Consider the following 57,671-nt stretch of genomic DNA (forward strand, 5'->3'; position numbering starts at 1 on the left):
TAGCCAGATGTTTTCTCGATGGTCACCAAGGTCTGACGCGATAAATTTGCCGCCGCGTTTTATAAGACGAAAACATTTAAAAAACGATGTGCGTCCTACAGCATCAAATACAAAATCATATTGAATCTCATCCTGAGTGAAATCCTCCTTCGTATAGTCAACTACCTTGTCTGCGCCAAGCTGACGCATGAGATCCACGTGGCGAGTGGATACTACCGCAGTCACGTGGAGGTCCATCGCCTTAAGCAGTTGGACAGCGGCAGAACCGATGGCACCGGAAGCGCCATAAACCAAGGCATTTTGACCGGCTCTCAGACGGATCTTTTTTATGCCGCTATAGGCATAGTGCGCACCTTCACTACAAGCGACCGCCTGACGGCAGTTAATTCCTTCCGGGATTGAAGTGAGAAAGCGGGGATGGATACATGTGTATTCAGCCTGAGTTGCACCACCAATATCTTTAAATCCAAATACCCGTTGCCCAACTTGATACCCTCGAACATTTTCACCCACAGCTGAAATAACACCGGAAAATTCGCCTCCAGGTATAGCAAATTTGGGTTTGAACAAACCGGTAATCATGCGTCCTAAAAAGGGGATAGCTTGAATTGCGGCGCTATCGGTGCGATTGACGGTGCAGTAGTGTATTTGAATCTGTACTTCATCTTCTTCTGGTGACGGTACATCACGTTCTTCGATAAGAAGAACTGAGGGTGGACCGTATTTGTAGTGAACGGCGGCTTTCATATGATCGCGCAATTCTACAGCGCTCTCCAGACAACAACAAGCCCGACCCAGCCGAAGTTATCTCTAATGCGAATTGTAATAGGCACGTTTGTGAAATCAATCATCGACGTCAATATTGGGTTGTAAATATTTGTAAATAGATGATTCCCTTACATCATAAATACTATTTATTGAGCCGATATACCCTGATAACGTTTCGCTTAATTTGTCGTATGCAAAACAGACCATCGACCAGGCAAATATATTATGACCAATAATAGTGCATTAGTAATTCGCGAAGTAGCCCATAGAAGAAAAATTCTATTCGTAGACGACGAGTTGAACATAATAAATTCTCTCAAGCGCTGTTTTAGAGGGGTTGGCTATGAAATACATTCCGCAACGTCAGCTAGAGAAGCACTTGAGATACTGAAGTTGCATGAAATTGGTGTGGTTTTGTCTGACCAACGAATGCCGCAAATGACAGGGGTAGAGTTTTTAAGTCAGGTTAAAGAACTATATCCGGAAACCATCAGAATAGTGCTAAGTGGGTATACTGAACTAGACTCCATTACAGACGCGATAAACAAAGGCTCAGTTTACAAATTTCTTACAAAGCCTTGGGATGATGATCTGTTAAAGAGGCGCGTTGAAGAGGCATTTCAAGCCTATGAAATGAGCCGGGAAAAAGATCGGCTGGGTAAAGAGCTGGCAGACGTAAACATGGAACTGAAGGCCTACAACAAACAGCTGCGAAGGCTCGCAGATGAAAAAACTGTTGAGGCTATGCGTAGCGTTTATGCACTATCGCTTTCACAGGAAATATTGGAGGCACTTCCTACAGGCATCATTAGCGTTGACAGTTTGGGATTTGTTTCGATGGCTAATGAAGGACTGCTGTCAATGTTTGATCTGCAGCAATACAGGCTACCGGGAATGTCAATGGAAAATATCCCGGGCCATTTGAAGTCACTAGTAAAGAAGATGTTCTCCATGGAAGAACTTGATAAGAAATTTCGAGTAAGGGATCGAATTTATCGGGTAAGAGTAAACAGTTTTGGAGAGAAAGATGATGTCGGAAAAATATTTATGATTGATGTGGAAAGTGGAATTACATCTGATGTTAGGGAAATAGGATGAAGGCTAATGGTTGAGAATGTGTCGACCTCAATAACCTATGATCCTCTGCTTTTTTCAGCATCATTTGCGATCGCATTGCTTATTTCATTGGCCTCAGTGCATTTGGCTTATGTGCTAGAAGGATCTGGAAAAGTACGATATGTGCTAACAGGAGTTGTTTTCGGGATTGGTGTTTGGACGACACACTATATAGGAATGGAGGCAGTTAACGGTAGCATGAGGATGGACTACAATGTGTCACTAACCGCAGTTTCTTTACTGCCTGCAGTATTTGTATCGATGTTTGCATACCGAGAATTGTTTGTAGGCTTTAGCTATCGCGGCCGTATGATACGTTCTGCTATGCTATTCTCGTTGGCAATTTCCAGCATGCACTATTTAGGTATGTACGCAGTAGAGCTGAACGGAGTCACAAATTATTCGGCACAAATGGTCATTCTTTCGGTTCTGATCCCCATTTTAATTTGCGGTGTTACTTTTTCCTATTTTTCGAAACGATGGGAAGGAAAAGCGATAAGGTTTCCACAGAAGATACTGTTGTCGGTAGCATTGTCCCTAGCAATCGGTTCAATGCATTATATTGCAATGGAATCGATAGAATATATTCCGCATGAAATTGATAAAAAGGGTGATGGACTTGTTGGTGAATCTGAAAACGTAGAAAATATTATGCTGTTTGTAGATGTGGCCATAATTGGCACTCTTATTGTGGTGTTAATGTTTATCTCAAGCTATTTCAGATTTGTCAGAAACAAGTATTCGACAGAAAATAGGAAATTAGAAGAAATTGTTAAAAATAGAACAGAGGACTTAACTCAACTCCTTCTCGCTAACGATGAACAAATGATGCGCCTAGCCCAAATTAATGTGCGAATGACTTTGTTGAACGAGACAGCGAGAAATCTAAGACAGGCTGACAAGATCTATCAGGAAACTGAGGACGAAGGTGTTTACTATAAATTTGTAATAAGAAATATTCAAGAAGCAACCAGCGCAGAAATGGGAGCTCTTGTTTTACTCGATAACGATGGGCGATGTAGCGAAATTGTAACTGCAGGTGTGGCTGATCAAATAGAGAGCAAGATTGGCGTGTTTCCAACGGGATCTGGGATGTTTAAAGATTACGGACAGTATGATATGGCAGTAAGAATTTCGTCAGAGGAAGCAAAGGACAAGTTTTCACCAGTGCCTGATGGTCATCCGCCCGTCAGAAATCTGATGTTACAGGCAGTTACTCTCAATGACTCTGTTTGTGGAATTATCATGCTTGCAAATAAGGAGGGGGGTGGAGACTTTAGCGGAGACGATGAAAAGATGTTGTCTTTCTATGTAGCGGAGGTAGCCCAGTCTTTTCATATTAATTTGCTGATGCAATCGATTAGGCAGAGTAATGACGACTTGATACTGGAAAAGCAAGAGCAGCAATCGCTTATTAACAGATTGCAGCAGGCAAAAGAACAACTATTGCAGTCAGAGAAAATGGCTTCCATAGGTCAGTTGGCAGCCGGCGTCGCGCATGAAATTAATAATCCAGTTGGTTATATCAACTCAAATATTAGTAGTCTAGACCAGTATGTGAAGGACCTGTTTTCTATATTAAAGATATACGAGTTGGCGGAATCCTCAATATCGGATGTAGATTTGATCTCGGAAATCGAAAGAAAGAAACGTGAGTATGATCTGGAATTTATAAAGGAGGATATTGTTAATCTCGTTGATGAGTCACTTGAGGGTGTTACGCGAGTTAAACAAATAGTACAGGATCTGAAAGAGTTTTCTCATGTTGGGGATGGCGAATGGCAGTGGACTGATCTGCACAAGTGTATAGATAGTACAATAAATATTGTTAACAATGAAATTAAGTACAAGGCAAAGGTTGTTAAGGATTACGGGAACCTGCCTTTAATAGAATGTTTTTCTTCTCAGTTGAATCAGGTGATTTTGAATCTTCTCGTCAATGCTGCGCACGCGATTGAGGATAGAGGAATTATCAAAATCAAGACACGTGCGGAAAAAGAATATGTTGATATTGAGATAAGTGACAATGGAAAGGGAATAAAGAAGGAAAATATTAATCGTATATTTGATCCGTTTTTTACAACAAAACCTGTGGGTAAAGGTACAGGTTTAGGGCTGTCGCTTTCTTACGGTATTGTTCAAAAGCACAACGGAAAAATTCGTGTAAAAAGTATTCTAGGCAAGGGAACGAAGTTCGCGATACGTCTACCAATTAACCAAACACAGCAAAGACTGGCTAGCTGACAGAGTATATATCTATGAGTAATACAGCAGAAAAAATGGACTTTGATGATAAGGATGTCAACAAGGCGACAATATTGTTTGTAGACGATGAGAAAAATATATTGTCCTCGCTAAAAAGGCTGTTTAGAGGCTCAGGTTACCAGGTATACACAGCAGAAAGCGGCGCTGATGGTTTGAAGATAATCGAGCAGCACAATATAGACCTTGTAATTTCAGATATGCGTATGCCAAAAATGGATGGTGCGGAGTTTTTGGCAAAGGTAAAGGAATATAACTCGGAAATAGTAAGAATACTTCTTACCGGATATGCGGATATGGAGTCAACCGTAGATGCAATCAACAAGGGAGAAATATTTAAATATGTCAACAAGCCATGGGTAGATAGCGACTTGCTGCTATCTGTCAAAATCGGCCTCGAAAGAAAACGCATGAAGGCCGAACAGGATAGGTTGCGTAAGCTAACACAACGACAAAACAAGGAACTAAAGTCCTTTAACGAAAGATTGGAGAAGAAGGTAAAAGAAAGAACGCTGGATCTAAAAAAAGCAATGAAAAAACTTGAGGCTGCCAATGTGGTGCTAAAAGGCAGTTTTATGTCGTCTGTTCAGATGTTTAGCAGCTTACTGGAACTACGCGGGGGAAAAAGAATGATAGGCCACTCAAGAAAGGTGGCTGAACATGCACGAGAAATTGCACTTGCAATGGGTATGGACCAGGAAGAGGCTCAGACAATATTGTTTGCCGGGCTTTTACACGACATAGGGGAAATCGTATTGCCAGACTCACTGCTAAATAGGCCAACCCAAGCTATGAACACAGATGAAAAGCGTGAATTTGCCAAGCATGTGGTTACCGGGCAGGGAGCATTAATGAATCTCGCCACTTTCGAGGAAGTGGGAACGATAGTCCGCAGTCACCATGAGTTATATGATGGTAGCGGTTACCCAGATGGATTGAAGGGTGACGAAATTCCGGTAGGTGCGCGCATAATATGCCTCGTGAGCGACTATTACGCTTTGCAGGAAGGAGGGATGATGTCGCATAGGCTACCGGCTTCCGAAGCAAGGGAATATATACACCGAAATAAGATTAAACGCTATGATCCAAAAGTTGTGACTATATTCATGGCCCCTTATCAGGATCAGACTAAAACGGTACAAACCGGCTCGAATGAGATGGATGTTCCGACTGATAAACTCAAACCGGGAATGTTACTTGCCAAAGATTTGTTAAGCCCTGAAGGAATGTTGCTCATACCAAATGGGACTAAGCTCGATAATCCACTGATAGATCGTATTCGGAATTTCGAGAAATCCATAAATAGAAGCATGAAGGTTTGTATTCTACTGGAAAAATTTGATAGTGCAAAAGACGTGAAAGATTTTATGGTAAGAAAGCGCTAGAAATCGCTGGCGCTGATGAAATGTCAGGTTATAGAGTAAGTGACCCCATGACATCAGCCACAAAACAGACCAATGCATCGAGCCACCTATCTACCGCCGCCCCCGTAATACGACTTATTTAATTATAAACTCCTTATCAAGTTTCTTAGGTACTGCGACGTTTTTAAGAGTGACATATTGGGGCAGGCCGTCTTTGTATTTAGGATAATCCTCACCTTTTATCAGCGGCTGTAAATACTCGCGACATTTCTTGGTAATACCGAAACCGTCTTTGCTGATATAGTCTGCAGGCATCATCTTCTCGACGTTAGCGACTTTTGAAAGCTCTGTTTTGCCAACAGTCCACTTGTAAGGTTTGTTTGATTTGCGAACTATTGTCGGCATTACCGCGTTTTCGCCTTTAAGCGCCAGCTCAACTGCGGCTTTACCCATGGCATAGGCCTGATCGACGTCGGTCTTTGATGCGATGTGGCGTGCTGCGCGCTGTAGATAATCGGCCACGGCCCAGTGATACTTGTAGCCGAGTTTATCTTTGATCAATTGTGATATCACTGGCGCGACACCACCGAGTTGCGCATGACCAAAAGCATCTCTCAAGCCGGTTTCGGCGAGGAATTTTCCGTCGGCGTTACGCACACCTTCGGATACCACGATGGCACAGTAGCCATATTTCTTGACCGCTTCGTCGACCTTGGCGAGGAATTTCTTTTCGTCAAAAACGACTTCAGGAAACAAAATAACGTGTGGCGCATCACCTTCGTTTTCTGCGGCGAGACCACCGGCTGCGGCAATCCATCCGGCGTGACGACCCATAACTTCCATGACGAATACTTTTGTTGAGGTTTTGGCCATTGATGCGACATCAAAGGCCGCCTCACGTATCGATACGGCAACATATTTTGCAACCGAACCAAAACCAGGGCAGTTATCTGTTATGGGAAGATCATTATCCACGGTTTTGGGAACGCCGATACAAGTGATGGGATAGCCAAGCGTCTGGCCGATTTGCGAGACCTTGTGCGCTGTGTCCTGTGAATCACCGCCACCATTGTAAAAGAAGTAGCCGATATTATGTGCCTTGAATACCTCGATCAAACGCTCGTATTCGGCGCGATTCTGGTCTATGCCCTTCAATTTGTAGCGGCACGAGCCGAATGCGCCAGAAGGTGTATAGCGTAAGGCAGCAATTGCGCTGGCTGATTCCTTGCTGGTATCAATTAAGTCTTCGGTTAGCGCGCCTATGATGCCATTACGTCCGGCGTAGACTTTTCCTAGTTTGTTTTTGTTTTTTCGCGCGGTTTCGATAAGTCCGCATGCGGTGGCGTTGATGACGGCAGTTACACCGCCAGATTGGGCATAGAAAAGATTTTTTTTGCTCATTAAAGCACACTCCCTGGGTTCGAAAAGAATTCTTTTCCACAGAGGCGTAAAGGACACGACTTGATCGACGCGTTAGTGTTTTGGTGTCCTTTTTCTCTCCGGTCAAATCGTTGTGTGAGCACAACGTCGTTGTATTCGTGATTGGTCATAGCTGAGAGAAGCTGGTTTTCCCTGAGCCATATCAAATTGAAATCATTGTAAAGAAAATGACTCGGTGAGAATAGTCTTGTCACCAATAGAAATATTAATAGCGGAATTAAATCAGGTTGTAATGAACGCAATTAAGTCTGAATTGATGTTGGTGGTTACTGAGAGACGCATTTTCTATCTTCGGCTAATGGAGGAATACCAGAGTCCGTGAATGAATTCGCCTGTAAAGTTTCTTATCGATTAAGCCTGCCTCCATGCGGTCGCGTACACGAAGAAAAATAGTGTTGGGAGTAAACACCAATTAGTGGGGGATTACACCCATTTTTACAGTCGATATTGATCTATTGGAATATCTTTCGGTACCAAGCTATTGGAAAAACAACAAAATACCAGATTGGCACGAATAGTGGTGTATGGAAAATTCCTATAGTTAAGTTTGAAAGGAATAAAAATGAAAGATAGCGCGAGATTTGAAAAAAACACGCGTCGGGTGCAGAACTGGCTTAAGGCTTTCCTGATGGGTGGCATTATCGGTCTGGGTTTTGTCTCCACAGCGCAATCAGGCATTGTATTGCAGCAGCAATTTCTGGATAACTACACCTGGTTCTCCTCATATAGCAATGGGTCTGCTTCAGCAGAGGCTGCTGACGATTTCACGATAGTTGGTGATATCGACCGTTTGACGTTTAATGGCAGAATTTGGTCGGGCACCGCGATTCAACAAGTCATTGTGCGATTCTACGACGCCAATCCTGCCGGTGGTCCAGGTAATCTGTTGCGTGAATATCTCACGAATTCCGGTGATGCAAACCTTCGCGTCAGCTATGACTGGGTTGACGTCGTGTTGCCGACCGTATTTTCCGCTACGGGTAAACACTTTGTCTCCGCACAAATAGTCACTGACTCGACCTGGGAAACAGGCTCGGCCAATACATCGGTGTCGAGGGTGATAAATGGGGAACGGGCGTATACACGAGCAGATAATGGTACCTGGTCGATTGTGTCGACGAAAGCAGACCTTGCCTTCACGCTGTATGGTACGTCGACTGGACAACCACTCGCGACCGGTTTGTCGACAAATAGCACAACCCGTAATGGATATTTTGAAGTGTTGGGTAGTGCGTTTGGTGATAGCGGTCAGGTAATTGTTGGTGGAGTGCCTGCCCACATTGCCTTATGGACAAACTACCGCATCAAGGCATACGCCGACAATGCGACGCCATTGGGCGACAACGCCGTGGTGGTTGAGACTATCAACGGAAGTAGCGCCCCACTCACACTTTCCGTAGCAGAGCAAATCTCCTCAGGCCGAATCAACTGGCAGTTCCGGTTGGTTGGTTCTTATTCCATGGAGTCACCTGAGGTCGGTCCGGATGGAAACATCTATAGCGTCGATGTCAGCGGTTACCTCTATTCATTAACGCCTGCAGGCGTTCTACGTTGGGTACGCGCCGCAGGTGCTAATGGTTTTGATGTGGCACCCGATGGTCGGATTTATTCCATGAACAGTCAGTTCGTTTTTGCGCATAACGCGAACGGCGATCTGCTCTGGCGATACGCCATGCCAGCTTATGCCTATCGTGCCTTCGATGTCGCTGTGGGTCCGGATGGCAATATCTATGTTGGCACTTCAAGCGACTTTGGTATTTTTGCGCTAGACCCTGCAGGAAATCTGTTGTGGAACACGCCTCTGCCTGCAGATGCTTCCCATGAGGAAAGCGGTTATGAGATGACTTTCGGTTACAACGGCTCCAACTTACAGGTCTATATTGATACTGGTAGGGGAGTGCGTGCCTATAGCAGTCGTGGAAATTTTCTTTTCAGTGCCGCGGGTAATGGCCCGACAGTTTCGGCCAGCCAGGCCTTGCATACACGCAGTGGCATCTACTTGCCAGACGGCACGCGTACCTGTTTCTTACTCGACGGATACAACGGTTTTACGGTGTCATCGAGTCAGATTCATTGGGGTTATCGTCTCGACATGATTGGATATGATGAAAGCTGTAACGAAACTGATCGCTTTGCATTACCACAATACGCAAATCAGTGGCCGCGATTCGACTCGGCAGAGACATTCATGTTGCTGGGTAGCACGGTAAACGGACAGCAGGTCAGTTACGCGATAGATTCACGCAATGGTAGTCAGCTGTGGCAACAGACGTATCCACTGGTTGAAGGACAGGAGCAGTGGGTGCAGTCAAATGCTGTGCTTGCCTCTGATAATAGCTCGGCCTATTTTCATACCGGTACGTCAGGCGCCGTTATTCGTGGTTTTCTAACAGCGCTGAATACCGCGACCACCAATGGTGGAGGAAACACTGATCCAACACCGACGCCGACGCCGACGCCGACGCCGAATGCCGCGCCCGTCGCCGTCGATGACAGTGTTGAGATGCTGCAAAAGACTTCGCTAAAAGTCGATGTACTGGCAAATGACTCAGATCCGGAAGGTGACACAATGGTGATAGGTGTGGTGGCCACCGATGCCAATCTGAATGTTCAGGTGAACACAGACCAGACGTTGATGATTAAGCCAAACCGCTCCTTCTTTGGTACAAGCACGTTCACGTATAATGTGATCGACAGCGCAGGTAATGTCAGTAATAACGCCACGGTGACAGTTGTCGTTATTGAAGACACGTCCAAGCCAGGTAAAAAGCGTTAGACCATAGCGAAAAGAGGTGGATATCAGTAGTGATGTCCGCCTCTTTCTTAACACATAAATTCGTTTCAGGCATGGGCTATCTGGTGAACGCGAAGTTTTTTTGCAATGGGGAATAGTCGACTGTGCAGAAACATTGTTGTCCATGGGATAGTTTTTTAAAATGTCGACTGAAACGGACGGGTATCACGAGTTCTTTGTAAATAATTGTAAATGATTTGCCGAAGTCGGATTGCGTGCACAAAATAAAATTTATCAGTTATTCCTTCTCATAAAATTACGCGCTGTTCTACAAGCAATTGAAAACCTACCTTAATTCTATTTTTTCTGTCATCTCATATCGCTGTACTCAACAATTCTGAAAACATAGCGGAAAAACATAATTCAACGCTCAACTAATAGTGTCTAGCCTGTTGATTAATAGGTGTGCATTTACTTTCTCCAATACGTCATCTATATCTTTAGGTGTGGGAGCAAGAGGGGAAAGTGCCGGTGAATAAATAGGTTATATCGATAGAAGTACGATCGTGCCTGGAAAAGAATTGCAACTCGCTTGGGTATGTTAATTGGGACCACGAAGGAGGAGTGTCGTGAATTCTACGAGCACAGGTCAGCAGTACAATTTTGAAATTGTGAAATGGTTTTCGGTCGTATCGGTGATTTATTTTGTGGTTGGCACACTGGCAGGTGTCTATGTGGCATCGGAGCTTGCCTGGCCGGCGTTGAATTTTGATATTGCAGAGTTGAGTTTTGGGCGCCTGCGGCCTCTGCATACCAACGCCGTAATCTTTGCATTTGGTGGCTGTGTATTGATGGCGACCGCTTTTTACAGCGTGCAAAGAACCTGCGGTGTGCGTCTTTGGAGCGACAAACTCGCCTGGTTTACCTTTATTGGTTGGAATCTGATCATTGTGTCAGCGGTTATTACTCTGCCCATGGGACTTACTCAGGGCAAGGAATATGCTGAACTGGAATGGCCGATCGATATCGCGATAGCCGTCGTGTGGTTGAGCTTTGCCATCAATTTCGTGATGACATTGGCCAATCGCAAATCCTCTCATATCTACGTCTCTAACTGGTTCTTTCTCGGCATGATGGTCATGATTACCTATCTGCATGTCGTCAACAGTCTCGCGATTCCGGTCGAGATGTTCAAGTCTTACTCGATATTTTCCAGTGTTCAGGACGCCATGATTCAGTGGTGGTGGGGACACAACGCCGTCGGTTTTTATCTCACCGCAGGCTTTCTTGGCATTATGTATTACTTCGTGCCCAAGCAGGCAGACCGGCCGATTTTTTCTTATCGTCTTTCGGTGCTTCACTTTTGGGCCTTGATGTTTGGTTATGTGTGGTTAGGCGCGCATCACCTGCAATACACCGCTTTGCCGGACTGGACAGGTTCACTTGGTGCCGCGATTTCGATGGCGATGATCATTCCCTCCTGGGGTGGTGCGGTAAACGGCATGATGACGCTTAGCGGCGCCTGGGACAAACTGCGCACAGACTATGTGTTGCGTTTTCTGATCATGTCGCTGGCGTTTTATGTGATGTCGACGTTCGAAGGCCCGGTAATGTCGCTCAAAACCGTAAACGCGCTTTCCCACTATACCGACTGGACTATCGGACACGTGCACTCCGGCGCATTGGGTTGGGTAGGTATGGTCGCTGCCGGTGCGCTTTATCATCTGGTGACGCGTTTGTGGAATCGCGAAATGTACTCGACACAATTAGTGAATCTGCATTTCTGGATGGCAACCATCGGTATCGTCATTTACATCGTGGCGATGTGGATCTCGGGCATTATGCAAGGCCTGATGTGGCGTGACTATGATGAGTTCGGTACGCTCACCTATACCTTTGCCGAAACCGTTGCCGCCATGCATCCCTATTATGTGATGAGGACAGTCGGCGGTTTTATCTATTTTCTGGGCACTGTTGTCATGCTGTACAACGTAGTGATGACTATCCGTAGCGCCAGTGCTGCAACCAGCACCAGCGCATCAACGGCCCGCGCCTAGAAAAGGAGCAAGAACATGTCTGACAAAATTCATTCGACCAAACTTCAGGACAAGATGGAGCGCAATGTGTGGGCGTTATTGCTCATGCTGCTGGTGTTGCTGTCTATTGGTGGCTTAGTCGAGATCGTGCCTTTGTATTATCTCGATGACACCATGGAACATAGCGCTCGACCAGAGATTTTGTGGCAACGCCAGGATGGACAGAAACTCGCAGACTGGAAACCGGGAGATGGTGTGCGCCCGTATACCGGTCTCGAGTTGGCTGGACGCGCGGTTTATATACGCGAAGGATGTTATCTGTGTCACTCACAAATGATACGTCCTTTCCGTGATGAAAAAGAGCGCTACGGTCATTACTCACTGGCTTCGGAATCGATTTATGATCATCCGTTTCAATGGGGTTCCAAACGCACCGGTCCTGATCTCGCACGCGTCGGCGGAAAATATTCCGACGAATGGCATCGCAAACATCTGGCCGCGCCCCGTTCTGTTGTGCCCGAGTCGGTTATGCCAAATTACCCGTGGTTGGAAACGTCTACCTTAGAAGGTGAGCGTGTTGCCAGTCATATGCGCGGTATGAAAACACTGGGCGTACCGTATACCGATGATGACATTCAGGCCGGTATGCAGCAGGCAAATGGCAAAACGGAAATGGATGCCATGGTCGCCTACTTACAGGTGCTGGGTACCATGGTGAAACTGGATTACGGAGTACAGTATCGTGAATAGTATTAGCGAATATTTTCATACTGATTGGGCTGCCATGACGTTTCACGACTGGCTTGGTATGGCAATTACGATAGTGGTGTTTATGTTGATGCTGGTGGTGTTTGTCTACGTGTTTAATCCGGCGAACAAGGAAAAGCTGGAAGCTCGCCGCTATATTCCGCTGGATGAGGACAATATGCGCAGGGAGGACAAGTTATGAGTAAGCAAAAAAGTTCGACCAAGGCAGCGGATACGGGACACACCTGGGACGGCAATCTGCGCGAACTGACCAATCAGCCTCCGCGCTGGTGGATGATTAGCCTCTATTTGAGCATGGCGTGGTTAGTCGTGTACTTCATTTTGTATCCGGCATTTCCGCTGGTGAGTAGCGCCACCAAAGGCGTGATGGGCTGGACGCAAATGAAGGAATACAAGGAAGATCTCGCTTCGATTGAGGAGACACGCGCGCCGTTTGAAAAGCGTCTGCAAAACATGTCGGCGGCGGCGATACTCGCCGATGACGAGCTTTCTGCTTATACCGTACGCTCTGCCAAAGTATTGTTCGGTGATCGTTGTGCGCCTTGTCATGGCACCGGTGGTGCGGGTAATCCCGGTTATCCCGTGCTTGCTGATGATGACTGGCTGTATGGCGGCAAGATTGAAACCATACAGCAAACCATCACCATGGGTAGACAAGGTGCTATGCCAGGGTTTGCGGGTAGTTTGTCCAGTCAGGAAGTTGATGACCTGGTTAAACACACGATAGCGTTGAGCAAGGGTAGTGAGCACGAAGCCGGAAAAATGCTGTTTATGAGCAAGGGCTGTATTGGTTGTCACGGCATGGATGCCAAGGGTATGCAATTTATGGGTTCTGCAAATCTGACGGATGCAATCTGGCGTTTTGTTCCAGGTACGGAGGAAAGTGTAAAACATACCATACTGCATGGCATAAACAATCTTGCGGATAAGGAATCCCGGCTCGCGGTAATGCCTGGTTTTCAGTCACAACTATCAGAAACGGAAATCAAGAAACTGGCGGTGTACGTGCATAAACTCGGCGGCGGTCAGTGACAAAACGTGCCCGCAGGAATCACTCTTGCGGGCACCTTACTTGTTAACAGGGAGTAAGACATGGATTTCGTTGCTACGGTTTCAATTACCGTACTGGTAATCACCATCGGTATTATTGTGTTTCTGGCGTTCAAGGTGAGTAACCTGATGAAGAACACGCATTCTGAATAGTACGCCGGAGGTTTATGGCTGAAGAAGTACAAGCAAAACAGGTGATCGATCAGGAGAGCGTCGATTCACTCTATAATGAAATCGACTATTGGCATGTCAACACCGGCGGTGAAACCATACATGCGCGCCGTCTGCCAGGTTTTTTTCGCAATCTTAAGTGGATGACGGCAAGCACCTGGCTGGTTTTTCTGTTAGGACCGTATATGCGTTGGGACGGCCAGCAGGCGATCTGGTTTGATATTGGTAGCCGTCAATTTCATATCTTTAGTATCACCATATTGCCGCAAGACGTATGGATGCTGGCGCTGGTTATGCTGTTTTTCGCGCTTTTGCTCGCAGCGGTAACATCGATTGCCGGTCGCGTCTATTGTGGTTATTTTTGTTTTCAAACGGTATGGACGGACATCTTCGTGTGGATAGAAGAAAAGCTCGAAGGTCAGCCCGTCAAACGTATGAAACTGGACAAGGCGCCATGGGATTTTTACAAGATTCGCGTCAAGTTGATCAAGCATATTCTGTATATCCTGATCGGCACGTTTACCGGTATCACCTTCACACTCTGGTTTGCTGATGCTTTTGAAATGTGGCAGGCCTATTTTAGTTTGCAGGCGCCTATGATCGCCTGGCTTTCCGTCGGCGTGTTCACGTTTTTTACCTATCTCTTTGCCGGACACATGCGCGAGCAGGTGTGTTTCTGGCTGTGTCCCTATGCCCGCATACAAGGCGTAATGGTGGACCGTACCACGATTTTACCGACTTACGACCTGCGTCGTGGCGAACCCCGTGGCAAGCTAAAGAAAGGCGAGGAGTCAGTCAACAATCAGGGTGATTGCATTGATTGCAAGCAATGCGTAAGTGTCTGTCCGACAGGTATCGATATCAGAAACGGTCAGCAAGAGGGGTGTATTACCTGTGCGTTGTGTATTGATGCCTGTGATTCGGTCATGGATAAAATCCACAAACCTCACGGCCTGATTCGTTACGTGTCCCTGGATGAGATGATGGGCAAGACGCCACCATCGGTGTTCAAACGTCCTCGCGTTATCGTGTATTTCAGTATGCTGTTACTTGCCGTTGTCGGAATTATTTATGGCCTAACCCATCTTGGCGCGCTAGAACTCAAGGTCTTGCATGAACGTCAGCCACTGTTTGTGATACAGAGCGACGGTTCGATTCAAAACAAATATGAACTCAAGGTGCTGAACAAAACAGATAATGAAATGAAGTTGGCTGTGGAAATAAATGGGTTGGCTGAGATGCAATTGATAGGCGTCGATCGGGATTTGTTTGCCACCCACGGACGAGTGAATGCCTATACGGTATTCATACGTGTCCCGCCGCAGACACTCAGTACGGAGCGGACGCCAGTAGAATTCATCGTAAGAGATGCCACCAATACGCAATTGAGTGTTAGTTATAAGAGTATGTTTTACGGGCCGAAGCCCTAGCGTTTATCAGGAGGTGTATATGGGACTCAGCAAGGCAATCAGTGAAATGCGGCGACACACGTCGCAGTCCAGTAATGAAGCACTACGCAATCCCTGGGTACTGGCTATTATCGGCATCATGGCGACGTTTGTAACCGTCAATCTCGCGTTTATCTTTATCGCGTTCGTCACAAGTCCGGGTTTAGTCGTTGAAGACTATTATGAACGTGGTCGTGCCTATGAAAAAAATGCGCTCAAGATGATGGCTGCTACGCATGGCACACGCGCGTGGGAGACTCGCCTGGATATGGAGAACGAGATCTGGGTTGGCAAGTCTCAAGCTATTCGTTTTTCTGCCGTCGATGAAAGGGGACTGGCGATCGAGGAGGCCAGCGTGCAACTGATAGCCTACCGACCTTCGGATGCGAATCGTGATATTGAAACGCTAATGAGGCAAATCGCGCCTGGGATTTTTGAGGCAGAAATTACTTTTCCGCTAAAAGGCATATGGGACGTAAAAATACACATACGCCAGGGAGAAAATCAGTTTGAACTGGCGAAGCGTATTTCGGTATTGTCAATGTGAAAAATGCTGAACACTGTTATCACTGTGGATTACCCTACACGCCTGCGACAGGTGTGAGTGGAACGATTGATGGCGTGAAAAGAGAATTTTGCTGTTTTGGCTGTCATACCGTATGTCGCACCATTCATGAGGCTGGCTTGCAGGGATTTTACCAACGCACGCCTGAAGATATTCAGCTTTCCCCTCCACCTCCCATAGCGAATGATGTCGCGCTCTACGATTTGGACGAGATACAAGCAGAATATGTCGATACCTTAGATGATATTCGACAGATCGAATTGCTGGTCGAAGGCATACATTGCGCTGCCTGTGTATGGTTGATCGAACGCTCGCTTGCTTCGGTAGATGGCATTATTGAGAGCCGCGTCAATCTTGCCGCTAGACGACTCAGGGTGCGCTGGGATAATCGGGAATTACATTTGTCGGTGATACTTTCACGGCTGGCGCAAATTGGTTACCTGGCGGTGCCATTCGAAGTCGAACGTGCACGTGACTCAGCCAAGGCCCAATTACGCAGTTTGTTATTTCGCATGGCATTTGCCGGTTTCGCCATGATGAATCTCCTTTGGGTTTCGATTGCCCTGTATAGCGGCGCCGATGAAGGAGAGTTCAGGAATATGTTTCACTGGATCGGTTTTGCATTGGCAACACCGACGCTGCTCTATTCCGGTTATCCCTTTTTACGCGGCGCCTGGACGGGCGTGCGCAATCTACACCTGGGTATGGACGTGCCTATCGCCATAGGTGCATTGGTGACGTATTTCTATTCCCTTTACGTGACTGTCAGCGACGCTGCTTATGGCGAGGTCTATTATGATACGGTAGTCAATTTTCTTTTCGTCATCCTCGTCGGTCGTTATCTTGAGGCAATCTCGAAACGCAAAGCCGTAGACTCAACGCAGCGCTTGCTCGATCTTCAACCTCGCGGTGCGACAGTTCTACGCGATGGTGAGGAGTCTATCGTGCCGATACGCGGTGTGCGTGTAGACGATCACGTATTGGTACGTCCCGGCGAACGAATCGCAGTCGATGCTTGTATCGTAGATGGTCGCGCCAGTATCGACGAATCGATGTTATCAGGTGAATCTACTCCGGTATTGAAAAACATCGGTGACAAGGTGTCTGCGGGAACACTATTGCTTGACGGATTTCTACGGCTTCGTGTAGAGGCGACGCTCAAACAAACTGTACTTGGCAATATTATACGACTGGTCGAAGACGCCCAGTCGTCGAAAGCGCCCATACAGCAGACAGCGGACCGTATTGTTCCCTGGTTTGTGCTTACCACGCTAATGCTTGCCAGTGTCACCTTTGCCTGGTGGTACGGCAGCGGTTTTGAACTGGCGTTAATGGCAGCGACGGCGGTTTTGATTATCACCTGTCCGTGTGCATTCGGTCTGGCGACGCCGATGGCAATTGCTGTCGCCGCAGGAACCGGCGCGCGCGAGGGCATATTGCTGCGCAATAGTGGCGTCATGGAATCGCTTACTCGTGTCACTCATGTGGTGTTTGATAAAACCGGAACCTTGACCGAAGGGCGTATGTGCATGCAACAGATCGTACCGACCGGCGAGATGGATGCAGAAACGATACTGGGTATCGCCGCCTCGGTGGAGCGTTATTCGGAACACAGTGTGGCTCGCGCAATCGTCGACTCAGCAAAAGAACGCGAACTGTCTTTTACCAAAGAAATACAGGAGTTCAGTAATACGCCTGGTTGTGGAGTATCTGCCAAAGTCGATGGTAGGAGAATTCTTGTGGGTACGCAGCAGTGGCTAAGTGAAAACGGTGTTGATGCCGAAAGTGGAATGCAGGCGCGAATTCGCGACTGGGCAGCACGGGGTGTGGGCTGTGTTTTTGTTGCCAGTGATAGCCAGCTTGTGGGCATAATCGCCCTGTCAGATCGTTTGCGCGAGGACGCGAGTGAATTAGTCACACGTTTGCGACAGCTCGGTTTAGGCGTAACTTTACTCACCGGTGATCGCCTGGCGGTGGCGCAACGGTTTGCTGAACAACTTGGCGGTATTGATGTCATCGCTGAAGTCATGCCGCAAGACAAGGAAGAGGTTATTCGTGCCATGCAACAGCGCGGAGAATGTGTCGCAATGGTAGGTGATGGCATTAATGATGCGCCAGCCCTGAGCCGTGCGGATATAGGCATCGCGTTGGGATCAGGTACCGATGTATCGGCTGAATGCGCGGATATCATTCTTATTCGAAATGAATTGTTAAAAGTGCTTCAGGCGTTTCAATTATCCACGCGCACCTTGAGAACCATACGCCAGAATATCCTGATTTCGTTTGCCTATAATATCGTAATGATACCTTTGGCAATGATGTCTTTTATTACGCCACTGATTGCTGCGATTTCGATGCCTGTAAGTTCTCTACTGGTCATAGGAAACGCGGCGCGTATACGTCAGATGTTCAACACGAAACTGGTATCATCTGGTAAATACCAAAGACAGGAGAGTTCGTCTTCGGTGGTGTCTCAGACGGAGGTTGTGTAATGGAAGTTATCTATGGTTTGATACCCGGCATGATTTTTCTCGGTCTGGTTATGGTGGGGATTATGGTATGGGCAGTAAAACAGGGACAATATGAAGACCTTGAAGGCGAGGCAAGTCGCATATTAATGGATGAGGACGATCCTTTATTACCTGCTAACCAGCCTAGTCAAAATGTGCGGGAAGCAGCTACGGTTCGTACTGTTGACTCTAAATGAAGGGGCTACTCAGCGGCAAGTGGCTCGACCATAAGTGGCGTTTGTATGGTATGAAAATTCGCAGGCGACACATATTGTAATACTTCCCTGTTTTTTGCATCGAGTGTAACATCCAGTCCTAACTGAGGGTAAAGCCAGTGCTCTGATGCGTTGTGTGGGTCGGGTATACGTTGTGATGGCTTGCCGAATCGAGACAATATCTGTTCTGCATCGAGATTTACTGCGGGAAGATAGGTAATGCTTTGTATGGCAGAGTCACGTACACGGTGCCGGTCTTCGGTTGCGATGCTGACCTTATTGCTACCACTGGGCGCTTTGCTGATGCGCACGCCGTGTTGAAACATTTGCGCGAGTTCTTGCGAAGGGACTTGCATTACCAGAATCATTTTGGCAGAAAGTCCGCCTAATTCGACCTTGTCGAAATAGGCCTCAACCGTGTAGTCATTGTCGTTTTTACGGAAGAGACTGATTTCACCGTCGGCCTTCAGACTGCTCTCTGCCTCAGCCAGTGTGCTGGTACCCAGTGTAAGGCCAAAGACACGGCTGGTTTGTTCAGTAAGTTCAATTTGCCAGGGCAGTCCGTCTTTCGTTTCTGGCTCTGACAGGGGTAGATTCAAGGCAATGACTAATATCAGAATGCTAAACCCCAGTGCGCCAAGAAATATCTTTGTCTCCATTTTTGCTTTATCCCAGTTTCCGAGAGTTGCAGTGTATCAAAATCTGAAAGATATGTGATGAACGATCCGGTTACTCTCGGCAGTGCCTTTATCATCGGATTGCTAGGCGGAGCGCACTGCATTGGCATGTGTGGCGGTATTGTCAATGCCTTGAGTCTAGCGATTAGGCAGGACGCCAATTCACGCGCAAACAGATTCAACATTCTTTTGCTTTACAATCTTGGGCGTATCAGTAGTTATGTGTTGGTCGGTGTGTTGATTGGGCTGCTTAGCGCGTTACTTCAAGAACAGTTTCTTTTGATTGGTGTAGTGCTGAGATTCCTTTCCGGGCTATTGCTTATAGCGTTAGGATTGTATCTAGCCGGCTGGTGGTGGGGCCTGCGTTACCTTGAGCGTTTTGGTTCAATCGCGTGGAGCATTCTGCAACCGCTTGCAAATAGATTGCTGCCTGTGAGGTCTGTAGTGCAGGCTCTGCCACTCGGAATGGTATGGGGCTGGTTTCCCTGTGGCATGGTCTATAGTGTATTGACCTGGTCGGCAACTGCTGAGGACTGGAAATACTCGGCCCTCGTCATGTTGTTTTTTGGGTTAGGGACGCTACCGGTCATGTTGCTTACAGGCGAGTTGTCACATAAGTTAAAGGCAGGAATACAAAACACTTATGTAAGGCGGGTCGCAGGTCTGGTTATTATTTTCTTCGGTCTTTGGGCAACATTCGTGCCTTTCACCGATGGTAAGCATGATAGAAGTGAAACTTCAGTCCACAATCAAGTGCATCATTGATTACATATGATCTCGCGGAGTTTCTAATGTCTGACGGAGGCAAGTAAGGCGTCAAATAATTTATAACTGCTCGCTATAGCGTCGGTTGCACTCGCATAATAACTGTCTGGATTGATGTTGACGACCTGGGTCGAAATCAATTCCTTACGCGCCAATTTGATGAAGTCCTCGCCCTTTTTCAGGCAGGAACTGAAGGCCTCTCTCAATGCGATCAATGAGTGATTGCTGGATTTCGAAAGTGGTGTGATGGTGTCGCTCAATATGACGTGACACTTATCCACCAGAAAGCGTAGTTTTAGTTGTTCTGCAACCGTTGAGCTGGATTTTGCCGCTACCCCTGTTCCTAAACCTCTCACCTGGCCGAAAAATTCAAGTAGACGTGGAAGGTCGGTAGAAAGCGCCTTAATGAGCAACTTTTCCTGCGTGTTGTATTCGTAAAGCGACGCTAGTTCGCACACGTCTTCTATCTGATCAACGAGCTTCGAAACAAGCAGAGTATGGCGGGAAAAACTTTCTTCAGGCGTAAGACTAAAAACCTGGCCCTTTAAAGAATTCCAGCTATCCATCACAAATTTTGTTTGCGTATTTTCATATACCGAAGATCTATCGATAGCCACCTGTTGAAAGTTTTCGAGATCGCTTTTCAACTTAGTTTGTATGGCAATCGCCTTGTCCTTGAAAGATGCATCGCCATGAAGAAAGGCATTAGCAATACCCCGATGTTGCTGAAGATGTTCCATAAACTGCCTTGAAGAGGCGATGAAACGAAATGCCCATTGATGTCGGCGTTTGAATTCTCGATCAACCTTGTATGAATTTAGGTAGGCGAATATGATGGTCGAAAATACGATGGTTATCGGTAGAATAGATTTCAACATATCTTATACATTCGATGTCTGTGTAACGTCCATTAAGTTCCAAGTTCACTGCGCAAATCTTTCGACAGCTGATCCAGAAATGCCGCTGCAGAATTGGTTTTTTCTACTATATGCTTGTTATTTTCGGCCATTTCCGCGACACGGTGCATGCTAGACGCAATCTCGGTCGTGGCATCCTTTTGTTGCGTGAGTGAGATACTGATGCCGGCGATCATGTTGCTCGTTTCCTGGGCTTGCCGGTTTATTTCAAATAAGGACTTTTCGGCTTCAGACGAAATTTCAACCCCGGTATTCACCGACGTTCTGACGGATTCGATATTGGCTACTATTTGATTAACCTCGGATTGCATTTTGCCGATGAGTTCGGCAATTTCCACTGTTGAGCCACTGGTCTTGGCCGCAAGCTCTCTCACTTCGTCAGCGACAACCGCAAATCCGCGTCCTTGTTCACCGGCGCGCGCTGCTTCAATAGCGGCATTGAGTGCCAACAAATTCGTCTGCTCGGCAATGCTCTGGATGACATTAATTATTTGACTCACCTCATGTGAGCGATTTTGTAGCGACTCAATAGCTTGTGTCGCCGCGTCTACCGTCTTATTTATTGAAACCATCTCTTGATGCATGTTTCTGACTTTCCTTTCACCGTCACTGGCTAACTTGGCGGATTCCTCAGACATGCGATTGGTCTGCTCGGCGTTTTCAGCGGCGGTTGACATGCTGTTATTCATCTCCTCACTTGCCGCAGCTACGGCAGACACTGACTGCATTTGTTCTATGCTTCCGCTCGCACTCTCCTGTACTATTTTTACAACTTCTTCGGAGGCAACAATTACCTCTCTAAGCGCATCGGATACTTTCATATTTGATCTGTTCTGACGCACACCAAGTAGATTGATTTGCCCGGTTACCCTTTGGAGATCGCTAAAATATCGGGATTCTAGCCGCTGGCTAAAGTCTCCGTGCGTGAATTGCTGAAGTATTTGTTGCATTTTTTCTGATTGTGTTTTGTCCGTCGCGAGCATCAGCGAGAAGATGACATTGAGAAGAACAAATATGGCGCCAATGACAATTTTTGTCTGTACGATATCCGATTCCAGTTGTTCGATATGTTGGCTTGTCGCTTTGACGTTATCCGGCAAAAAGGCGCGTACCTCATGTCGTTCGTGTTCAATGTATTCGTGAAGAATGACGATGTGTTCATACCCTAGTATTGACAGGGGAACCAGAATGAGAAGATATAAACAGGTGAGTTTATATCTGAGCCGTAGCTTGGAGAACTCACGCAGCATGGGTAGATTTAGAATTCTCATTACAAGTTCATCGTTTATGTGGATTCAATGCAAATTCCTATACTTTATCGACAGTTAAGCAGAAAGGCTTGATTGAATATTTTGTGAGTTTACAAACTATAGGTTGTGCAGACATGACTGCCAAACGTAGTATTTCTTTGATATAGGAAGTGTGGAATAAGATTTTGGTTTATGGCGATTGAACAGTTTGTAAGCTGATACTTAAGTTAATCCGAATAGCTTCAATTCGTGAATAAATGCCTTTAGTTGATCGGCTAACTTAGTACCCAATTTAGAGATCTCTATACTATTGGCATTGTCTGCGCGGGTAATGTTCTCGGTCTCCAGTGCCAGTTCAGAAAGTTGTTTCGCCTCCAGATTGCCAAAGACGGATTTCAACTTATGTGCAATTATGCCAAGCTCGCTTCTTTTTTCCGACTTGACCAGTCTTAGTATTTCGTCCGGTGTGTCGCTGTATTCTTTTATCGTTACTTTAAACATTCGTTCAATAAAGGATGAGCGCTTGAATCGTATAGCCAACGCCTTCCAGTCGATGTATTGATCTGCAGGTGTGGGTTTATCGCTACTATTGTTGATGATTTTGTCGATATCGAGCTCTTTCTCTAGCCGTTCAGGACTGTTGATTGCCACAGGTTTTAATGCCTGGTTAGCATATTTTAAAATGTGCTCATAGAGAAGGTCTTCATCAATTGGCTTTGTAATGTGGTCTACCATTCCAGCGTCTAGACATTTGTTTTTTTCTTCCATTAGCGCGTGTGCGGTTAGACCAATAATGGGCAGGTGTGGCGCCAACTGTTTTAGCTTCCTGGATGCCTCCAACCCATCCATTATTGGCATTTGGACATCCATCAAAACAAGGTTGAATGCGTTTTGACCGTTCTCAGAAACACAATCCAATACTTGTTGTCCATTTTCGGCAAAGGTTACGGTTGCTCCCTGCTGGTTCAAGATGTCTTCGAGTATGAGGCGATTAACCGCAACATCTTCAGCCGCAAGTATGTTTATGCCTTGCAGGAGCTTGCCGACTTCTGCTACGGTTTTCTTTTCTTCTAATGTCGGCGAATTTACTTGCTTAAGGGGCAGAGTCAGAGAAAAAGTACTACCCTCGTTTACAACGCTCTTAACTTCTATGTCACCGCCCATTGCCTGGGCCAGACGTTGGCTAATCACTAAGCCTAGACCGGTACCGCCAAATTCACGAGTGCTAGAAGAATCCGCTTGTTCAAATGGATGAAATAGCCTGGCTTGTTGTTCTTCAGTCATACCAATTCCGGTATCACTTACATCAAAGCGCGTATTGCTTCCTACACGGACAACGCGTAGTCTGACTTCTCCCACCTCGGTAAACTTGATGGCGTTTGATAATAGATTGACCAAAATCTGTCGGATGCGCTGCGAGTCTCCTTCTACCCATTCAACAATATCTGCAGGAACGTCGGTATAGAATTTCAGACCTTTTGCACTTGCAATTGTTTCCACAATTTCTGTCGTACTGCTGATGACACTTACCAATTTACACGCTTGTTTGTGAATACTGAGTTTCCCGGCTTCTATTTTGGAATAATCGAGTACATCGTTAATTACCCCTAGAAGATGTTGTCCGGAATTAAGTATCTGCTCAAAATAGCTCTCTGCGCCATTACAGTTTGCATTCTTACGCATTCCAATCTTAGACAAACCAATGACAGCATTAAGTGGGGTTCGAATCTCGTGGCTCATATTGGCCAGAAACTCACTCTTGGCTCTTGCCAATCTTTCTGCTTCCAAATTGGCGGCGCGCAGGACTTGCTCCGCCGCCTTTTCTTCAGAAACGTCACGTACAGTTGCCTGCAGGAATACCTCGCCAGAGGTCTCGACTCTAGTCAGTAGTACCGTGGCTGGAAATTCTTTTCCGTTGTGTCGACGGTGTTGCCACTCGAAGAAATTGCTGCCTTCTTGCATGGCCTTCAAAATCATTTCCCTGGCTTTTTCGTCCGACGAAATCCCATTCGGCTGTGTAGGTGGTGATAAGTCCCACGGACCAATGTTCACGAAATTTGTCTCATCATTGAGGTAAAAAAGATCGCGTGCTGCTGCGTTTCCTGATGTGAATTTCCAGGTTGGTGGAGCCAGTGTCAGGATGGCATCACGTGACTCGGAAAAGAGCAGGCGATAGCGTTCTTCTGCTGCGCGTAAATCGGTTTCTGCCGCCTTTCTTTCTGTAATGTCTTGAGAGACGCCTAAGGCAGCGATCAAGTTTTTCCTGTCATCGTATAAAAACTCGGCCTGTTCATGCAGCCATCTGATTTCTCCGTTGGCTAAGATTCGATGCTCCAGGTCGTAAGGGGCGCCATCGAGAGCATTCTCCCAGCATTGGAAGACATAGTTTCTGTCATCCGGATAGATACAGGTACCGAAGAACTCAAAATCAACTGGAATGTCTGAAGGAACACCGAATATTCGATATGTTTCTTCAGACCAGAAAATCTTCTGACTCTTCAAATCAACTCGCCAACTTCCCATGCGTCCGACAGTTTGAGCGCGAGATAAATCAGCCTCTTTTTCACGCAGAGACTCCTCCATGGTTTTTCGTTCTGTAATGTCCATCGTATAGGCAATCAAACCGCTAGGTTCACCTTGATCATCGTACAGAAGAGAAAGAGAAAGATGCGCTGGAAATTGCCTTCCGTTTGCATGTTTCATGTAGGTTTCCGTTTCCCATTGTCCAGTTGACTTCAGTTTCTGCACGGTCTTTTCAAAGTTAAAGTGGAGATCAGACTCGGGCGTGGTAATCAGATGAATGTGTTTGTCTTTAGCATTATCCGCGGTATATCCAAACAAAGTTGTCGAACCTTTGTTCCAACTGGTAATGATTCCATCTAAATTGGTGGTGAGTATCGAGTCATGCGTCTGATCAATGATATTTGCCTGTTGACGAACCATTGCGGTCTGTTCATTCACTAAATTCTGTAGCTGATTGCGATGACGCTCAAGTTCTGCCTCGGCTTGTATACGATCCGTGATATCAGTGGAAATACCACACAATGCGTAAATGCTGCCGTCTTCCTGCCTCAAGGGGAGTTTTACGGACAAGAAGGTTTTCGTTTTTCCAGTCTCCGTAATCGTGTTTGTCTCCTCCGTACGCAGTGTTTCTCCATTCACCAGCACGCGTATATCGTTTTCTCGAATTTTCTTTGACGTTTCGGCATCGAAGAACTTATCATCTCTAAAGCCGATAATCTCATCCATTTCGGCCTGCCAAATAGCACGGACCATACGATTGGCGAAAAGGTAACGTCCTTCAGTATCTTTCAGATAGATAAAGGCATCAACGCTGTCGAGTATAGTACGAAGTTTTTGCTCACTCTGACGCAGTGCCAGTTCCTGCGCCTGTGCTTCAGTCACATCTTCAAAGAATACGGCCATTTGGCCAGGAACCGTCTGAAATGCCTTGATGTCAAATGTGCCTCGATAGTTTTCGTCACTATAGGTAACTTGATTGTTTACATATTCTCCACCGTGACGGGCAATTTCTCTGTAACGACGCGGGATTTCAGTTTTTACCAATGGAGGATAGAGCTCCTCGTAACTTTTGCCAATCAGATGTTTGCTGTCTGTTTGTAGAATACGGTCAGCGGCAGGATTAGAAGACGTAAATACTAAATGGTCATTCTCCTCAAGCTGATAAATGTGCATACCCATGGGGGCGTTGTCCAGAATTGCGCGCGTGAAAGCATACTGTTGCTCTAATTGATCTGCATAGTGCCGGCTGGAATTGTAAAGTCGAGCGTTCGCTATTGCGAGAGCTGACATATTGGCATAGGTACCACAAACGTTTTTAGCTTCGTCACCCTCTAACAAGGTGTCACCTACTGTCGCGGCGATCATAACGCCCACAACTTCGTTGCCTACGTTCAGTGGCAGGTAAACAATAGATCGAAGATTGCGCATTTCTACTGCAATACGTTCCGCCGGAGACAGTTCTGACTTTCTCGCGTCAGGTAGAATAGCGACTTGTTTACTCTCAACGGCATGAAGTATGTGCGGGTGATCAGAAAGCGGCGCGTAGCGCATCACGTCTGGAAAATCTGGCGGCAGTGGTGGCTGCGTAGCCACCAACTCTAGCGTATTGTTTTCTAAAAGGTATACGGCAGTCGTACTCATTAAAGTTAAATCTGTAATACGTTCTGCCACAATTTGTAAAACTTCGCTCAAATTGAGCGTTGAGGCAATCTCCCGTCCTACCTCTAGTAGCGCAGTTTGTTCCTGCGCACGTTGTGCCAAAGCGTCGGAGGCACTCTTCGAAGCAGTAATATCCTGCAACGTTCCTCGTAAGAAATCTATCGACCCTTCAGTTCCCTTTGAGGGAATAGTTTCCATATGAACCCAACGTATTGTCTCGTTTGGCAGTATGATACGGTAATCAATAGAATAGGCCTCCCCGGTCTCAAGGGAGTGCTTTTCGGCTAGTTCCAACGCATGATTGTCTTCTGGATGTATTCTTGCGCGAAGCGTCTTGTAGTCGGGAGAAAATTCCTTTTCCCGATAACCAAGAATTCGATAGACTTCGTCAGACCAATAAGTCTCGCTAGTTTCCAAATTGAACCACCAGTTTCCTAGATGGGCAATCTTTTGTGCTTCGGCGAGAGATCTCTCGCTGAAGCGAAGTGACTCTTCTGCTCGCTTGCGAGCGGTAATGTCGCGCAAGGTAGTAACAATGTGAACTTCGCCATTGAGTGATATCGGACTAAGCCCGATTTCGCATGGAAACTCCAGGCCCTGCTTGGTAGCGGCCAATAGCGTAGGTATAGTTTTTCCCCGCTCGAATTCTATGTACTTGGGAGATGACAAAAACCTGGAGAGTACCTGTTTGTGGTCTTTATGAAAACGCTCAGGTATGAGAATTTCAATTGGTTGACCAAGCAACTGGACCTCGGTATACCCAAATAGAATTTCGGTTTTTGGATTGATACGAACGATAATTCCGTTTAGATCCACAAGCAGAATGGCATCCGGCGACGTATCAATAATCATTTTTGATTGCGCTTCGCTATCACGCAAACGCTGCTCAAGCGACTTTTGCTGACTGATATCGACGTGCGTGCCTACCATCCTCAACGGGTTTCCGTCGGTGTCTCTAACTATTATGCTGCGAGAAAGAATGTCAACCCAATGGCCGTCTTTATGCTTCATTCGGAACTCAACGACAAACCCATCCTGTTTTCCGTTTATGCAATCCTCTATTTGAGCCGTCGTTCGCTGCTTCCCATCTTCGTCAATTAGTTCTTCCCAAGTACTAAACGCATTCGTCAATTCGCTATCTTCGTAGCCAAGCATGGATTTCCAGCGAGGTGAGAAATAGACCGCATTCGTTGTTAGGTCCCAGTCCCAAATGCCATCATTGGTAGCTTGCATGGATAGGGTAAATCGGTTATTGCTCTCCCGCAAAGCCTGTTCGCTACGGTTTTTAAGCCGTCTTTCGCGGCGCAGTTGTTGATTGGTTGCAAAAAGCTGAATCAGTAAAATTCCAACTATTACCAAAGTCAAGGTAACGGAGATTATCCAATTTGAGTAACGTTGCCACAAATCATCTAAAGTAATGTCTGGTCGTATGTCGAAAGGCCTGACACGTAGTTCACGCATTAGTCTTTCAACTTCCGCATAATTGTCAGCCACTCTGAATCCATAAATTTCTAATGGGTGAAGAGTCGAGTGATTTGGCGGTATGGAAAGTAGAACAGCAGTCAGTCTCGCTCCCACCTCCTGTCGAACATGAGATGCCATGACGAGAACATCGTTTGAATATAGGCGCGTGGAGACAGCAAATGGGTAGCCAGCCAAATTTTGCTGGTTAATCACTTTTAGTTTGTCTAATCCGATATAGCCCATATCAGAAAGTCTTTCAAGTTCGCCGCCGGCCAGAAAACCTACGTCTATATCTTTTAGGAGTACACTCTTTATAACTGAGTCATTGGATGCTTCTTCGTAAAGTTCCAGTGTGAATTCGTTTTCGTTTATGTTGTTTTCGTAAAGGATATGTAGTGGAAGGTAGAGCGACCCAAGATGTCGTTCATTATCAACGCCAATCGTCTTTTCTTTTAAATCACTTAATGACTGGAGGTCATCGCGTTCTTTAAGTGCGATAATCGTTCCCCCCTTTGCAATTACAGGACGATCTTTGTACGAATCTGTAACCGTAGCAACAACCCGAGACAGGCTGTCAGACTGGGTAATTTGAAGAAACCGTGTTGGGTCTGACAGTACGAAATCCAATTCGTGTTGTCGCCATTGTGTAACGAGTTCTTCTTTAGCCAGTAGTCTGAACTCAAATGAGGTGTCATTCAGAATTTTCGTTAAGTAATCAGATAAAGGCATCCAGTGATCTATCGGCGTATGCTCCCTATATTCGCTCTGAACACCAATAACGATAGTTTTATTTGGTAGAGCGGAGACAACATGTGAATAACACGTCAGTAGTAGGACAAAAAAGTTAAGTGAATAGAAACGAATTGTGCTCATGTTTTTCTATCTAGTCCACGACAGGAATAAACTCGTCGTTCACGAAGCCTTTTAAGTCTAAAGGATCTTGTTCGGTACTATCTCTATACATAATGCTAACTAGAACATTGGAAGTTTTCTCGACGGTTCCATTATTATTTAGGTATGAAAGATTTGCTGTTTCATTGGGTATTTTCAGACCACGAAAAACATCCAGTACTTCGCTACCGCTTAAACCGAGGTGAGCTCCCATACGGTAAGCCGCATCCTGTGGATTGTTGCGGAAATGGTGAACCGCAGTAAAGTGTGATTTGATGAGTGATTTAAGTTCAGATATTTTTTGTCCACTAAGCATATTGGTTCTAACTGCAAGAACATCGAATACAAGCTCGGGAAACTGACGAGTGTCGATCAGTCTATAGGCGTGTAGCCGTTCTAATTCTGTCGATATCGGTTCATAGGTAATCAAAGTGTCAAAGCGCTGGTTTTTCCAGTCGTCTATGTGCTGGTCGACAGAGCTATTGACTGTGACCACGTCGAATTCGCTTAAGTGTGCGGCCTCGAGAAGTTTGTGTAACATCAGCGCGCCAAGCGCACTCTTCTCTACACCAATTCTGGCACCCCTAAGTTCGGATAAGTCTTTTAAACGAGTTCTTGAATAGACGGCATCTGCACCGGCTGATATGTCAAAGACAAGCACAATTTGAATGGGTATGCCTAGACTACGCGCGCGTAAAGCTTCGTCTAATGTTAAGGATGCGCCGTCAATTTCCCTGCGTTCCAGTTTTGAAAGCGTCTCGGTTGCCGACGTTGTTTCTATTAATTGAACTCCATTGTCGCCTAGCCATCCTTCTCTCTTAGCCAGAAACATGAATTCATAGCCTGGCCATTTATGGGCGCCTATACGAAGTTTTTCATGTGAGAAATCGCAACTGGAAATCAGATAGACGGAAAGAAAGATCAATAGATAGATTGGTAAAAAAGCTATTCTTACCAATGGCGTTTTTGTCACGTTTTTTCACCTTCACTATTTATCGTGGCAATAAGTTCCACAATTATTTCCATCCACAATGCTTGATCATCTTACATAGAGCACATCGTAAAATGTTACGATTCGTTACATTTAAAGCATGCTGAAAGAAAATCAATAGAGTTATCGTGCGCAGAGTGAGGCGTCTTTAGTTGTATCTACCGTTTGTATTGGTATAGCGAAAAGCTAAAGTATCAGCGGGTTCTAGGCCTGTGTTGAGTATAAAAATTAAATAGAAAGTAGGTTTTGTTGTGCTGGTATATTTTTACTCGGGCTTGAAATGTGTGCTATTGAAATTCGAGAGGTGTTGAAGCTATTAAGTACGAAAATCCCCGGGTTATAGAAAAAAGAGACGCTATAATTTCCCCGATGTCATTGTATAGTAGTGATCGGCTTGTACACAGTATGTAACTGCTGAGTTCCGACGTCCAAAGTATTTACCACACAAAACAGCACAAACGAGATGGTGTCCTTGCCGTCGATGAGAACGGTTTTCCGACAGATACCTCAAAAGAGACGCCTACATATAGGCTTGATCCCTTTCAAGGAAAGGGATGCCGACAAAAATAGTAATAATTAATTCATAAAACATCTCTATATTTCACCATCGATTGTCAAATCGTAGATAGCAAAAGACTGACCCTTCCCGACGTAGTATGTATTATGGGTGAGTCGCGTTGTGAATAGTTTAAAAGACGCACAAGCGATAGGGGAAAGCCGCTGGTGGGTGTTCCCGATAAAAAAAATGTTCCGTACATAATAAAATTTCAATAAATATTGTCTTGAAAATATGCAAGCGTGTCACTAGGATTAAGTGAACAATAATAAGTTCGAATCTGATTTGTGGGGAGGCCATGTAAGCATTCGCTGCCAGCCTCTGAGAGTTTTCAAAATTACATAAGTTGTACGCCGAGTCACAGATAATGATGGACGTTGGATGCTCCGTCGTGACCTGTCGTTTTTTTGGGATGGGAGTTCAACAATATGATAAAGAAAAACAACTTGCTGTATACATCGATCATTTTTACTGCTGTGTGCCTGCTTGCTGTTGTCCTCGGTGGTTGTGGGGAGAAGGTGCCCGCAGTAAAGCACACGAAGAGTGCGCTGACTAGTAAGTACAACCCAGAGGGTAAGCCGTTACAAATTGTTTCGCGCGCGACGGTTAGCCCAAATGACATTATACCCCCTGACCTGGTACCCAATCATGTTCGTGGCGCGCATCTATACGACGATCTCACCATTGAGGCAGGAAAAACAGGATTAGGAGACAATCCTCTGGCGGCATTCGCTGTAAATAATGCGGACCTGGCGGGTGACGAGGGTTGGAAGTGTAGTAGTTGTCATGGCTATGATTACGAGGGAAGAGAGTTTCTCGGGGGGGCTATGAACAATTTGCTCGAACTTAAGGAGGTTCGCGGAATTGATGAGCCATATGTATATGCGACGCTGACTAACGGATTTGAAATTCTGGTCAATGGAGCCGTGCAAAATGTACACAACTATTCGACCATACTGACCAATTTACAGCGCGCTGATCTGGGCGACTTTACCGCGGAAGAGACATTCGATACACATGTATTTCTGAAAGCGGCTGCAGGTGGCACCGTCGTTAACGGTATGGAGCTAATGGCTTATGGCGGCGAAATCTGGAATGGACAGGTTCAACCGCTGCCGCCACTCGACGGCGGTAATGGTTCTTTACGCGACGTTCAGGGCAATGCCTTCGATTGTGCGACATGTCACAATGGGGGATCGGCGATTACCGATGCTCAGGTCCATCAGTTGGCGAAAACCGATCCCTGGTTTTATTTCTACCGCGTGCTGTGGGGCTCGCCAAGAGCGGGTTCACTGCCTATGATCGGTGATCAGACGGTGATGCCAGGCTTGTTCGAAATCATCAAGGTCAATCCGCTCTACTTCGGGGAACCCGAGGATGGTGCCGCCGTATTGGCGTACTCGCAAATGCAATAATAAAATGATCGAGTCAACTTTATCACTACTGCCTCCAGTCTGTTTTGATTTGGTCGGGCTGAATCAGTCTTGCTCCTGGCTAAGTGTCGGGAGCAGGGGCAGCTTAATGAGATTCGCATAGATGATCTGAGATACTGTCCTTGTCGATTATCGAATCGCTTGGCGAACAGGCTTAACACCAACTCGCCTGATTTTCCGCGTGCGTCATCAACTCCTGAATATTGGCTTCGATCACACGATAGCCCACATTGCCGTAGATGATCTGTCTTCCTTCGTTGAGTATCAACGTCGGACTGCCGTTCACGGAAAACTGATCCTGTAGTTGACGATCACGTTCCAGCGCTGAGAATGCCTGACCGGAATTGATACATGCCTCGATCTCGTCGCAAGGCAAGCCCAATTCTTCGGCGACGGTGAGTTGCACGTTTAACTGGCTGATGTCTTTCAAATCGCGAAAAAATGCCAGACGTAAATGCCACAACAAGGCCTCGACGGGAGAAACCCCCTGATGCCCGCTCTGGATGTTTTCCAGAACGCCTTTGCTTTGCAGTATTTGCGCGGCCTTTACAAACAGGTGACAACTACCTGAACTGCTAGGCTGGTTTCCTACCCAGACATCAGGATGTACTTCGATATGTGGAAAGCGTTTGGCAACATCTCGGACGACTTTGTTATAACCAACAACGCCGTCCTTGTCTTTCCAGCTGGTTTCAATTTTGGCATCGACAGAACCAAATACCTGTAAAAAGTGATAATCAATGTCGATGTGGGCACCGAATTTATCTTTAAGCTCATCAATTCTTCTCTGTGCGAGATAGGCCCAGATACACAAGATGTCAGAAAAATAGATAACCGAAATTTTGTCTGTAGAGTCCATGGTGATTGCTCACGTCTTCATTTGTCAGATGCGCTGAAAGAAAAATGTCTCGTATTTAAATCCGTGCCTTAACTTTTATTGGGATGCGAAAATGCACCATGCCATACAGCGAGGAAACATACCAGGTGGACTTGCTGCCAAAAAATGTCTGAGGGATATAGGCATCGTGCTGACTGCCAGCCTCCAATATCAAATAGCGGTTGAATAAGGGGATGCTCAGGTTGACTCCACCACGCAGTGCGGGGCGGATAAAATGTACAGTATCCTGCGATAGTTCGTCGTGATAGTACATATAGCTGGCAATCACGCCTGCGCCTACGCCAACTTTTAGAAATCCCAAACCCACTTGCAGGCGAGGCACAATTCCCCAGGTAGCACCGAAAGCGGTTTTTTGGCCATCATTGGGATGAATGAATAATGATTTGGGTATTGCCCAATGTCCCACCGATACCTCATCGAGTTTGCCCGCAGCCTTGCGAAACTTTGCAGGAACCTTTCGCTCGTATTTTTTCAGCGTATCCTTGTCGATAACCGCCTGCAGGGATAGTTCACTACCGTATACCAGCGCAGATTTATTGTCGTATGCGTTGTGAAAATTGTATTGAGTGAGGCCAAAACCCACATTGGCACGGATGGGGATTTCATCGGCTTGTACAGATGAAAAGAAAAAAGCCAGCGGAATAAAGACAAATACCCATACGAAGTTTTTCATAGCAGCGCCTCGTCTAGTGTAGAGGTGAACAGAGGGTAGGGCAGGTAAATTTAGTGACTGCCCTTGAAATAGCAAAAATCACCCTTATACCCGGGGGGCGGACCAACCTTAACATCGGTTTTCAACAATTTAAAGTGTGAGTTTACAAGTGCAAACATTTCAACTTTCCTCGGATTTGCCCCGCCGGCGGGCGCGTATCGTCCAATTTACTGAACACAAGCTGCTTGAACGGTTCATTATTGGCGTCATCATTTTAAATGCCGTCACTTTGGGACTGGAAACCGACGCCGATATCATGAAGCATTATGGAAGCATGGTTCATGCCCTGGACGTCACGGCCTTGGGCATTTTCGTCGTCGAAATTACCCTGCGTTTGCTTGGGCATGGATGGCGATTTTTTCGAGATCCGTGGAGTGTTTTTGATTTTGTAGTGGTTGCTATAGCCCTGGTCCCCGCAAGTGATCAGTTCTCGGTGCTGCGTTCGTTGCGTATTTTGCGTGTCTTACGTTTACTGTCTATCGTGCCACAAATGCGCAAAGTGGTGTCGGCGCTGTTGTCTGCTATACCCGGCCTGAGTTCTATTATTCTGGTGCTGCTGCTGATCTATTATGTATTCGCGGTGATGGCAACCAATCTTTTCGGCGAGGCCTTCCCCGAATGGTTTGGCTCGATAGCCAGTTCCATGTATACCTTGTTTCAGGTGATGACATTGGAAAGCTGGTCGATGGGAATCGTGCGGCCGATCATGGAAAAATTTCCCTATGCCTGGCTGTTTTTCGTACCGTATATCTTGATTGCGACGTTCACCATGTTAAACCTGTTTATCGCGATTATTGTGAACGCTATGCAGTCTCAAACGGAAAAAGAAACAGAAACTCTGGTACAAACAGTGGAAACCGAGACGCGCTGTGTCGATGAAAACCTGTCCGGTCAATTGGAAAGAATACAAGCAGAACTTGGGCAGATGAGGGCCTTGCTTGAGGCAACTCATCAGCAAATACAAAATAAGACTAAAAACGATTAAGAATTTTCGGCAGGAATACGCGTGTTAAAACGCGTAGGTGTAGTACAACTACATCCAGCCGAATTTTCCCCAGTCCTGATTTTTCTTTTTGATGACAAACTGAGACGTTTTCCAATCCTTGCCGGGAATAGTTGTTTCGTTTTGGTCATTGATCAGATGATCGATAGTGACGCGTACCATGGCAGTATCAGAGGTTAGCTCGAGACTGGAAATTGAAATTTCCACAGTGTTAAATTTGGAAAACAGACTCTTTAAAAACGCCTCCTGTCTTGGCGTTAGATCAATTAGCTGTTTTAACTCATCAAGATCACGGTGTTCATAGGCTTTTTCAAATTGTTGAAGCCTTGCGCTAATCGTATTGTAGTCCCGTTCAGTGGGTTTGGCTGGCCTGGACGTTTGTCTTTGTGTTTCCTGCGACTGTTCCTGCTCCAGTTTTTTCTGGTTTGCCAGGGCAACAGCGCTGGCACTTTGTGCCTTGCGGAATAGCTTTTTGGCTTCATCCATCTCCGATTTGGCGTCGGTCAGATAGCCCATCGCATCGGCATAACGTCGCGCGCCAAAAGAGCGTTCGGCAGCTCGCGCTGTTTGTTCAGCATTGTCCATAGCAGTTTCAGCGGCATTCCAGTGATTGCTAGCCAAAGTCTTCGCGTTTAATTTTCCGGCGCTATCGCGAGATTTTTCAGCCGTTTTACGAAGTTTGTCAAAAGCTGCAACCTCACGAGAAAATTCAGTTTCATACAATTGCGCAGTCTTATTCGTTACGACATTTAGGGCTTCAACAACAATTTTCTGTTGCGCGATGGCCTTTCGGAAATTATCCGCGGCAACGGCGAAATCGCCTGATTTAATACTGGCGTCGGCTGCCTCACGCAATCCATTCGCTTGTTCATGCTCTTTTTTTGCAACGCTGAGTTCTGCAATATCCCAATTTTTTTCTTTGTACTTATCCGTTTCAGCCAGGCGCCTCTCCAGTTCAGTTTGCAAACGTGAACTCTCGTTCGCCAGAGAACGTGCTTCGTTTTGTTGCGTATTGGATGCGACAGGCGCCGGTTCAGTCCGGATGATTTCTGCTACGGGTTTCGGAGACGAATCTTTCCCGTTTTGATCCTGAAATAGCAGCACGCCACCACCAATCACCGCAATGGCGAGAGCCGAAGCAGCAATAGCGGCGACAGGTACTCCCGATTTTTTTGTCGGGACACTATTAACAACTGACGAAGGAGTTTTGGCAGCTGGTTTCTGTGGCGCTAAAACGGTATGGTCTTCCACAACGCGTGCACCCGCTTGAAATATGGGATTAACTACTGTCGCAGAAGAATCATCAATAGTTGCGGCGTCTTCCATCTGTGTCGGCTGTGTCTGAGCGCTACTATGATGAAACAGAATATTGGTTTTGTCCTGATCGAATCCGGACTTGATTTGATTTAGGGCCGCGACCAGTAATTCCGTACTTCCAATGCGGCGCGAAGCATCTTTCTCCACCATACTGGAAATCAAATCTTTGATGTCCTGCGGCGTATGTGTGGGGAATTCAATATTGAGTGCTTTGTCTTTGCTATAGAGTTCGTGCAGCACCTGAGTCGAGGACATATTATCAAACGGAGTTTTACCACTGATCATTTGATAGAAAACTATGCCCAGGGAATAAATGTCAGAGCGAGAATCGACTTCCTGGCCAAAGGCCTGTTCGGGCGACATATAACGTGGTGTACCGATCACTTGCCCAACCATCGTGAGATTGGCTTCATCCGCGGCGGCAACAATACCGAAATCTGTTAGCTTCACCTTGCCATTTTTGTCGAGCATGATGTTCTGCGGCTTGATATCGCGATGCACAATACCAAATTGATGAGCGTATTCCAGCCCTTTTGCCGTTTGCAGGGCGATATCGACCGCAGTTTCCAAAGACAGGTGGTCGCTACTACTCAATCTTTCATATAAGGATTCGCCATCGACGAATTCCATTACGATGTAATGACGGTTTTCCTCTTCGATGATGTCGTAAATACTGACGATGTTTTCGTGATTGAGTTTTGCCAGCGCTTTGGCTTCGCGCAGAAAACGCTTACGGAAATTGGGTTCCTCACTGTAATGCGCGTGTAAGGCCTTGATCGCCGTGTCTCTGTCCAGGGCGGTATGATGTGCGAGATAGACGACACCGAACGCCCCACGGGCGATCTCGTGTTTTATTTTGTATTTATTAGCGAGTATATCTGGCGCTTCCATCGAGTTTAATCCGGTTTATCCAATAGATAGATTGCTTTAAAACACCTTGCCGATTTCAAGTCCGAGACCGGCATAGGTGTCCAGATACGAGCCACCCGTAAAATAGCCGGTATTTGTAAGCTGTGATCTTGCGGTCAAGCCGACGTTAAAGCCATTTTTCAGGAGGTAAACAAGGCCAACGCTAAGTCCGCCGCTATAACCTGAGCCGCTATTGCTCAACAATGTTGTCGAATAACTGGATGTCAGATAATAGGCTTTTACATCACCCTTTACGACGAGATTGCTGCGTAGAGGGTAGCTGATAGCGGCGCCGACGCCAAAGTGATTGAGCTTTTCCAGCGATGTCAGGGTAGACGGTTGCGTACGACTATAATCCTGTGTGCGGTAGCGATAACCGACGAATCCAGACAATATAGGCGTGACCCGATATCCGGCCTGTATTTCGATATCCTGTGATTCCTGGTTGCCCTGACTCGTACCGGAATAACTATCACCGCCCAACTTGTACCGCGCACCGGCATAATAACGATCAAACCCGTATAAAAAGGCAAGCCCAACACGATAACCACTACTATCGCCACGACGCTCGTCATCTTTGAACGCCTGCACATAATCAGAACTCAAGCCGGCCAATACATATGCCGAGGCGGCATTTGCGTTTGCCATCAAGAGTAATCCGAGACAAATTTTCCACCAGTTATTCATACAGGTTTACTCCTTTTTCACGCATCATAATCCAGGCATCCACACCATCGGAAAATCGATGGAGTCGATGGGTTGGTCAGGTTTGACGACAGGTGTATCTAATTCGAGGGCCGAACTTACCGGGTCTTTTTCGGCGCTATTCGTTTTAGCCAGTGTTTCCGTCTCCCCGTTCTTGATTGCCAGATCTGATAGCAAACGTCGCAAAGGGGAAAATTCGAGTCCTTTTAGTTTTTTGTTACCAACCTTATCGTCGGCTTCAAAGTAGTATTCGATACGCTCACCTGAGATGGCGTTCGAGGGAATGCGCACGATGTAAACATCCTGGCCACGATCATTATCGAGGCTCATAGGACGGGAACGGTATTTATTGCTATTCGAATCCCGGAAGTAAATGGTCACGGAATTGACGCTAAACTCGTCAGTGACTTTTGCGCTGACCATCACATTGCCTTGCTTGTCTCGGCTGATATCGGTGTCCGTATTGTGCAGGATATCCGGTGCTTCAAAGTCATTATTTGTGGAAATTTCAATCGAATCTCGGGCAAATCCGGCATTCGTCAAAAAGAGGCTCAAACAGAAAGCGATGCCGGTAAACTGGTGTTTTCTTGAAATTGACATAGGTCGACTCCGTTCGATACTCGCGCGTTCACGATGAAGACTCGTTAAAGTGCCCATTTTCGCGTTGTTTAGGCGTGAATTATTATAACTGATCACAGGTTGCTGGCTAGCTTTTGATTTCGCCACGGAATCAACCATATGCGAGGAGATATTGAAACGCAGTGAGCTAGCTCACAAGGAATAGCGGGTTTTCAGTGGTTGATGGTAGCCAGTAGCGGATCAGGCCGCTTTCCATGGCAGGCCGGCAAGGTAGCGGACACCTATTTTGTAACCCGTGCGTTCCGCGTCACGGTAGTAGCTGGCGTGAAGGACATCGGCATTGTCTATCATGGCGATTTCACCCGTGCCTTCCGGCAAATTCCATTTCTGCTCCAGAATGATGTCACCGAGCAAATCCTCAGAGATTTCATCGGCGAATAACTGGCTGGAGTTGGTTTGTCCTTTGTCGATGCCCCAGTGGAGTTTTCCCTCTTTGATACCCTGCAGATAGGCCGTGATATTGGGAATAAACAGGGTGGAAGCCGTGCGCGGATGGCGTTGTTCCTCATCAAGAGGGTCGCGTGTGTACAGTGAATACCGGGTTTCCTGGTTGGCGCTGCGATCAATGTGAAATTGCAAATGGGGAAAGCGATTACGATGCCCCTCATTGCGGATTGTCTGGTTGTGATAAACGTTTTGCAGTACTACCAGGCCGACCTGTTTGATCAGTTCGCATAGGCCTTTTTCGATGGTGTTGTTCTGGTAAAGTTGCACTTCCTGAGCTGTTTCAAACTTAATTTTGACGCCAAAGTGTTGAAATGGTTGATGTAACCCTGTTTGAACGCAGACTTGCTCAAGACTTGCGGGCAGGATATTGCGATAGTGCTGGTTCAGACGGTTACGGTAGTCGGGTATGACAAGCGCGGCGGTGTAATCCTGTCCGCCCAGGTTACCGCGCAGAACCTGCCCAGGCTTTGCCAATAGCTGATCTAGCCAATTCTTGTCGAAAGTGATCTGTGTTGCCATTGCCTGTCCAATGCAAAGCCTGAATGTCTTAATCGTATCGGCAGTGAAGGCGATAGGCTTGAATTATCCTCAATTAATCAAAAGCTTATCTTTTCTGACGTTTTGCTGACAAAAGCCGTTTCGCAGTGTGTTTGGGCTTGTTTGGTGGGTGTGCGAGGCGTCCTGTCGCTCTGGGTTTTGAGCGAATTTTCCCCAGCAATGCCGCTCCAGGCTCGACCTCGTGGTATGTCCCTGGCGCAATATCTTCGATGGTCCAGTCGCCGATGGCATAACGAATTAGGCGCAAAGTAGGAAAACCTACCGCCGCCGTCATGCGTCTGACCTGGCGATTTCGACCCTCATCAATGACCAGGCGTAGCCACGATGTCGGGATGTCTTTGCGAAAACGAACCGGCGGATCACGCTCCCAGACCGTCGGTTCAGACATCAGATCTGCGGCAATTGCCCGCGCTGGTCCATCGTTAAGTTCGACGCCTGTTCGCAGCTTTTGGCAGGCAATTTCGTCAATTTCACGCTCAACCTGGACCCAATAAGTCTTGGCCAGTTTGTGCTTGGGGTGGCTGATCACATGCTGTAGCTGCCCGTCATCGGTGAGCAATAACAAGCCCTCGCTATCCCGGTCCAAACGCCCAGCCGGGTAAAACCCCTGAAGTGGAATGTAGTCCGCCAATGTCTTTCTTTTTTCACTATCAGTGAACTGACTAAGCACATCGAAAGGTTTGTTGAGTAATATGAGACGCGTCATACAGTGTATTTTAACCAGCAAATAAATACTTTATTTAATTAAAAAAAATCGAAAATAAAACATGCAATTCGGGGGTGTTAAGTGTATAATTCGCCATCTTTTTGACTTTCGGTTCTCGTCTGCAGTTATTCGAACACCCTAAGCATCCCCGTTTTCCCAGGAGTTATTAATGGCAGTTCCAGCATCCGCGATCTCCGGTTTTCGCGAGTTATCCCTTATTGAGCCGGTACTTAGAGCCCTCGACGATGTAGGCTATGAGTCCCCTTCACCTATCCAGGCGCGTACCATCCCTTTTATTTTGGATGGCCGAGATGTGCTGGGACAGGCCCAAACCGGAACCGGAAAAACTGCCGCTTTCGCGCTTCCTATTTTATCCCGAATTGATCTTAGTCAGACCAAGCCACAGGTGCTGGTGTTGGCGCCTACCCGCGAGCTGGCCATCCAGGTTGCAGAAGCCTTCCAGAAATACGCGGTGCATATGAAAGGTTTTCATGTGCTGCCAATTTATGGCGGTGCTGAATACGGTAGCCAGATTCGCGCCTTGAAGCGCGGGGTTCACGTCGTGGTAGGTACTCCCGGACGCGTCATGGATCACATGCGCAAAGGGACGTTGACGCTCGAAAACTTGTCCTGTCTGGTACTTGATGAGGCCGACGAGATGTTACGCATGGGTTTCATCGACGACGTCGAATGGGTATTGGAACAGACGCCTGAAGAGCGCCAGATTGCGCTGTTTTCGGCCACTATGCCCAAAGAGATTCGTCGCATTGCGCAAAAACACCTGGATCAGCCGGAAGAAATCACCATACAGGTCAAGACTTCTACCGCTGAAACCATACGCCAACGTTACTGGCCAGTCAGCGGCGTGCATAAGCTCGATGCGTTGACGCGTATCCTTGAAGTCGAGCCTTTCGACGGCATGATTATTTTTGTACGCACCAAGACCGAAACCGTGGAACTGGCTGAAAAACTGGAAGCGCGTGGTTTTGCTGCCGCTCCTCTCAATGGTGACATTCCGCAAAATCTGCGTGAACGCACTGTTGGCCAGCTCAAGGCGGGTAAGCTGGATATCCTGGTTGCCACCGATGTGGTTGCCCGTGGTCTGGACGTTGAGCGTATCAGCCATGTTATTAACTACGATATTCCTTACGATACTGAATCCTATGTACACCGCATTGGCCGTACTGGCCGCGCCGGTCGTAGTGGCGACGCGATCTTGTTTGTTGCACCACGTGAACGCAATTTGTTGCGCAATATCGAACGCGCCACACGTCAGAAAATCGAAGTGATGGAATTGCCAACCACTGAAGTTATCAATGACAAACGTGTGGGTGATTTTTTTCAACGCATCACCGATACCCTGGCGCTTGATGATTCGAATGAATATCTGTCGCTACTGGAAAAATACCAGAACGAACATAATATCCCGGCGCTGGAAGTGGCTGCCGCATTAGCCAAGCTGTTGTATGCAGACTCACCTTTGTTGTTGAAGAAGGATGCAAAACCGAAAGTCCATCATCAGGATTTCCGTGAACGTGGCAACGACAAGAACAAAGACCGCGGTCCGAAAAAAGATAAACGTCGTGATGCCCGTCGTGATGGCGATGTCGATATGGAATCTTTCCGTATCGAAGTCGGTACACGTCATAAGGTATCTCCTGGAAACATTGTTGGCGCGATTGCTAATGAAGCGGGTCTCGACAGTGAATTTATCGGGCGTATCAAGGTGTTTGAAGATCACAGTCTGGTGGATTTACCTGCCGGTATGCCGAATGATGTTTTTCAAACACTGAAGCGTGTTCGCGTTGTTAATCGACCGCTGAACATTAGTCGCGTCAAAGATAATCCTCGCCCAAACAAGGCTAAGAAAACGTATAAACCAAAGAAAGAAAGCGCTCGTTAGAGCGCTTTTTTTTTGTGGGTTGGTTGCGAATAAGTCTTGTCGCAACTTCAATCTCCTCTTCCCCTGAAATCAAACTTTACATACTATGGCGGGTGATTCCACTCACTTAGCAGGCAGGTATGTCCTCAAAACACCCTTCGATACGCGAAATGTTTTCCGGCTTGATCAAAGCGCCATCGGTCAGCAGCGTTAGCCCGGAATTTGACCAAACCAATCGTCCCGTTGTGGATTTACTCGCCAATTGGCTAGACGGTTTGGGTTTCGAAGTGGAAATTTTGCCCCTGCCAAAACAGCCACACAAAGCCAACTTGATTGCCACTCTGGGTAAAGGTCCGGGAGGACTGGTGCTGTCCGGGCATACGGATACGGTTCCCTTTGATGAACAACAATGGAGTGATGATCCATTCAAACTGGTAGAGCGGGATAATCGTTTTTATGGTTTAGGCATTGCCGATATGAAAGGCTTTTTCGCACTGGCGATAGAAGCGGCGGTGCAGTTTGATCCCAAGCGGTACAAACAGCCGCTGATTATTCTCGCCACCGCCGATGAAGAGAGTTCCATGGAAGGGGCCAAGATGCTGGTGGAACTAGGTCGCCCCAAAGCACGTTACGCGGTGATTGGTGAGCCGACAGGCTTGCGCCCGGTGAATATGCACAAAGGCATCATCATGGAATCGGTGCATGTGCATGGACATGCAGGGCATTCGAGCAACCCGGCGCTTGGGGCAAATGCGATTGAAGGCGTACACGACGTAATTAAATCGCTCCTGGATTGGCGTAGTCACTTACAGGAAAACAATATCGATCGCCGTTTCGAAGTACCCGTGCCGACACTCAATCTTGGTTTGATCAGTGGTGGCGACAACCCCAATCGCATTTGCTCTCACGCACAGGTGCATTTTGATCTGCGGATGTTGCCGGGGATGAGTATCGACTTGCTACGCCACGATATTGATAAGCAATTAGAAGTCTTGTTCAAGGATTCCAAGCTCAGTGCCTCAAGGGAAATCCTCAGCGACGGCACACCGCCTATGCACACACCTGTGGATTCACCTTTAGTCGGTGCGCTGGAAAAACTCACCGGTCACGCCAGCGAAGCCGTAGCCTTTTGCACCGAAGGTCCGTATTTGAATGAGATCGGCATGGATACGGTAATTATGGGGCCGGGGGATATTGCCCAGGCGCATCAGCCGGATGAGTATTTGGATGCGTCCCGCATTACACCGACGGTGGAAATTTTGAAGGGCTTGATACAGCAATTTTGTTTGACGGATAGAAATTAGTTTTCAATTCTTGCCTAAGGCTGTTTGGTGTTCGGTTTGTGGCATTTGTTTTAATATCTTATATAAACAATGAATTGCTATTGAATGTTAAAGTAAATAATAGCCAAATAAGCAGTTTCCCACATGGGTATGGGCATTGTCATACCCAAGCCCCCCTGGGTAGAATGGACCCATAAAAATCAAGGCTCAATGTGAGTTGCTTCACAAGCATTTCGCGGTTCTGCGGCACATAATGACGCAAGATCGAAATCGAAGGACAAAAACGGAATTGTTGACTATGGATATCAATGTCTTGACGCCATATTTACCGAAAACAAAGTTCTCACTCACTGTTCTGCCAGGGAAGGGTCGTTAAATGCCATTTACTCAGGATTCACGTTTACTGTCACTGACCACTCCCCTAGGAGCCAATGCCTTAATACCGGTATCTTTTTCAGGCGCTGAACACATCTCACAGCCCTTTGCCTTTACCCTGGAAATGATTTCGGAAGACAGCGCCATCAAGGCCAAAGACATCATTGGACAGGCGGTAGATGTGGGGATACGACTTGATGACGGCAGTCAACGCCAGTTCAACGGAATTGTCAGTCGCTTTGTTGCAGGCGAGCGGCATTCTTCAGGGTTGCGTAGCTATTTCGCAGAGCTGGTACCCTGGTTTCAGTTGTTAACGCTCTATAACGATTGTCGAATTTTTCAGGCCAAGAATGCCAAGGCGATTATCGAAGAAGTTTTTCAATCGCGCGGTTTCAGCGATTTCGAAATCAACACCACGCGTTCCTTTCGTGACCGTGAGTATACCGTTCAATATCGCGAATCTGATTTCGCATTCGTATGCCGATTGATGGAAGAAGAAGGGATTTACTATTTCTTCAAGCATGAGTCTGGTAAACACACCATGGTGTTAGGCGACGCCAATAGTACCTTCAGTGCCTGCCCGGAAGCCAATGCGCGTTATATCGAATCCGGTGCCAATGAAAACCATCTTTATGATTGGTCGCAACAGTTTGAATTAATCCCAGGTAAGTGGGTGCAACAGGATTACAACTTCACCAAGCCAAGTACGAATTTAATGACGAATACGTCAACGGTTGTTGACGCACCTGAGATCAAAGATTTCGAACAGTATGATTATCCTGGTTTGTACGCCGCTAAAGGTGATGGAGATGGCCTGACTCGTGTGCGAATGGAAGAGGAAGAGGCGCAATACAATATCGTTACGGCTGCCGGTAACTATCGTAGCTTTTGCGCTGGCGGAACGTTTACACTGGATGAACACAGTATCGATTCGGAAACCGGTAAGAGTTATCTCATTACTTCGATTTCCCATCACGCACGTGACAATAGCTTTGAGTTGAATCAGGGCGGCGGTCATCAGTACCAAAACAGTTTTCAGTGTATTCCCGATTCGGTTGTATTCCGTCCACGCAGTGTGACGCCAAAGCCGGTTGTTAAAGGTCCGCAAACTGCGCTTGTGGTTGGTCCTTCTGGCGAAGAGATCCACGTCGATGAATATGGTCGCATCAAGGTCCAGTTTCACTGGGACCGCGTTGGAGAGAAAAACGAAAACAGTTCCTGCTGGTTGCGCGTGTCGCAACAATGGGCGGGTAAAAAGTGGGGCGCGATTTTCACACCACGTATCGGACACGAAGTTATTGTCAGTTTTCTCGAGGGTGACCCGGATCAACCGATAGTCACTGGTAGCGTATACAATGCTGAGAACATGCCTCCGTATGATTTGCCTGCGAATAAAACCCAGAGCGGTTGGAAGACACGTTCAAGCAAAGATGGTGGAACCTCTAACTACAACGAGATTCGTTTCGAAGATAAGAAGGGTAGTGAAGAGCTGTATATTCACGCCGAGAAAGATCAGAACAATGTTGTTGAGAATGATGAGACTACCGAAGTCGGGAATGATCGGACTGAGAACGTCGCCAAGAATGAAACGATTACGATTGGTGATAATCGTACCGAGTCGGTAGGGAAGAATGAGAGTATTTCGATTGGGGAGAATCGGAGTGAGGATGTCGGTAAGAATGAAACCGTTAGCATCGGTGAAAACCAAACACTAAGCGTCGGCAAGAATCGCACGGTTGACGTTGGCAAAAACGAAACAATAAGCATTGGTGATAGCCAGACAATCTCTGTCGCTAAGGATCAAAACGAAGACATAGGTAAGGCGGTGTCTTTGACCATAGGTGACAAGCGTACTACCCAAGTTGGTAAGGACGACATGCTTGACGTTGGCAAGAAATACACCTTGGTTGCCGCCGATGAGATTACGCTGAAAACAGGCAAGGCCAGCATCGTCATGAAAAAAGACGGCACGATTACCATCAAGGGTAAAGACATCAAGATCGAAGGCACGGGTAAGATCAATGTCAAGGCATCTAAAGATGTGGTGCTCAAAGGCAGCAAGGTATTGGCAAACTAATGATGAAAGAAGACATACAACACGAAGCCCTGGTCGTGGAGCAAGAGGAAGCTCAGGAAACCGGCGTTTCTCTGGATGAATTGCTAAACGATTCAAATGTGCGATCTCAAATGAATCCCCTGCACGGTGTGTATACGCTACCTTTGTTTTTTGATGAAGAACACCAGATATTTTGTATTCAGCATCCCTACCGCGAAGACTACGCCATCCCTGTTGAGCGTACTACGGTACCGATCTCGATGAATGATGCAGGCAAAGAAGTTCTCATTGCCTTTAACGGTGGCGATATCTATCAACCCATTATTACCGGAAAAGTGCGCGCACTCACACCAGAGGTTGGCGAAGTAGACATGAGTCAGGAACAGGCTGTGAGTGTTGGCCTAGACAATCAGGAAAAGCTGGTATTCAAGGCTGACAAGGAAATCATATTACAGTGCGGAAAGTCGAGCATACATCTGACCCGCGCCGGAAAAGTCTTGATCCGTGGTGAATACATACTCAGCCGTTCCAGTGGCGTAAACAAAATTAGGGGCGGCTCGGTACAGCTGAATTAATCATGTTACAACTCAAGAACGAAAGCCCCTTTGCCCCCGCGATTACGCTCTTTGCCGATGAGAACGGTGTCGATGCCTTGTATGTCGTCATCAAGGCCACGTTTACCTATAACGGTGTGATTTCCATTGCCGAAGAACAAATACCTCCGCAAATGGAAGACGAGTTTTGGGGTGAGCCGGTAGAGTCGAGTATCAAGTATGCTTCGGAAATGCATCTCACTAAGCCGAGCACCGATATCATCGTCATCGGCCACGCCTATGCACCTCCGGGGAAGAAAGTGCAACAAATGGATTGCGGTATCAAGGTAGGTAACTATGCCAAGGCCTTGCGTGTGTTTGGTGACCGTTATTGGCAAGGCATGCAAATCAGTGAGCCTGAGCCCTTCGACAAAATGCCCTTGATTTATGAAAACGCCTTTGGTGGTGCCTACATCACTCATGAGAAAAACGACAAGGGAGAGAAGGTCGAGAAGCACATGCTGCATGAGATCAACCCCGTCGGACGCGGCTATCGCAAGCTTGGCAAGGAAGCGGTTAATGGCGAAAAGCTGCCCAATATTGAAGACCCGAGAAAGTTGATCAAACTTCCGGGCGATAAACCGCCACCAGCGGGAATGGGATTTCTTTCGCCAACCTGGAAGCCGCGTGTTGAATTCGCCGGCACCTATGACGAAGCCTGGCAAAAAAGTCGTGCGCCATATCTGCCGAAAGATTTTGATAATCGTTTTTTCAACGCCGCCGCGCCAGAGTTGACCTGTAAAGAATATCTCAAGGGTGGCGAGATGGTGATGATGATTGGTCTTTCGCCGGACGGTCCAAAAAAGTTTGCTCTACCAGTGGTGAATCTTGATTGTGCGGTAAAGATTGCCGGTGGCACCGAAAAACCAGACACCAATCTGGAAACAATCGTGTTCGAACCGGATGAATCACGATTCTGTATGACCTGGCGTGCAAAAGTCTCGTGCGATAAAAAGGCGCTGAAGATTAGTGAAGTTCGTGTGCAGGCTAACGTGGATGGAATGGAAACACCTAAGAAACACGATCACGAACACAAGCATGAGGCCGTCGCGTAATGGCACTACAGGCACCGACAAAACCTGTCTATCTCAAGGCCGCGGGCATCGTGACTCCGGTGGGTTTAACCACAGAACAAACAGCTGCCGCCGTACGTGCCGGAATCAGTGCCTATTACGAAAGTTCTGTTTACAACAAACGCTTTGAGCCCATGACCATGGCTTTGTTGCCTGAAGATGTAATACCTCCACTGGATGATGCGGTTGCAGGTGATGCCCCAGGTTTGACTTCGCGTCAGATTCGAATGATTCGTCTTGCACATATGGCATTTGATGATCTGGCAGGTAAGTTCGACAAGCTTGATGGTTTACCACTGATTTTGGCCGGTCCTGAAACATTACCGGAAATGAACGAAGCCTGTCATGAAGATATGATCAAACATATCGGTATGCAAACCGGTATTGGTTTTCACGAAGAACACAGCGCGTTAATACCTAAGGGCAGAGCGGCAGGCGTACGCGCCTTGTACTATGCCATGGCCTATGTCGAAGCGGGCTTGAGTCAGTACGCGATTGTGGGCGGCGTGGATAGTTGGTTAGATTTGTATTTGCTCGGTACGCTCGATATGCAAGACCGCATATTGGCAAATGGAGTGATGGATGGATTTGCGCCGGGTGAAGGTGCAGGCTTTCTGGTGATTTCAAGTCAACCTGAAACATTTCAGGAAAGTGGAAAACAAATTATGTTGTATCCGCCAGGGATCGCAAAAGAACCCGGACATCGTTTCAGTGACAAACCCTATCAGGGCGACGGGCTGGCGCAATCGGTTTCACTCGCATTACAAAACGCCGCTCTTCCGCCAGTCAAAACCATTATCGCCAGTCTTAACGGCGAAAACTTTGGTGCCAAGGAAATGGGTGTTGCGAGCACACGCAATAGTGGGCAACTTGACCCTGATTTAAAGCTAGAGCATCCAGCGGATAGTTTTGGTGATACAGGCGCGGCGTATTTTCCGGTTTCGATCGGATTGGCGGCGATGGGTTGTGTGAAGGAATATATGAAGGGACCGATTCTGAGTTATGCCTCATCAGAGGCACAGTATCGGGGAGCGACTTGTATTTCAGTAAACTAGATCAATAGTAAATCTGTGAAGCAGATTTCGATCAGCGACTATCCGAAATAAGGAAGATTTTTATGCCAGCCAAGGTTTTTGCAAACTTTAGAGGTGTCGTACACAAGGGAAGTGGGGGAATGAATATTACATTCCCCGATGTCTGCAAAACTCCAGCACCGCCTGCGGGGCCCATTCCGATACCTTATCCTAATATTGGAAAATCATCTGATACATCCAGTGGTACAAAGAAAGTAAAAGTGGATGGAAAGATGGCGATGGTCAAAGGAGCAAAATATTCGATGTCGACGGGTGATGAAGCAGGCTCTGTTGGCGGGGTCGTAAGTGGCAAGATAAAAGGTGAGTGTGAGTTTATGATGTATTCCTTCGACGTGAAAATGGAAGGAAAGAACGCATGCCGTATGGGTGATCCCTTGTTTCACAACAAAAAGAATATTATGGGGTGAATTATGCCAAATATGCTAGACGGTGCAGGCGGAAGTGCTTCAGCGTGTTCAAGTGATTGTCCCTTTTGTTCTGAACCAGATTTAAAAGGCTATAAAACAAAACATGGCGCTTTGAAAGACGAGAGAGCGTTAAGATCAAACATTCGTACAGACGCATTGGTAACTTCTGATTCAAAGGTTGGTAATATATTTCCGTTTTATGGCAGTGGAGACAGGACTGTTGGATGGAGAGCAAAACCTGGTGTTTTTGAAGATTTCGAAGTGAATTTCGCCGCAGCACCTCACCACATTATTCCAGGAAAGGCATCAATGGAACCGTCTACCCTTGAAAAATGGACATGCGCCGACAAAGGGGGAAAGATAAAGGAAGACATAGGTTACAATATCGATTGTGCAGAAAATGGTATATTTCTACCGCATCTCCCGGAAATCTATTTCACTCGTTATGTAAGCGGTACAAAAATAAAGATGTCTAAATATTATGGTCAGACATGGAAGGGACTAAGTGACACGTCGAAAGAGAGCATAGCTTACATTGCGATGGGGGAAACTCAACTTCAATTGCATTATACCGACCATGATGATCCTTACTATTATGTAGATCATGATGTGAACTATGACGATGAGTGCAAGGAAGAATGTAACGCTCTCGCTGACTTCATGAGTCTGAAATCAATTTTGGCAAAGTGCAAGGATGATGATGGGAAGCTAAATCCACCTTATAATCTAGTTGCAAGAATAAACACCAAATCGCGAGCTGTAAAAGGAAGAATAACGGGGTATCCAAAGAGGTGGACATCATGGATTTCGCCTTTGGCGCAGAAATATACAAATGATTTGATAGTCTCTGATTCACCTTTAAGCACCTTTAAGGGATTGATTCGTAGGGTAACCGATTAGTTGAGGTGGATATGTTTTACAGATTGGACTGGAAGGGTCAAGGAACGGACGAAAAGTTAGCAAATACGAAAAATTGCGTTGATGTTGATGTTCCATGGAGAATGGGAATTTTACTCCCTGACTCACTTGGTAAACCAATCGAGTGTTGGTTGCATGAAAAAAGAGGGGATGTCTTGCGTGATATTTTCTTGGTCGATATCCCCCTGTTTTCGAAGAAACTCATCGATATTCTAGAAAGCGAAGGCGTTGATAATTTGCAAAAATATCCAGCGGTGTTGCACGGAAAAAATGGCGAGCTATTTGAAAATTATTTTGCGGTTAACATTGTCGGAACAGTTTTATGTGCCGATTTAGGGAAGTCAACATATCTGCCAGATTCGGATCCTCCTCTAATGGAGTTTTCGAATTTAGTGATTGATTCCAGTCTTGTGCATTCCCAACAATTATTTAGATTGGGGGAGAATACTTTGTATATTATCGTGAATCAAAAACTAGGTGATAGGCTCTCTGGAGAGTCCCTTGTTGGCGTATTTCTCAATCAAATTGAGTCGTGAGTGAGTGTTTTGTGTTTTTCTTTAGTAGACTAATTCGTTGGTATGAAAAGCAGAAAATTATTTGTGAAACTTATCTGCAGCTATCGAGCACCGGAGTACAAAAGATACGGATGAATATTTCAGAATGACTACTCAACTTTCAAGGATTTTACCTGATATTCCTCAGCAGTACGCTGATGAAGTAGCCTTCCTTTGGCTTTATTGGCGAAACGCACAGAAGTCTGGGAAATACCAGTTAGGTGATCTTGCGGAATTGGAAGAGCGATTGGCCGCATGTATTGACGGCTTGCTAGATTTTGGCGATGCCGGTTGGTCGTGTTGCCAGGAGAATATGTCTTTCGAGGAACCTGGTGAGTTATTTTCGGCTGCCTTTGTTGCAATAGATTCGAGAGTGGTTGAGAGGTTGGATCAAGTTTTTGAAATTGCGGGTTCAAGCCAAACCCTCTTGGATGCAATTGTTGACACATTTATCTGGTTTCCGTTAGACGTTGTAGTTCCATTACTGCAAAAATATCTTCTTTCGGGTAGTCCACAATGCTTCTATGTTGCCATTTCTGCCTTCACAAACCATAGAAAAAACTCGCCTCAGTTGAGTAAGGCATTATCCGGTGCATTGGAATCTGAAGAAGAAGTATTACTATACATACGTGCCTTGTACTCTGGTGGTGAGTTTGGCGAATCAAGATTAAAACAACATATCGAAGCATTTCTGGAACATGACAATGAAGAGGCGAAGTTCGCCTCATCTTGGTCCGCTACTCGCTTTGGCTATCCAAAAGGTCTCGAGATTTTAAAGGAATTCATTTCTCACCCCGAATACCACGAAAAAGCCCTCCACTTCATCGTCATGCAAAAAGATACCAAAAACACAGCAGAACTCATCAAGGGACTTTTCGCAAACAAAGAAACTATGCGCATTGGTCTTAAGGCTCTCGGTTATCTGGGTAGCCCGAAAACAATTCCCCAAATCATCGAATTCATGAAAGAGCCAGAACTTGCACGTTGCGCCGGCGAAGCCTTTACCAATATCACCGGAATCGATATTGAACTCAACAAACTCGATGCCGAGTGGCCCGACGGTTTCGAAGCTGGCCCTACTGAAAACCCAGAAGACGAAGACGTCGCGATGGACCCCGATGAAGATCTACCATGGCCGGACTCGGAAAAAGTCGCTGCCTGGTGGGCCAAACAAGAAAATCAAGATAAATTCGCTGGTGCGCAATTCTATGTTTGCGGCAAACCTCGAAGCAAATCTGCATTCGAACACGTGCTGCGTTACGGAAACCAAAAGCAGCGGGCCTTTGCTGCGCATGCGCTAGGACTATACGAAAAGGATAAACCAATTTTTAATATCTATGCACCAGCAAAGCGCCAGATGCAGTTATTAGGATTGGAGTTTTGAGTAGTTCTAGCATTGGATCGTGCTAGATTTCATGTTGGCAAAACTCGATAATGATCTAGTCAAAATCTACGATTCTTCAGAACCGAATTCATGGTTTTGCGCGAACAATAGATTTAGCATGCTTTTAGCTTTATTCTGTGGCTCAATCTGCATAGTGTTCGCTATGGATGTGTCGCAGTAGAAATAAATTGCGAGTTCGTCTCATGTTCCGAAAACACTTGCAATGATGAGCGATGCTTTTACAATATTGCCAACAAAAAAATAATTTGGCCGTTGTAGGGATGGGTTGTTTGGGTGGTTATCAGATTGTTTGTTCAGTCACTGAAAGTTTTCGTTTCCTTCCGCTTAGGTAAGTTGAAATATATCAATCGAGATTAGGTGTTGTCTCGGACTCTAAATAGCAATAATTAATGATATGGAATTTTGTGTTCCTGGAGGGAGCAAATGTATCGCTTTAATGGAAATTTGAGCTTTGTATCGAAAGCTGTGACACGAACGACTAGAAAGCTGGCCGAATCTCAACGTAGCTATGTACAGCTGTTTGTAAAAGTCGCTGACAGGAACCTTTTAGAAAGCTGGCATAGAGAAGTACAGAGACCCTATATTAATCTAAAAAGAGAAAGAGCTGATCGGGGTTGGAATTGGCCAGGGATTATGACGCTCCAAGGTTCTGTTGCGGATAGATTGGGGCAGGAACCAGTATTTTATGCTGTTGGTCTTAAACGTGCAAATCGTTTCATACCGCTAGGCTTGGTGTTTCTCGCGAAAAACTACTATGCTTTATATGACAGCACTAAAAAAGGATGTTTTATTTGGTACGTAACGAGTGCGCCGGACGAGTTCTATAACAGCATTGGTATTCCTAGACAGCAAATTCCTTCAATTGGAAATATATTGGTAGACATCGGCATAACTGTTAGCTTTAACCAGTTAAAAAATGGCGTTGTTGGCTTGCATGCCTCGCCAAAGGGTAAGCCTGATTTAGTAGACTTTTATGGTCGTGTTTGTAAGCTTAAGCGACTTTCTTCACATATACCAATAGGGTTCTTAGGTTTGTCCAGAAGAAACGATGGCAGATATTTCTATTCAGATGAGCAAACAGGATTCAAACTAAGTTGCTCGCTTGATGGTCTCAGGTAGTAGAGGTGATGTAAGCATGGATGAAATACATACATTATTTGGTGAATATTTAGCTCATCGCTTAGAGGATGACCCTGAATTTCAGTCGTATGCTACGGATTTTCTTGGGTATATAGACAGTGGCGAACTTCCGCAGCGAGAAGATAGCCTTCATATGCTGCAGCATTTGATGTATGAGATGTTTAATGACCCGGATATGACTGATTATTTAGTAAATTTGGATGCCCATAAAGTGGAAGTGCCAAGCGCAATTGAAGAAACTCATCGAGATGTCGCTGTAGCCGAAATGGCTGACTAGGGGGAATTCTTAGAGTACATCTAAGTTTTTTGCTTTTTCCTACAGTTTTACCGAGCAAGCGCCGAAACGGTATTGCCTGTGGAATCAAGGAAGGAGCAAACAGTTGGACGTACTTAGAGACATAATGACCGCTTATCTTTGCGAAAGTAACTGTTTAAGTCACGATGAGTTACTGGAGATAAAGACCGACGAAGATCTAGTCAACCATATAAGCAGTAATCTGAGTGATGAATGTCTGCATGGATTGCAGCAAGCATTCGCCGATAAGCTAGCCGAAGGGCTCGATGATTCTTTCTTGAGTGAAGGAAATGTGGAACCGCTCGAATTGGAATTTCCTTTGTTTGATTCTCTGGTAGATGCGGAATTTAAGAAGTAGTTTGAATGGTTTACTGTCTCGATCTCTCGTCCGTTTAGTTAAATTCTATTTTATTTTACCCCTCCTCATCAACCTATAAGGATTCTGCAACAAATACGCTAACTTCCCACCCAACAAAAAGATCAACCACGACATCTGCACCCATACCATAAACAAAACCAGTATGGCCAGACCAGAGTAGATGGCGTGATAACGGGTGGTGGTGACGACAAAAGTAGCGAAGACCCAGCCGGCGGTTTTCCAGATAATACCGGCGACGACGGCGGCACTGGTAGCAGGAAACAATTTAACGCGGGTGTTGGGTAGCGCGACATAAACCAGCGCAAAAGCAAGGATACTGAGCACATAGGGTAAGAGTATCCCAATGACCTTGAGTAACATTGCTATCGGTTCTAGCTCGAAAATATCTTTGATCAAACCGAGATTCATCATGCCCGCCATCACACCAATGGCGGCCACCATGAACACCGGTGCAAACAGAATCACCGATAGATAATAACCAAAACGTTTAAAAATATTCCGTTGCGCTTCCACATGCCACATATTGTTGAGCGCGCTTTCGATACTGGAGATCAGCGACACGGCGGTATAAAAGAACACGATTATACCGGCGAAGCCTAGAATCTTGACATCAATGCGATCGACGAACTGCACGATGTCATTGCCCACCGACATACCGTTTTCACCCAGCGGGATCAAAAACTGCCACAGCAAAGGTTCCAACTCATATTGCACACCAAGTAGTTTTAATACTGAGACTGTAAGTGCAAGTAAAGGAACAATAGACAGCAGTGAGGTAAACGCCAGATGCCCTGCACGCACCGAAATCTCACCACTCATCAGGTCACGAAAAAGTGTATGTAGGACGCGGGCACCTAATACAAGTTTGCGTTGTATAGGCGCTAGTGTTGTCGCATCGACCTGCCACATTCGGTCAATTTGGTGGAAAATCAGATTTATAACGGGGATGGCCATATTTTATTTTTCCTGCTCAATCCCTTAGCAGATTCGAGATATTCTTTACTTGTGTCACCTGGTATGAGAAATCGACACTAACAAAATTCAAAATACCTATTAACCCGTGTTTTCGGATTTGTCATTTCCTTTTACTCAAATAGCAACGCATATCGTAAAAGGCAATTACCGATCAAAAGCACTTTACGCCTCGTTCGTCACCTCATAAGGCAGGGCTTCGATCTGTATCCCGGATGCGGAATTTTCCAAGGCCAATTTCGCACTCTCAGCGCTTTTGATTTGCAACACCGCCAATGCCTCGAAGCCACCGCTAGGCAAGGCAACCGCATCCACAATCTGCCCTACGCTTTGTGTATTGTCGCTTCCAACTTCGACGATATTGGTATTCGGCTGTGGCAGTGCATCGCCGTCTACATGAATGCGGTACATGCGCTTTTTCAACTTGCCCAGGTAATGCATGCGCGCCACGATTTCCTGCCCAGGGTAACAACCCTTGGTAAAACTCACACCGCCAATCGAATGCAGGTTCACCATTTGCGCGACAAACTCTTCGCGGGTACTTATATATATGTGTGGAATACCGGCTTCGATATCGAGGCGCTTCCATTCGTCTGAGGAAGCACCGCTCAATTGTTTGCCTAAAGACTCGCGATAGGGCGCAGCCGTGGCCTTGGTGCATATAATTTGAAAGCGATCGATGCTACCCGGAACGTGTACGATCAGACCGTTATCCCATTGCTTCACGCCATTCACTTCTGAAGGTGTGTCGTTAAACAAGGCCTGCAAAGCACTACGACAATCCGGCCCGGCAACACCTAAAACCGAAAAATTCTCACTCACATCGTCGAGTTTTACATCGGAACGCAACACAAACATACGCAGGCGTTTAATCGTCGGCTCGATGTTTTCGCGCGGCAATAACATTAAATAGGTTTCGCCAAACCGCATCAAACGAAAGCTGGCATACATGCGTCCCTTGGGGCTGTTATAGCTGCTGAGTTGGGAACTTTCCTCTGTAACATCTTTGACGTCATTACTAAACTGACCTTGTAAAAAGGTCTGCGCGTCGGCGCCACTTACCTGGATTAAGCCAAAATTCCCAAGATCACAAAGGATATTTGCATTCATATAGCCCACTCCATCAGAACGCTGGAATTGAATTCACCGCCAGCAGGAAACTAGAGCCGGCAATTGTACAATAAATCACACTAACGGTATCAATTTTGCTTTGAGCCTTTAGAAATAGACACTTACACCAACTGGCATTAAGATAGACCAACGAGATCGGACACTCATGATGAAATCAGGCGTGTATAAGGACAGACCCAGATACCTCAACCTGCTTAAAATCAAACTTCCCATCACCGGGATAGTTTCTATCACTCATCGTATTAGTGGAATTATGCTGATACTGAGTATTCCCTTTTGCGCCTATTTACTCGAAATGTCCCTGCACAATGCGGTGGGGTTTAACACGGTTACGCAACAACTCGCGCAACCGCTTACCAAAGTCATACTCGGTATAGGATTGTGGTCATTGGCGCACCACTTGTTTGCCGGTGTGCGTTTCCTGTTGTTTGATATTGATGTTGGTGTACGCAAACCTTCCGCGAGAATGGCGGCGTGGTTAGTCATCGTTTTTGACGTGGTAGCCTTGGTTGCGATTGCGGGGTGGTTGCTATGAGTTGGCGCGGTGGTGGAGTCAGAACCTTTGTCATGCAGCGATTAACCGCGGTGTATATCGCCATCTTCACCATATTTTTTGTGGTGCACATGGTCAGTGATGCGCCGGTCAATTACGATCAATGGCGTATGTGGATCGCAACGCCGTTGGTGAATATTGCCTTTTTGTGTTTCTGGTTATCAATTGGCATACATGGCTGGATAGGCGCGCGTGATGTGATTATGGATTACGTTGGTGACACCGGTACGCGCTTTTTGGCCTTGTCACTGGCGGGATTGTTTCTGGTATTTATGGTTCTCTGGTTGTTCAAGACTTTGATTATGGTGGGCGCGTAATGGATATACCACGTCGGCGTTTTGATGCATTAGTAATAGGCGCGGGTGGCGGTGGTTTGCGTGCCGCCTTGCAGTTGGCCAGAGGCGAGGCCAATGTGGCGGTGGTGTCTAAGGTGTTTCCCACCCGTTCGCATACGGTTGCGGCGCAAGGTGGTGTGAATGCTGCGCTGGCCAATGTCTTGCCTGACAACTGGCACTGGCACATGTACGACACCATCAAAGGCAGCGACTATCTCGCCGATCAGGACGCAGTGGAATATATGTGCCGCGCCGCCTCGCATCTGGTGTATGAGCTGGAACATTCCGGTGTACCGTTTTCACGCATGGACAACGGCAAGATTTATCAACGCCCCTTTGGTGGACAAAGCCAGAACTTTGGTGGAGCGCAGGCTGCGCGAACATGCGCGGCGGCCGACCGTACCGGGCATGCGATCCTGCATTCCCTGTATCAACAAAACATCAAGGCGCGCACCCATTTCTTCGACGAATTTTACGCCATCGATTTATTACGCGACGAACAAGGTTATATCCTGGGCGCGCTGGTCTTGGAAATCGAAACAGGCGAGCCATTAATAATAGAATCGAAAACCACGCTACTCGCCACCGGCGGTGCAGGGCGAATCTATCGCACCAATACCAATGCACGTATCAATACTGGTGACGGCATGGGCATGGCGCTGCGTGCGGGCATTCCATTAGAAGACATGGAGTTCTTTCAGTTTCACCCTACGGGTATTGCCGGTAAGGGTATGTTGATTACCGAGGGCGTGCGTGGTGAGGGCGGTTATCTGGTTAACCGTGACGGCGAACGCTTCATGGAGAAATATGCACCGAACGCCAAAGACCTCGCCAGTCGTGACGTGGTAAGTCGCGCGATTTATACCGAGGTGAAGGAAGGCCGCGGCGTAGGTAAGAATGCCGATCACGTCTTGTTGAAAGTCGATCACCTCGGTGCGGAAGTAATCAAGAAACGTCTACCCGGTATACGCGATATGGCGCGCACCTTTGCCGGTGTCGATCCGATTGAGGCGCCGATTCCGATTTACCCCACCGCCCATTACACCATGGGTGGCATACCAACAAATCGTTACGGACAGGTTGTGGTGCCGTACAAAACCGGCGAAGAGGAAATTCCCGGTCTCTACGCCGCAGGCGAGTGTGCCTGTGTGTCAGTACACGGCGCCAACCGTCTCGGTGGAAACTCTTTGTTAGACATCATCGTCTTCGGTCGCGCCGCCGGAAATCACATTCTGGAATTCCTAAAAAAGGAACGTCGTCATCGTCCATTAAATATGGAAAGCGTCGACAAGGCCGTGGCACGCCTGACCCGTTGGGATCAAAAAGGAGATGGTGAAAGCGTCGATTCACTGCGCAATGATTTGCAAACCGAAATGGAAAAACACTGTGGTGTGTTTCGCACACGGGAAATTCTCGAAGAGGGCGTGGACAAGATACGCGCCGTCAAAGCGCGTTTACCCGACGTGCGTTTGAAAGATCATAGTAAGGTTTTCAACACTGCACGTATCGAGGCCCTGGAACTGGAAAATCTGGTCGAAGTAGCCCTTGCCACAGTGCACTCGGCAGCCGTGCGCGAAGAGAGTCGCGGTGCCCATAGTCGGGTGGACTTTCCCGATCGCGACGACAAGAACTGGCTCAAACACACCCTGTATTTTATGGAAAACGAACGCATCGATTTTAAACCGGTAAACCTGAAACCTTTGAGTGTGGACAGTTTTCCGCCCAAGGAGAGGGTGTACTAGTTGGTGGTGTCCTCCGG

Annotated in this window: 47 protein-coding genes (1 of these 47 only partly in view); 31 read left to right on the plus strand and 16 right to left on the minus strand. The window is 46.6% G+C overall.

Features of this window, described 5'->3' with window-relative positions; translation table 11 throughout:
* Positions 1-759, minus strand: the 5' portion of a protein-coding gene (locus OEZ43_14155) for an NAD(P)-dependent alcohol dehydrogenase (GenBank protein ID MDH5546731.1). It extends 240 nt beyond the left edge of the window; only the first 759 of its 999 coding nucleotides appear in the window; it begins with the start codon at positions 757-759; its stop codon lies off the left edge, out of view.
* A gap of 234 nt (positions 760-993) precedes the next feature.
* Between OEZ43_14155 and OEZ43_14160 the strand changes: the two genes are divergently transcribed.
* The 3 genes from OEZ43_14160 to OEZ43_14170 are packed head-to-tail and all read left to right on the plus strand — an operon-like array spanning position 994 to position 5,531.
* Entirely contained in the window at positions 994-1,866 is an 873-nt protein-coding gene (locus OEZ43_14160; GenBank protein MDH5546732.1) for a response regulator, read from the plus strand.
* A 6-nt stretch (positions 1,867-1,872) separates the two neighbouring features.
* The gene (locus OEZ43_14165) at positions 1,873-4,128 is read left to right on the plus strand and encodes an ATP-binding protein (protein ID MDH5546733.1); all 2,256 of its coding nucleotides are present in this window, start codon (positions 1,873-1,875) and stop codon (positions 4,126-4,128) included.
* A 14-nt stretch (positions 4,129-4,142) separates the two neighbouring features.
* On the plus strand, positions 4,143-5,531 hold the full coding sequence (locus OEZ43_14170; protein MDH5546734.1) for a response regulator: 1,389 nt from the start codon (positions 4,143-4,145) through the stop codon (positions 5,529-5,531).
* A 114-nt stretch (positions 5,532-5,645) separates the two neighbouring features.
* On the opposite strand, the gene OEZ43_14175 is transcribed toward OEZ43_14170, so the two are convergent.
* Positions 5,646-6,911: a 6-phosphofructokinase gene (locus tag OEZ43_14175; GenBank protein ID MDH5546735.1), complete on the minus strand. Its 1,266-nt coding sequence runs from the start codon at positions 6,909-6,911 to the stop codon at positions 5,646-5,648.
* A gap of 601 nt (positions 6,912-7,512) precedes the next feature.
* Here OEZ43_14175 and OEZ43_14180 point away from each other — a divergent pair.
* From OEZ43_14180 to ccoS, 9 genes are all read left to right on the plus strand, one after another.
* Positions 7,513-9,726, plus strand: coding sequence for an Ig-like domain-containing protein (locus OEZ43_14180; protein ID MDH5546736.1), 2,214 nt, complete (start codon positions 7,513-7,515; stop codon positions 9,724-9,726).
* A 587-nt stretch (positions 9,727-10,313) separates the two neighbouring features.
* Positions 10,314-11,741: a cytochrome-c oxidase, cbb3-type subunit I gene (ccoN, locus tag OEZ43_14185; protein MDH5546737.1), complete on the plus strand. Its 1,428-nt coding sequence runs from the start codon at positions 10,314-10,316 to the stop codon at positions 11,739-11,741.
* A gap of 15 nt (positions 11,742-11,756) precedes the next feature.
* Positions 11,757-12,470, plus strand: a complete 714-nt coding sequence (gene ccoO / locus OEZ43_14190; GenBank protein MDH5546738.1) for a cytochrome-c oxidase, cbb3-type subunit II — start codon at positions 11,757-11,759, stop codon at positions 12,468-12,470.
* Positions 12,463-12,669, plus strand: a complete 207-nt coding sequence (locus OEZ43_14195) for a cbb3-type cytochrome c oxidase subunit 3 (protein MDH5546739.1) — start codon at positions 12,463-12,465, stop codon at positions 12,667-12,669. Before ccoO ends, OEZ43_14195 begins: the two co-directional genes overlap by 8 nt.
* Positions 12,666-13,520 carry a cytochrome-c oxidase, cbb3-type subunit III gene (gene ccoP / locus OEZ43_14200; protein ID MDH5546740.1) on the plus strand — a complete coding sequence of 285 codons (855 nt, stop codon included), beginning with the start codon at positions 12,666-12,668 and terminating at the stop codon, positions 13,518-13,520. The genes OEZ43_14195 and ccoP overlap by 4 nt, the downstream gene beginning before the upstream one ends.
* A 185-nt stretch (positions 13,521-13,705) precedes the next feature.
* Positions 13,706-15,139, plus strand: a complete 1,434-nt coding sequence (ccoG, locus tag OEZ43_14205; GenBank protein ID MDH5546741.1) for a cytochrome c oxidase accessory protein CcoG — start codon at positions 13,706-13,708, stop codon at positions 15,137-15,139.
* A gap of 19 nt (positions 15,140-15,158) precedes the next feature.
* Positions 15,159-15,704, plus strand: a complete 546-nt coding sequence (locus tag OEZ43_14210; GenBank protein ID MDH5546742.1) for a FixH family protein — start codon at positions 15,159-15,161, stop codon at positions 15,702-15,704.
* Complete coding sequence (locus tag OEZ43_14215) at positions 15,701-18,214, plus strand: heavy metal translocating P-type ATPase (GenBank protein MDH5546743.1); 2,514 nt, start codon at positions 15,701-15,703, stop codon at positions 18,212-18,214. The genes OEZ43_14210 and OEZ43_14215 overlap by 4 nt, the downstream gene beginning before the upstream one ends.
* Positions 18,214-18,429 (plus strand): cbb3-type cytochrome oxidase assembly protein CcoS, encoded by a 216-nt coding sequence (gene ccoS / locus OEZ43_14220; protein ID MDH5546744.1) that lies wholly within the window; start codon positions 18,214-18,216, stop codon positions 18,427-18,429. Before OEZ43_14215 ends, ccoS begins: the two co-directional genes overlap by 1 nt.
* A gap of 5 nt (positions 18,430-18,434) precedes the next feature.
* Here ccoS and OEZ43_14225 read toward each other — a convergent pair whose 3' ends face one another.
* Positions 18,435-19,106: a hypothetical protein gene (locus tag OEZ43_14225; GenBank protein ID MDH5546745.1), complete on the minus strand. Its 672-nt coding sequence runs from the start codon at positions 19,104-19,106 to the stop codon at positions 18,435-18,437.
* Between the two features lie 57 nt (positions 19,107-19,163).
* Here OEZ43_14225 and OEZ43_14230 point away from each other — a divergent pair, with 57 nt between their 5' ends.
* Positions 19,164-19,889 (plus strand): sulfite exporter TauE/SafE family protein, encoded by a 726-nt coding sequence (locus OEZ43_14230; protein MDH5546746.1) that lies wholly within the window; start codon positions 19,164-19,166, stop codon positions 19,887-19,889.
* Positions 19,890-19,912: 23 nt separating this feature from the next.
* Here OEZ43_14230 and OEZ43_14235 read toward each other — a convergent pair whose 3' ends face one another.
* The 4 genes from OEZ43_14235 to OEZ43_14250 form a co-directional block, all read right to left on the minus strand.
* Positions 19,913-20,767 carry a nitrate- and nitrite sensing domain-containing protein gene (locus OEZ43_14235; GenBank protein ID MDH5546747.1) on the minus strand — a complete coding sequence of 285 codons (855 nt, stop codon included), beginning with the start codon at positions 20,765-20,767 and terminating at the stop codon, positions 19,913-19,915.
* A 32-nt stretch (positions 20,768-20,799) separates the two neighbouring features.
* The gene (locus tag OEZ43_14240; GenBank protein MDH5546748.1) at positions 20,800-22,077 is read right to left on the minus strand and encodes a methyl-accepting chemotaxis protein; all 1,278 of its coding nucleotides are present in this window, start codon (positions 22,075-22,077) and stop codon (positions 20,800-20,802) included.
* 201 nt (positions 22,078-22,278) lie between these two features.
* Entirely contained in the window at positions 22,279-28,575 is a 6,297-nt protein-coding gene (locus OEZ43_14245) for a PAS domain S-box protein (protein ID MDH5546749.1), read from the minus strand.
* A gap of 10 nt (positions 28,576-28,585) precedes the next feature.
* Positions 28,586-29,566, minus strand: coding sequence for an ABC transporter substrate-binding protein (locus OEZ43_14250; protein ID MDH5546750.1), 981 nt, complete (start codon positions 29,564-29,566; stop codon positions 28,586-28,588).
* A 1,002-nt stretch (positions 29,567-30,568) separates the two neighbouring features.
* On the opposite strand from OEZ43_14250, the gene OEZ43_14255 reads away from it, so the two are divergent.
* The gene (locus tag OEZ43_14255; protein MDH5546751.1) at positions 30,569-31,555 is read left to right on the plus strand and encodes a hypothetical protein; all 987 of its coding nucleotides are present in this window, start codon (positions 30,569-30,571) and stop codon (positions 31,553-31,555) included.
* 172 nt (positions 31,556-31,727) lie between these two features.
* On the opposite strand, the gene OEZ43_14260 is transcribed toward OEZ43_14255, so the two are convergent.
* Entirely contained in the window at positions 31,728-32,432 is a 705-nt protein-coding gene (locus OEZ43_14260; GenBank protein MDH5546752.1) for a DsbA family protein, read from the minus strand.
* A gap of 55 nt (positions 32,433-32,487) precedes the next feature.
* Complete coding sequence (locus OEZ43_14265) at positions 32,488-33,144, minus strand: hypothetical protein (GenBank protein ID MDH5546753.1); 657 nt, start codon at positions 33,142-33,144, stop codon at positions 32,488-32,490.
* 148 nt (positions 33,145-33,292) lie between these two features.
* Here OEZ43_14265 and OEZ43_14270 point away from each other — a divergent pair, with 148 nt between their 5' ends.
* Positions 33,293-34,168: an ion transporter gene (locus OEZ43_14270; GenBank protein ID MDH5546754.1), complete on the plus strand. Its 876-nt coding sequence runs from the start codon at positions 33,293-33,295 to the stop codon at positions 34,166-34,168.
* A gap of 48 nt (positions 34,169-34,216) precedes the next feature.
* Here OEZ43_14270 and OEZ43_14275 read toward each other — a convergent pair whose 3' ends face one another.
* The 5 genes from OEZ43_14275 to OEZ43_14295 form a co-directional block, all read right to left on the minus strand.
* A complete protein-coding gene (locus tag OEZ43_14275; GenBank protein ID MDH5546755.1) occupies positions 34,217-36,394 on the minus strand; it encodes a protein kinase in 2,178 nt (725 codons plus the stop codon).
* A 36-nt stretch (positions 36,395-36,430) separates the two neighbouring features.
* Positions 36,431-37,099, minus strand: a complete 669-nt coding sequence (locus OEZ43_14280) for a hypothetical protein (GenBank protein MDH5546756.1) — start codon at positions 37,097-37,099, stop codon at positions 36,431-36,433.
* A gap of 24 nt (positions 37,100-37,123) precedes the next feature.
* On the minus strand, positions 37,124-37,717 hold the full coding sequence (locus OEZ43_14285) for a hypothetical protein (GenBank protein ID MDH5546757.1): 594 nt from the start codon (positions 37,715-37,717) through the stop codon (positions 37,124-37,126).
* Between the two features lie 219 nt (positions 37,718-37,936).
* On the minus strand, positions 37,937-38,722 hold the full coding sequence (locus OEZ43_14290; protein MDH5546758.1) for a hypothetical protein: 786 nt from the start codon (positions 38,720-38,722) through the stop codon (positions 37,937-37,939).
* Between the two features lie 85 nt (positions 38,723-38,807).
* On the minus strand, positions 38,808-39,467 hold the full coding sequence (locus OEZ43_14295) for a pseudouridine synthase (GenBank protein MDH5546759.1): 660 nt from the start codon (positions 39,465-39,467) through the stop codon (positions 38,808-38,810).
* Positions 39,468-39,636: 169 nt separating this feature from the next.
* Between OEZ43_14295 and OEZ43_14300 the strand changes: the two genes are divergently transcribed.
* The 13 genes from OEZ43_14300 (at position 39,637) to OEZ43_14360 (ending at position 52,900) form a co-directional block, all read left to right on the plus strand.
* Positions 39,637-41,370: a DEAD/DEAH box helicase gene (locus OEZ43_14300; GenBank protein ID MDH5546760.1), complete on the plus strand. Its 1,734-nt coding sequence runs from the start codon at positions 39,637-39,639 to the stop codon at positions 41,368-41,370.
* 119 nt (positions 41,371-41,489) lie between these two features.
* Positions 41,490-42,653: an acetylornithine deacetylase gene (gene argE / locus OEZ43_14305; protein MDH5546761.1), complete on the plus strand. Its 1,164-nt coding sequence runs from the start codon at positions 41,490-41,492 to the stop codon at positions 42,651-42,653.
* A 355-nt stretch (positions 42,654-43,008) separates the two neighbouring features.
* Positions 43,009-45,084 carry a type VI secretion system tip protein VgrG gene (locus OEZ43_14310; GenBank protein MDH5546762.1) on the plus strand — a complete coding sequence of 692 codons (2,076 nt, stop codon included), beginning with the start codon at positions 43,009-43,011 and terminating at the stop codon, positions 45,082-45,084.
* Positions 45,084-45,638, plus strand: a complete 555-nt coding sequence (locus tag OEZ43_14315) for a DUF6484 domain-containing protein (protein MDH5546763.1) — start codon at positions 45,084-45,086, stop codon at positions 45,636-45,638. Before OEZ43_14310 ends, OEZ43_14315 begins: the two co-directional genes overlap by 1 nt.
* Positions 45,639-45,640: 2 nt before the next feature.
* Positions 45,641-46,711: a DUF2169 domain-containing protein gene (locus OEZ43_14320; GenBank protein ID MDH5546764.1), complete on the plus strand. Its 1,071-nt coding sequence runs from the start codon at positions 45,641-45,643 to the stop codon at positions 46,709-46,711.
* Positions 46,711-47,784, plus strand: a complete 1,074-nt coding sequence (locus OEZ43_14325) for a hypothetical protein (protein MDH5546765.1) — start codon at positions 46,711-46,713, stop codon at positions 47,782-47,784. The genes OEZ43_14320 and OEZ43_14325 overlap by 1 nt, the downstream gene beginning before the upstream one ends.
* 62 nt (positions 47,785-47,846) lie before the next feature.
* A complete protein-coding gene (locus tag OEZ43_14330; GenBank protein ID MDH5546766.1) occupies positions 47,847-48,230 on the plus strand; it encodes a DUF4150 domain-containing protein in 384 nt (127 codons plus the stop codon).
* Positions 48,231-48,233: 3 nt separating this feature from the next.
* Positions 48,234-49,130: an AHH domain-containing protein gene (locus tag OEZ43_14335; GenBank protein ID MDH5546767.1), complete on the plus strand. Its 897-nt coding sequence runs from the start codon at positions 48,234-48,236 to the stop codon at positions 49,128-49,130.
* Between the two features lie 11 nt (positions 49,131-49,141).
* Positions 49,142-49,684, plus strand: a complete 543-nt coding sequence (locus OEZ43_14340; GenBank protein MDH5546768.1) for a hypothetical protein — start codon at positions 49,142-49,144, stop codon at positions 49,682-49,684.
* Positions 49,685-49,808: 124 nt separating this feature from the next.
* The gene (locus OEZ43_14345) at positions 49,809-51,086 is read left to right on the plus strand and encodes a TIGR02270 family protein (GenBank protein MDH5546769.1); all 1,278 of its coding nucleotides are present in this window, start codon (positions 49,809-49,811) and stop codon (positions 51,084-51,086) included.
* Between the two features lie 444 nt (positions 51,087-51,530).
* A complete protein-coding gene (locus OEZ43_14350; GenBank protein MDH5546770.1) occupies positions 51,531-52,226 on the plus strand; it encodes a hypothetical protein in 696 nt (231 codons plus the stop codon).
* Between the two features lie 16 nt (positions 52,227-52,242).
* Positions 52,243-52,524, plus strand: a complete 282-nt coding sequence (locus tag OEZ43_14355; GenBank protein ID MDH5546771.1) for a hypothetical protein — start codon at positions 52,243-52,245, stop codon at positions 52,522-52,524.
* Between the two features lie 124 nt (positions 52,525-52,648).
* Positions 52,649-52,900 (plus strand): hypothetical protein, encoded by a 252-nt coding sequence (locus OEZ43_14360; protein MDH5546772.1) that lies wholly within the window; start codon positions 52,649-52,651, stop codon positions 52,898-52,900.
* Positions 52,901-52,945: 45 nt separating this feature from the next.
* On the opposite strand, the gene OEZ43_14365 is transcribed toward OEZ43_14360, so the two are convergent.
* Positions 52,946-53,875, minus strand: coding sequence for a YihY family inner membrane protein (locus tag OEZ43_14365; protein ID MDH5546773.1), 930 nt, complete (start codon positions 53,873-53,875; stop codon positions 52,946-52,948).
* A gap of 183 nt (positions 53,876-54,058) precedes the next feature.
* The gene (locus OEZ43_14370) at positions 54,059-55,003 is read right to left on the minus strand and encodes a folate-binding protein YgfZ (protein ID MDH5546774.1); all 945 of its coding nucleotides are present in this window, start codon (positions 55,001-55,003) and stop codon (positions 54,059-54,061) included.
* A 166-nt stretch (positions 55,004-55,169) separates the two neighbouring features.
* Between OEZ43_14370 and sdhC the strand changes: the two genes are divergently transcribed.
* From sdhC to sdhA, 3 genes are read left to right on the plus strand one after another with little or no spacing between them, the layout of a single operon-like run.
* Positions 55,170-55,559, plus strand: a complete 390-nt coding sequence (gene sdhC, locus OEZ43_14375) for a succinate dehydrogenase, cytochrome b556 subunit (protein MDH5546775.1) — start codon at positions 55,170-55,172, stop codon at positions 55,557-55,559.
* Positions 55,556-55,894 carry a succinate dehydrogenase, hydrophobic membrane anchor protein gene (gene sdhD, locus OEZ43_14380; GenBank protein MDH5546776.1) on the plus strand — a complete coding sequence of 113 codons (339 nt, stop codon included), beginning with the start codon at positions 55,556-55,558 and terminating at the stop codon, positions 55,892-55,894. Before sdhC ends, sdhD begins: the two co-directional genes overlap by 4 nt.
* The gene (sdhA, locus tag OEZ43_14385) at positions 55,894-57,654 is read left to right on the plus strand and encodes a succinate dehydrogenase flavoprotein subunit (protein MDH5546777.1); all 1,761 of its coding nucleotides are present in this window, start codon (positions 55,894-55,896) and stop codon (positions 57,652-57,654) included. The genes sdhD and sdhA overlap by 1 nt, the downstream gene beginning before the upstream one ends.
* Positions 57,655-57,671: the final 17 nt, after the last annotated feature.

It is taken from the genome of Gammaproteobacteria bacterium, from assembly GCA_029881255.1.
Taxonomy (GTDB): Bacteria; Pseudomonadota; Gammaproteobacteria; order S012-40; family S012-40; genus JAOUMY01.

What these genes read in the sequence shown, in the direction of transcription:
- OEZ43_14345 (MDH5546769.1), top strand. Translation starts at nt 49,809, where the DNA reads ATGACTACTCAACTTTCAAGGATTTTACCTGATATTCCTCAGCAGTAC.
- ccoP (MDH5546740.1), top strand. Translation starts at nt 12,666, where the DNA reads ATGAGTAAGCAAAAAAGTTCGACCAAGGCAGCGGATACGGGACACACC.
- OEZ43_14355 (MDH5546771.1), top strand. Translation starts at nt 52,243, where the DNA reads ATGGATGAAATACATACATTATTTGGTGAATATTTAGCTCATCGCTTA.
- OEZ43_14295 (MDH5546759.1), bottom strand. Translation starts at nt 39,467, where the DNA reads ATGACGCGTCTCATATTACTCAACAAACCTTTCGATGTGCTTAGTCAG.
- OEZ43_14180 (MDH5546736.1), top strand. Translation starts at nt 7,513, where the DNA reads ATGAAAGATAGCGCGAGATTTGAAAAAAACACGCGTCGGGTGCAGAAC.
- OEZ43_14255 (MDH5546751.1), top strand. Translation starts at nt 30,569, where the DNA reads ATGATAAAGAAAAACAACTTGCTGTATACATCGATCATTTTTACTGCT.
- OEZ43_14310 (MDH5546762.1), top strand. Translation starts at nt 43,009, where the DNA reads ATGCCATTTACTCAGGATTCACGTTTACTGTCACTGACCACTCCCCTA.
- OEZ43_14225 (MDH5546745.1), bottom strand. Translation starts at nt 19,106, where the DNA reads ATGGAGACAAAGATATTTCTTGGCGCACTGGGGTTTAGCATTCTGATA.
- OEZ43_14325 (MDH5546765.1), top strand. Translation starts at nt 46,711, where the DNA reads ATGGCACTACAGGCACCGACAAAACCTGTCTATCTCAAGGCCGCGGGC.
- OEZ43_14280 (MDH5546756.1), bottom strand. Translation starts at nt 37,099, where the DNA reads ATGAATAACTGGTGGAAAATTTGTCTCGGATTACTCTTGATGGCAAAC.
- sdhD (MDH5546776.1), top strand. Translation starts at nt 55,556, where the DNA reads ATGAGTTGGCGCGGTGGTGGAGTCAGAACCTTTGTCATGCAGCGATTA.
- OEZ43_14360 (MDH5546772.1), top strand. Translation starts at nt 52,649, where the DNA reads ATGACCGCTTATCTTTGCGAAAGTAACTGTTTAAGTCACGATGAGTTA.
- sdhA (MDH5546777.1), top strand. Translation starts at nt 55,894, where the DNA reads ATGGATATACCACGTCGGCGTTTTGATGCATTAGTAATAGGCGCGGGT.
- OEZ43_14165 (MDH5546733.1), top strand. Translation starts at nt 1,873, where the DNA reads ATGGTTGAGAATGTGTCGACCTCAATAACCTATGATCCTCTGCTTTTT.
- ccoS (MDH5546744.1), top strand. Translation starts at nt 18,214, where the DNA reads ATGGAAGTTATCTATGGTTTGATACCCGGCATGATTTTTCTCGGTCTG.
- OEZ43_14370 (MDH5546774.1), bottom strand. Translation starts at nt 55,003, where the DNA reads ATGAATGCAAATATCCTTTGTGATCTTGGGAATTTTGGCTTAATCCAG.
- OEZ43_14160 (MDH5546732.1), top strand. Translation starts at nt 994, where the DNA reads ATGACCAATAATAGTGCATTAGTAATTCGCGAAGTAGCCCATAGAAGA.
- ccoO (MDH5546738.1), top strand. Translation starts at nt 11,757, where the DNA reads ATGTCTGACAAAATTCATTCGACCAAACTTCAGGACAAGATGGAGCGC.
- OEZ43_14275 (MDH5546755.1), bottom strand. Translation starts at nt 36,394, where the DNA reads ATGGAAGCGCCAGATATACTCGCTAATAAATACAAAATAAAACACGAG.
- OEZ43_14265 (MDH5546753.1), bottom strand. Translation starts at nt 33,144, where the DNA reads ATGAAAAACTTCGTATGGGTATTTGTCTTTATTCCGCTGGCTTTTTTC.
- OEZ43_14335 (MDH5546767.1), top strand. Translation starts at nt 48,234, where the DNA reads ATGCCAAATATGCTAGACGGTGCAGGCGGAAGTGCTTCAGCGTGTTCA.
- OEZ43_14240 (MDH5546748.1), bottom strand. Translation starts at nt 22,077, where the DNA reads ATGAGAATTCTAAATCTACCCATGCTGCGTGAGTTCTCCAAGCTACGG.
- OEZ43_14290 (MDH5546758.1), bottom strand. Translation starts at nt 38,722, where the DNA reads ATGGCAACACAGATCACTTTCGACAAGAATTGGCTAGATCAGCTATTG.
- argE (MDH5546761.1), top strand. Translation starts at nt 41,490, where the DNA reads ATGTCCTCAAAACACCCTTCGATACGCGAAATGTTTTCCGGCTTGATC.
- OEZ43_14340 (MDH5546768.1), top strand. Translation starts at nt 49,142, where the DNA reads ATGTTTTACAGATTGGACTGGAAGGGTCAAGGAACGGACGAAAAGTTA.
- OEZ43_14300 (MDH5546760.1), top strand. Translation starts at nt 39,637, where the DNA reads ATGGCAGTTCCAGCATCCGCGATCTCCGGTTTTCGCGAGTTATCCCTT.
- OEZ43_14260 (MDH5546752.1), bottom strand. Translation starts at nt 32,432, where the DNA reads ATGGACTCTACAGACAAAATTTCGGTTATCTATTTTTCTGACATCTTG.
- ccoG (MDH5546741.1), top strand. Translation starts at nt 13,706, where the DNA reads ATGGCTGAAGAAGTACAAGCAAAACAGGTGATCGATCAGGAGAGCGTC.
- OEZ43_14235 (MDH5546747.1), bottom strand. Translation starts at nt 20,767, where the DNA reads ATGTTGAAATCTATTCTACCGATAACCATCGTATTTTCGACCATCATA.
- OEZ43_14245 (MDH5546749.1), bottom strand. Translation starts at nt 28,575, where the DNA reads ATGAGCACAATTCGTTTCTATTCACTTAACTTTTTTGTCCTACTACTG.
- OEZ43_14170 (MDH5546734.1), top strand. Translation starts at nt 4,143, where the DNA reads ATGAGTAATACAGCAGAAAAAATGGACTTTGATGATAAGGATGTCAAC.
- OEZ43_14365 (MDH5546773.1), bottom strand. Translation starts at nt 53,875, where the DNA reads ATGGCCATCCCCGTTATAAATCTGATTTTCCACCAAATTGACCGAATG.
- OEZ43_14175 (MDH5546735.1), bottom strand. Translation starts at nt 6,911, where the DNA reads ATGAGCAAAAAAAATCTTTTCTATGCCCAATCTGGCGGTGTAACTGCC.
- OEZ43_14330 (MDH5546766.1), top strand. Translation starts at nt 47,847, where the DNA reads ATGCCAGCCAAGGTTTTTGCAAACTTTAGAGGTGTCGTACACAAGGGA.
- OEZ43_14315 (MDH5546763.1), top strand. Translation starts at nt 45,084, where the DNA reads ATGATGAAAGAAGACATACAACACGAAGCCCTGGTCGTGGAGCAAGAG.
- OEZ43_14350 (MDH5546770.1), top strand. Translation starts at nt 51,531, where the DNA reads ATGTATCGCTTTAATGGAAATTTGAGCTTTGTATCGAAAGCTGTGACA.
- OEZ43_14320 (MDH5546764.1), top strand. Translation starts at nt 45,641, where the DNA reads ATGTTACAACTCAAGAACGAAAGCCCCTTTGCCCCCGCGATTACGCTC.
- sdhC (MDH5546775.1), top strand. Translation starts at nt 55,170, where the DNA reads ATGATGAAATCAGGCGTGTATAAGGACAGACCCAGATACCTCAACCTG.
- OEZ43_14210 (MDH5546742.1), top strand. Translation starts at nt 15,159, where the DNA reads ATGGGACTCAGCAAGGCAATCAGTGAAATGCGGCGACACACGTCGCAG.
- OEZ43_14285 (MDH5546757.1), bottom strand. Translation starts at nt 37,717, where the DNA reads ATGTCAATTTCAAGAAAACACCAGTTTACCGGCATCGCTTTCTGTTTG.
- OEZ43_14230 (MDH5546746.1), top strand. Translation starts at nt 19,164, where the DNA reads ATGAACGATCCGGTTACTCTCGGCAGTGCCTTTATCATCGGATTGCTA.